Origin of the sequence: Nonomuraea monospora, assembly GCF_039531895.1 — a bacterium.
Classification (GTDB): Bacteria; Actinomycetota; Actinomycetes; order Streptosporangiales; family Streptosporangiaceae; genus Nonomuraea; species Nonomuraea monospora.
In genome coordinates, this window is sequence record NZ_BAAAQX010000001.1 from 244,989 (window position 1) to 299,080 (window position 54,092).

Sequence of the window (54,092 nt, forward strand, 5' to 3'; positions counted from 1 at the left end):
CCGCGACCCGGGCCCCCAGGAGTCGCCGAGCGCGACCCGTTCGTGGGAGAGCGTGTCGCGGGCCACCCGCCAGCCCTCGTTCACCGCCCCGACGACCAGGTCGTCCGGCACGAAGACGTCGTCGAGGAAGACCTCGTTGAAGATCTCGTCCCCGTTGATCTCCTTGAGCGGCCTGACGGTGACGCCCGGCGCGGACATGTCCACCAGGAAGTAGGAGATGCCGTCGTGCTTGGGTCTGTCGGGGGAGGTCCGGGCGAGGCAGATGCCCCAGTGCGCGTACTGTGCGAGGGACGTCCAGATCTTCTGGCCGGTCAGCGACCAGCCGCCTTCCACCCGCGCCGCCTTGGTGGCCAGCCCGGCCAGGTCCGAGCCGGCGCCGGGCTCGCTGAAGAGCTGGCACCACACGATCTCGCCGGCGAACGTTCCGGGCAGGAAACGGTCCTGCTGCTCGCGGGTGCCGTACCGGACGATGGACGGGACGGCCCACGCGGCGATCCCGAGGTTCGGGCGGCCGAGGTCGCGGAACTCCTGATGGATGATCACCTGCTCCAGCGGGGTGGCTCCCCGGCCCCAGGGGCGGGGGAGATGCGGCATCATCCAGCCCTCCGCCGCGAGCCTGGCCCGCCTGGCCGCCTGCTCCTCGGCCCGCAGCGAGGCGGCCTCGGCCCTGATCGTGTCCCTGACCTGGGCGGCCTCGTCCGGCAGGTCCGGCTCCATCCGCCGCCGCGCCCCCGCCACCGCCAGCCGCGCCACCTCCCCGGCCCACGGGCCCGGGTCGCCCGCCAGCATGCGGCCGGACAGGGCGCGGCGGTAGTAGCGGTGCGCGTCGTGCTCGAAGGTGTAGCCGATGCCGCCCAGCACCTGGATCGTGTCGGCGGCGCAGCGGACGGCGGCATCGGGCGCCAGCACGGCCGCCACAGCCACGGCCAGCCGCACGTCGTCGGTCAGGCCCGCGCCCTCGGCCTCGTCCAGGGCTCTGGCGGCGTCCCACACGGCGGCCCTGGCCTGTTCCAGCGCCACCAGAGCGCCCGCCACCCGATGCTTGACGCCCTGGAACTGGCCGATCGGCCGCCCGAACTGCTCCCGTACCTTGGCGTGATCGGCCGCCGTCGCCACGGCCCACGCCGCGACCCCGCACGCGTCGGCGCCGAGCAGCACGGCGGCGATCTCCCGTACCGGAGCCGGGCCGATCACCCGGTCGGCGGGCACGGCCCGTACGGTGACGGAGCACAGCGGCCGGTCCGGATCGATCCCCTCCAGCGGGTCGGCGGTGACGTCGGCCCGGTCGAGCACCGCCCACCCGCCGTCGTCCACCGGGACGACGAACAGGTCGGCCTGCGCGGACCCGAGCGCACAACCGGGCATCAGCATGACGGCGGCGGTCAGGGACCCGTCGGCGAGCCCGCGCATCAACGCGATCCGAAAACGCCCGGACAGCCCCCGCGCCCCCACGCTCGCCACCGCACCCGACCCCGCACCCGACCCCGCACCCGACCCCGCGCTGCGGCTGAGGGCCGCTGAGGCGATCACCGTCGGCAGGTACGCCCCCAGCACCCGCCGCTCACCCAACGCCTCCAGCGCCACGCACAACTCGAGCAGCCCGTACCCCTGCCCCCCACCCTCCTCAGGCAGATGCAGCCCCAGCACCCCCTGCCCGGCCAGCGCCGCGTGATCGGCCCCGCGCCCGGCCACCCCCTGGACGGAAGCCGCCAGCGCCACATGCTCACTGCTCAACCCGATGCCCATAGCGCCGACCCTAGAACTTAGTTCGGTCTATGGCCACCAGAAAAATGGTTGGCGATCGGCGGACACGCCCGGTTACGCTCGCTTGCGTCCGTTCGGTGGAACCATCCGGGCCTGTCGTGCCCGTCAAGGAGGGGGATTTATGCCTGGCACCGCGCCCTGCGCGCCTCGCCGTGTCTCAGGCGGATCCTGCCCCTGACGAAACGACCGCCAATCCCCGAAGCATGCCCCGCGAGGCACGCCAGGGCTCCCTTGCTGTCCTGAGTAAGACCATTCCGGCAAGGAGTACCCAGGTTGTCTGCCAACGGCAAACCTCGTTCCATCGCGAGCACCGAGACTTTCCAGTGCGTCCGCTGCGGCCTGACGGTCACCGCGCACGCCCCGGACGGTGTTCGCCGCAACCACTGCCCGAGCTGCCTGCACTCGCTGCACCTGCTCGACGAGTGCCGGTCACGGATGCTCCCGATCTCGATCGCGGTGCTCCGTACGGGCGAGTGGATGCTCATCCACCGTTGCACCCGCTGCGGTGAGCTGACGTCGAACCCCATCTGCGGGGACGACAACCAGCTCATCCTCATGCGCATGGCCGTGAGGCCGCTGGCGCAGCCGCCGTTCCCGCTCGAGGCGTTCGGTGATCTGTGACATGCCCAGGAAAAACCCGGGCCGGGAACGGCCGCAACGGCGCAAGAGGACACACCACGCCGAGCCCGGCGACGCGTTCCGCTGCGTCGGGTGCCGCATGGACGTGCCGATGCTCGCGCCGGGCACCGCGCACCGCAACCACTGCCCGCACTGCCTGACCAGCCTGCACGTCGATCACCGCGTTCCGGGGGATCGGCGGGCGGGCTGCCGGGGCCGGATGGCGGCGCTGAGCGTCACCGTCCGGCGCGACGGGGAGTGGCTGATCATCCACTGCTGCCAGTCCTGCGGGGGGCTCAGCGCCAACCGCATCGCGGGCGACGACAACGCGCTGGCGCTGCTCCGCATCGCCATCCGCCCCCTGTCGGACTCCCGCCTCCCGGTCAGCGCCCTGCTGGCCCTGTGACACCGCCCGCCGGGGCCGCCCGTACGCGGTCCCGGCGCCGGTCATTCGCGCGGCCGTGAGGGGTTAAGCTTGTCCTCGTGACGAAGGAATTCGAACTCACGATCGGTGAAAACCGGATCCTGCACGTCTACGACACGGCCCCGGAAGCCACCGACCACCTCCCGATCCTGTGGCACCACGGCACCCCCAACGTCGGCACCCCACCCCAGCCCCTCTTCGACGACCGTCTAGCCCTGCGCTGGATCTCCTACGACCGCCCGGGCTACGGCGCCTCCAGCCCCGAGCCGGGCCGCACCCTGGCCTCGGCCGCCACGTACGCGACCCACGTCGCCGACGCCTTGGGCCTCGACCGTTTCGCCGTCATGGGCCATTCGGGCGGCGCCTCCCACGCCCTCGCCTGCGCGGCCCAGTTAGGAGAGCGCGTGCTGGCCGTCCTGAGCGTGGCGGCCGTGGCCCCCTATGACGCGGCGGTGCCTGACTGGTTCGCGGGCATGGCGCCCTCCTGCGAGGCTTCCCTGCGCGCCGCCATCCAGGGGCGTGAGGCGAAGGAGGCTCACGAGGCGGCGTCCGCGTACGACCCCGAGATGTTCACCCCCGAAGACCATGCGGCGTTCGAGGGCGAGTGGTCCTGGTTCGACAGCGTGGTCGGCCCCGCCGTGGCGGCGGGCCCGGGAGGTCTGATCGCCGACGACCTGGCCTACGTGACCCCGTGGGGCTGCGACGTCACCGCTGTGACCGCGCCGATCCTGCTCGTCCACGGCGACAGGGATCGGGTGGTGCCGTTCGGTCATGGCGAGTGGCTGGCCCGCCACTGCCCCACTGCCGAGCTCCGCGTGTCGCCCGGTGACGGCCACATCTCGGTCCTGCCCTCGTCGGGGGCGGCGGCCGTGGAGTGGCTCGCCACGCAAAGCCGCCGCCGATCACGCTGAGGGCCGTCCGGGCCAGGGTGACCAATCGCCGAAGTCCAGCCGCAACGCCCGGGTGATCAGTCGTCCGGGGAGTCCAGCCGCAGCGCCAGGGTGACTGATTGCCGATGCCCAGGTGGTCAGTCGCCGGAGTCCGAGCGCAGCGCCTGGGTGGTCAGTCGCCGGAGTCCAGCCGCAGCGCCCGGGTGAAGTCGGAGATGGCTTCCTCGTGCCGATCCAGCTCCTGCAAGATCTCCCCCCGCACCCGGAACGCCCACACATAGTCGGGATCCAGCTCAATGGCCGCGTCCAGATCCCGCAACGCCCCTTCGTTGTCACCCAGCTCACTCAGCACCGCCCCCCGGCTCCCGAGCGCCCGATCGTTCCCAGGCTCCAGCTCCAGCGCCCGGTTGAGGTCGGCCAGCGCCTCCTCGTACCGGTCCGCCATGCGCAGCGCCTCCCCCCGCCGGCTGAGCGCGCGCACGTAGTCGGGGTCGGCCTCCAGGGCCTTGCCGTAGTCGTCGATGGCCTCGCTGTAGAGCTGCATCCGCTGGTAGAGGTCGCCGCGCGCCACCCACGAGTAGGCGAGCTCCTCGTTCAAAGAGATGATCTTGGAGTGCTCGGCGAGCGCCTCGTCCAGCCGGTCCAGGTCCACCAGGGCGTCCGCCTTGGCCTCCAGGATCCACAACGAGTCGGGCGCGAGGGTGAGCGCGTGCTCGAAGTCGTCCATGGCCTCGTCCAGGCGTCCCATCGCGGCGTAGGTCTGGCCGCGCGAGCCGAGCGCGTACGCGCTGTCGGGCTCCAGGCGCAGCGCCTCGCCGAAGTCCTCCAGCGCGGCCTCGTACCGCTCGATCACGCGGTGGCTCTCGCCGCGCAGCCGCCAGGCGCGGGCGTTGTCGGGCGCCAGCGCGATCGCCTCGGTCAGGTCGGCGATGGCGGCGTCGTGCCGCGACAGCGCGATGTACGATTCGGCCCGGCTGCGCAGCACCGAGGCGCGCGACTGGGCGGCCGCCTCGGACAGCTCGGAATGGTCCTTGATCCCCTCGCTCATGAGGCGTAAATCTATCCAACTAAATCTGGATAATGGCCGCCTTTTCGCGGGTGTACTCCAGGACCGAATCGTGGCCGTAGCCGCTGTCCTTGACCCCGCCGAACGGCAGCCCGGGCGGCATCTGCCTGAAGGTGTTGACCCACACCGTGCCGCTGCGCAGATCCCTGACGAACCGGTGCGCCCGCCCCAGGTCACGGGTCCACACGCCGGCCGCCAGCCCGTACGGGGAGTCGTTCGCGATGGCCAGCGCCTCCTCCTCGGTCGAGAACGGGAGGGCCACCGCCACAGGGCCGAAGATCTCCTCCTGGCAGACGCGCAGCGAGTTGTCCTCGCTCGCGTACAGCGTGGGCGCCACCCAGTAGCCCCCGGGCAGCGCGGGCACCACGTCCGCGCCGGTCCGCGCGCCGAAGACGAGCCGCGCGCCCTCCTTCTCTGCCAGCTCCAGGTACGACGTGACCCGCTCGTACTGCCCGGCGGACACGATCGGCCCCATCGTGGTGGCCAGGTCGAGCGGATCCCCGAGGACCAGCCCGGCGCAGGCCCGCTCGATGCGCCCGAGCATCTCCTCCCAGATCGAGCGGTGGATGAGGATGCGTGAGCCGGCCACGCACACCTGCCCGGCGTTGCCGGTGTAGACGGAGTTCACGGTGACGCCCTGGGTGGCGGCGTCCAGGTCGGCGTCGGGGAAGACGATGTTGGGCGACTTGCCGCCCAGCTCGAACGTCATCGGTTTGAGCGCGTCGGCCGAGGCGCGGGTGATGGCCTGGCCGGTGGCGGTCGAGCCGGTGAGGCTGATCTTGCCGACGCCGCGGTGCCGTACGAGGGCGTCGCCGACCTCCTCGCCCAGTCCGCTGACGATGTTCAGCACCCCGGGCGGGAACACCTCCGCCAGCAGCTCGCCCAGCCGCAGCACCGACGCGCTGGCCTGCTCGGCCGGTTTGACGATCACCGTGTTCCCGGCGGCGAGCGCGTAGGCGGCCTTGGCGGAGAAGGTCGAGATGGGGGAGTTCCACGGGATGATGCAGACCGCCACTCCGTACGGCTCGCGCCGCGTCAGCCCGAGCGTGTCCGGCCCCAGCAGCACGGTGTCGCCCTTGACGGCGTCGAGGCACTGCCCGGCCGCGAGCTGCCACAGGTGCGCCATGCCCGGCAGGTCCCGTTTGAGGGTGTCGCGCAGGATCCGCCCGTTGTCGCGCGTCTCCAGCCTGGCCAGCTCCTCGGCGTGCCGGGCGAACACGTCCGAGACCTTGCGCAGGACGTGCGCCCTGGCCAGTGCGGGCAGCGCCGACCAGGCGGGGAAGGCGCGCCCGGCCGCCTCGACGGCCGCCTCGGCCTCGGCGGCGCCGCCGGCCGGGATCGTGGCCCACGCCTCGCCCGTGGCCGGGTTGACCGTGTCCATCGTGCGGGTGGCGGGGACCAGCTCGCCGCCGATGAGGTTGCGGAACTCAGACATGAACCAAGCATATGCTTGCTCAAATTGGCGGGCCAGCCCCAGAGATCAGCAAACCGTACGCATGGCGGCGAAACACCCGGGCACAAAGGCACAAAGGGTGGTGGCTATGGCGCGCGGATTGCTCGGCCGGTTGGCGTACGGCTCGCGGTACGACCGGGTTCCCTGGGGTCAGCGAGTGTACGTCCGTCCCGGCGAACGGCTCATCCGGGAGGCGCAGTGGCGCCTGCTCCTCAGGCAGCGGCCGGTCCTGCCGCTCGCCGCGTACCAGCGGCTGCGGCCCCTGGGCGAGATCGAGGAGTTCCTGAGCTGCATGATGTGCGGGGAGTCCCGCCAGCAGCCGCTCTTCACCCCGGCCGGCGGCGCGCCCGGCTCCAGGGGCTGGCGCTATCACGTCGTACGCTGCCCGTCCTGCGGCTTCCTCTACCGCAACCCCAACGTCCGCCCCGAACGCCTCGGCGACCTGTACGCCACCGGCTACAGCACGTTCCTGACCGGGAAGTACGCCGCCAACCGGCAACGCCGCTACGACCTGACCATGAAGTCGTTCGCCCCGGTCTTCGACGAGGGCAAGGAACGGCAGCTGCTCGACTTCGGCTCAGGCGTCGGGCTGTTCCTGGAGCTGGCCGAGCGGCGCGGCTTCGACGCCTACGGGGTGGACCTGTCGCCGGAGTCGGTCGAGCAGGCCAACCAGCGGCTCAGCAAGGCCCGCACCTACTTCGGCGCGCCGGGTGACGTGCCGGAGATCGCCGCGGGCGGCTTCGACGTGATCACCCTCTGGTCGGTGCTCGCGCACCTGCCGAGGCCGCTGGAGGACTTCCGGCTCTTCCGCCGCCTGCTGGCGCCCGGCGGGGTGCTGCTCATCCTGACGGTGAACGCGCGCTCGCTGCTGCTCAAGGCGTACGGGGCGGGCTGGAGCGGCTTCACCAAGAACCACCTGATGTTCTACTCCTCCGAGACCGTGCGCACGCTGCTCGGCCGGAGCGGCTTCGCGGGCGTGGCCTTCGCCCCGCACTACGGCGACACGATCGAGGCCGGCACCACCAAGCTGCCCCCGGGCCTGGTCACCAGGCTGCGCCGCAACGTGGAGCAGAGCGATGGGGGCAACATGATGCGGGTGCTCGCCTTCGCCGACGAGGAGGCGATCGGCCGCTGGGGCGGCGGCCCCCTCACGGTCCACCGCCTGCACGCCTGACCCTCCGGGGCAGCGTGGCACGCGGCGGAACCTGACGCCTGCACGCCTGACCCTCCCCGGCGGCGTGGCACGCGGCGGAACCTGAAGGAACCGCGATGTCACGCCTCAGGGGCAAGGCGCCGCTCACCCCCGACCGGCGCTTCGACCCTGGGAGATCACCTTGTCCACCACCATTCTCGCGGGCCGCCGCCGGACGCTCCTGGCCGCCGCCGGCCTGGCCACCGCGCTGACCGCGGCCCTCACGCTCCACCCCGCCACGGCCAGTAGCGCCACCATCGACACCACCATCGACACCATGGCCGCGCAGGGCGCCGTCACGACGCCGAGCCAGGCGTGCGCGGGACCGTTCGAGGCGGGATCGAAGGACATCGTCGCCGCGAGCGGATCGGCCTTCCAGTTCAACTCGTCCGGCGTGCCCATCGGCGTCCCGGCCAACTTCGAGCTGCGGCGCGGCGACCCCGGCACGGACTTCTTCACCGCCGCCAAAGTGGTGAAGCGGGAGACCACCGACTTCTTCTCCGTCTCCGTACAGGCGGGCGACCCGCTCCTGCCCGGCGCGTTCTGGGTGTGCCTCACCGCGGCCATCGGCCCCACGCCCGCGCGCGTCCCCGTCAACTACCGGCTCTTCCTCGGCAACGGCCTCCCCGCCTGAAAGGAGCGATCATGTCCGTTACCTGCGACCTCAGGCGGATGGCCACGGCCGCGGCGGCGCTGGCCGTCCTCCCCGCCGTCCTCCTCGCGCAGCCCGCGACGGCCGCCCCCTGCTACGGCGACTGCCAGCCCGGCGTGGTTCGCGGCTTCGGTGGCGTCAAGTACGACGCCACCGTGGGCGCCGCCGACCAGATCACCATCAGCGTCGACGGCGGGTTCTTCGTGCTGACCGACCCCACCGGCACCATCGCCACGGGCACCGGAGGCTGCACCGTGGTGAACCCGCACGAGGCGCGCTGCCCGATCGGGCCCGGCCCGGTCGTCGCCGTACGCGGGCTCGACGGCGACGACACCATCACCAACGCCACCGCCTACGCCGCGCGCCTGGTCGGCGGCAAGGACGACGACCGGCTCACCGGCGGGTCCGGCGACGACGAGCTGATCGGCGAGGCGGGCGCCGACGTGATCCAGGGCGGGGGCGGCTCCGACACCGCCGTCTACCCGGCGACCCCGAGCCTGACCGGCGTCCGCGCCGACCTCGACGGCGCGACCGGCGACGACGGCAACCTCGACGACGGCCCCGCAGGGGCCAGGGACAGCATCGCGGCGGACGTGGAGAACCTGCGGGGCAACCAGTTCGACGACGTGCTCATCGGCAACGCGGGCCCGAACGTCCTCGACGGCAGCGGCGGGCGTGACCAGGTTCAGGGGCTGGGCGGAGACGACCGGCTCACCGCCAGGGGCGGCGGCACCCTCGACGGCGGCGGCGGCTCCGACCACTGCACGTCCGACCTCAGGCTGTCGGCGGACGGCTCACCGGCCGACACGTTCACCGGCTGCGAGGCCACCGAGGTCCTGAGGCCGTAGCCGAGACCGGCGGCATCGCGACGCGATGCCGCCGGTCCTCTACACCTCGGGCACGCCCAGATCGGCGCTCTCCGACGGCTTGCCCAGCGCCGGATCCAGCTCCTCGATCAACCGCCGCACCAGCGCGGCCCGCCGCACCCGCTCCCTGCCCAGCTCCTTGGGCACCGCCCCGAGATGCCCCCCGGACGGGTAGATGTTGGGCGCGTTGCGCAGCCCCATCTTCAGGTAGACGGGAGCGGCGGCCCGGACGATCTCCACGGCCTCGTAGAACCGTACGAACCCACCCTGATCATCCGGCACCTCCAGGTAGAGGTCGATCGGCAGCCCGGTGGCGGCCCGGATCTCGGCGAGCTGCGGGACGGTCAGGTCGGTGCCCACGTTGACGGTGGTGGCGCCGAGCCGCTCGTACACGGCGGCCGTGGGCCCGTTGGTGAGCGGCATCAGCACCGACGTCTTCAGCACCAGGTTCGCGGGCAGCGTGCCGTCCGCCTTGAGCGCGCGCAGCACGTCCAGGGTGCCGAGGTCGCCGACGAGCAGGCTGCGGATGCCCAGCGAGCAGGCCCGCAGCGCGTCCGCGACGCACGCCGCCACCATCGCGTTGCCGCGCGCGGCGGCGCCGACGGCCTGGGTGAGCTTGGCCTGGCCGCCGGTGTCCCAGGCGGCGCGCGGCCCGAGGAACAGGTTGACCTCCATGCGGCGCTCGGCCCCGATGCGGGCCATCCGGGTGATCTCGTCGTCGGCCAGCATCATCACGCCGCTGCCCTGGGAGGTCCTGGCGACGGGCACGCCGAGCCGGTCGGCCTCGGCGACCACGGCCTCCAGCACCTCTGGCCCCTCGACGCTGGGGATCTCGAAGCGGTACGGCGCCCCGTCCGCGAAACCGGACGCCGCGGGCGCGGCGGTCGCCACCACGGGGTGCCCGAGGCGGGCCATCAGGGCGTGGAGGCCGGCAAGGCTGGTCATCAGGGGGTCTCCTCGTCATAGATCACTTCGGCGCGCCCGAGCGTGGTGCGCCGGCCGGTGTCGTCCTCGCCCCACAGCTCCAGCTCTGCCCGGTTCCCGTCCGTCGATATCACCCGCCCCCGGCACGTGTGCGCCCGGTCCCTGAAGTCCATCCCGCGGTAGCTGACCTCCAGCACGGCCAGCCGTCCCCGCCCGCCGAGCCATCCGGTGACGAGCCGCCCCAGGTAGGCCGCCTTGAGCAGCCCGTGCACGGCCAGCTCCGGATGGCCGAGCGAGCGGGCGACATCGAGGTCGTAGTGCATCTCGTAGAAGTCGCCCGAGGCGCCGGCGTACTCGACGAGCCTGCGCAGGGTCGTGGTCTCGGTGAGGATCATTTTCTGATCCGCGTGCCGACGTGCCGGACCACCAGCTCGCCGTCCGGCCGGCGGAACTCCGTCTCGAACGTGAGCAGCGCCATCGGCCCCGCCCTGCCGCTCTTCTCTGCCACGCCGGTGAACCGGGGCCGGGAGACCAGCACGTCGCCCTCGCGCAGCGGCGCGTGGTACTCGAACCGGTCCCCGCCGTTCAGCCAGCCTTCCCCGTACGAGGCCGCGGCCGGCAGCGACGGCGGCTCGTCGAGGAAGCACGCGGTGAACGTGGGCGGCACCTCGCCGGAGGTGTCGCCGATCGCGTGCCGGTAGAACTCCAGATGACGCCGCTCGACGACGTCCTCCCGCGCGGGGCCGGTCCAGCCGACCGCCTCCTGGAGCGCCTCGATCATGTCTCTCCTTCCCTGACCCGCTTCAGCCAGGCCAGCGACTCGGGGGAGTGCCCGCCGACCCGGTCCTCGATGCCGTCGAGGAACGTCATGTCGCCGTGGCCGGCCAGCTCCCGGTGCACGGCCTCGGGCGAGCCGGACTCGATCACCTCCAGCAGGCGGCGGTGCCGCCGCCAGTCGTCCACGAGGGATTCGTCGGACGCCCTGGCCTGCCGGTTCATGCCCATGCAGAGCAGCATCTGGAGCTGGATGGAGCGGTAGGCCTCCTCCAGCCGCCGGTGCCCGGACAGCCCGATCACGGAGCTGTGGAACTCGACGGCGTGCTCCAGCACCCCCATCCAGTCGCCGGCCCGCGCGCAGGCGCCGTGCCGGTCGAGCGCGGCGTGGCAGCGCTGGAGCCGGGCCGGCTCGCGGACGGGGACGCCGAGGTCGACGGCCATCCGCTCCAGCTCCCGCCGCAGCGTGACGATCTCGTAGATGTCGTGCAGCGTGAGCTGGGTGACGAACGCGCCCCGCCGGGGGAGCTGGGTGATCAGTCCCTGCTGCTCCAGCACCCGCATGGCCTCGCGCAGCGGCGGCCTGCTGACGCCCAGCTCCTGGGTGAGCTGGTTCTCCACCACCCGGTCGCCCGGCTGCAGCCTGCCGCTGAGCAGCATGCGCATCAGTGCCTCGGTGGCGAGCTGGACCATGCTGGGGGGTGCCTCGATGCGCATGTCGGGGTCTCTCTCGTACGAAGGCGGTCGGTGTCTGCCGCCATAGTGCCGAAGAACTTCCGGCGGAACTCTTGTCTAGCCCAGTTGTCTTCTGTAGACAATAGACCAACCCCGCCGGAAGTGAGGTTTTCGTAACATATGAACCCCTTGTCCGGAATTCGAGTGGTCGAGGTCGGCGCCTTCATGGCCGCCCCCTTCGCCACGATGCAACTGGCCGACCTGGGCGCCACCGTCATCAAGGTCGAGAACCCCCAGGGCGGCGACCAGGTGCGCGCCATCGGGCCGTTCACGGCCGGGCACAGCTCCCCGTTCGCCCGCCTCAACCGCAACAAACGCTCGATCGCCCTCGACCTGAAGTCCGAGCAGGGCGCCGCCGCCTTCCGCCGCCTCGTCCAGGACGCCGACGTGCTGGTGGAGAACCTGCGCCCCGGCGCCATGCGCAAGCTCGGCCTCGGCTACGACGACCTGCGGCGGCTCAACCCGCGCCTGGTGTACGTCTCCGCCTCCGGCTGGGGCCAGGACGGCCCCCTCGCGCACCTGCCAGGCCTGGACATCATGGCCCAGGCCCGCGGCGGCCTGATGAGCGTCACCGGCATGCCCGACGGCGACCCGGTCAAGGTCGGCGTGCCCATCGCGGACCTGGTCTGCGGCCTGTACGGAGCCCTCGGCGCCGTCTCCGCCCTCCAGGCCCGCCACACGACGGGTCAGGGCCAGCATGTGGACGTGTCGCTGCTGGAGTCGGCCGTGTCGTTCGCCATCTGGGAGGCCGGCAAGTACTTCGCCACCGGCGAGGTCGGCAGGCCCCTCGGCTCCGCCCACCAGAGCACCGCCCCGTACCAGGCCATCCGCACCGCGGACGGCTGGTGCACGGTCGGCGCCGTCACCCCCAAGACCTGGCAGGGCCTGTGCGCCGCGCTCGGCCTGCCCGAGCTGCTCGCGGACGAGCGGTACGCCGACGCCCACGACCGGCACGGCCTGCGCCACGAGCTGATCCCCGCCATCGAACGCGTCACCGCCGCGCGCACCACGGCCGACGTCGTGGCCGCGCTCGACGCCCATGGCGTGCCCTGCGCGCCCATCTCCGACTACTCCCAGGTGTTCAACGACGAGCACCTCGGACAGCGGCGGTTCTTCTGGGATGCCGAGCATCCCGAGATGGGCCCCGTCCGCCAGCTCGGCTCGGCCATGCGCTTCTCCGGCACCCCCACCAGGCGCGGCCCCGCCGGGCCGCTGCTCGGCGCGGACACCGTCGAGGTGCTGCGCGAGTGCGGCCTGACCGAGCAGGAGATCGACCGGCTGCTCGCCGAAGGCGCGGCGGCCCAATCCCCCACCCCCTTGGAGAGCTCATGAGCGAGCGACTGACCCCGGGTGTGAGCGCGAGCCTCACCTGGGTCGTGGCGGAGCGCCACTGCACCCGCCGCGGCGACCACGACATCTTCTCCACCCCCAACCTGGTCCACCTGATCGAGGACGCCGCCATCGAGGCCCTGGCCCCCTACCTGGGCGAGGGGCAGGGCAGCGTCGGCAGCAAGGTGGAGATCGCGCACGTGGCGCCCACGCTCAAGGGCGGCGAGGTGACCGCGACCGCCACCGTGACCGAGGTGGACCGGCGGCGGGTCACCTTCTCCGTCGTCGCCGAGGACGCCAACGGGAAGGTCGGCGAGGGCACCCACGAGCGGTTCGTCATCGACCTCGACAAGTTCGCCGCCAAGCTCCAGGGGCTGACGTCATGAGGGCACTGCTGGCCGCCGCGCTGCTGCTCGGGGCGGCGGCCTGCGGTGCCAACGCCGACACGCCGGGGGGCGCGTGGAAGCCGCGCGGCGACGTCCGCATGATCGTGCCGTTCGCCGCGGGCGGCGGCAGCGACCTGGCGGGCCGGGCCATCGCCACCGCGCTGGAGAAGGCCCAGCCCGGCCTGACCGTCACCGTCGAGAACCGCGACGGCGGCTCGGGCGCGGTCGGCTACTCGGGCCTGCTCGGCAAGAAGGGCAACGGCAACTACCTGATCGCCACCGAGAACGCCATCCTGTCCCTGCCGCTCAGCGGCCAGGTCTCCTTCACCCGCGAGGACTTCACGCCCGTCGCCAAGCTCGCCGAGGACGGCGGCATCGTCGTGGTCAAGAAGGACTCGCCGTACCAGACGTGCACGGACGTGGTCAACGCGGCCAAGGCCGGACGCGTCAACGTGGGCATGTCCGGCGCGTACGGCGTCGACAACGTGATCTTCACGATGATCGAGCAGAAGACCGGCGCGAAGTTCCAGCGGGTGCCGTTCGAGTCGGGCGGCGAGCTGGTGCCGGCCGTGCTCGGCGGCCAGATCCAGGCGGCGCTGCTCAACCCCGGCGAGGTGATCGGCCAGCTCAGGTCCGGCGACCTCAAGGGCCTGTGCGTCACCACGGACCAGCGCTACACCTACCCCGAGTTCTCCGCGCTGCCCACGGCCAAGGAGCAGGGCATCGACGTCTCGTACGTGCAGTTCAGGGGCTTCCTGGCGCCGGGCGGGCTGGACGGACGCGAGCGCGCCTACTGGGAGAGCGCCGCCAGGGGCGTGACGAGGACCGCCGAGTTCCAGAAGTGGCTCAAGGACAACTACCTGCAGCAGGCCGAGCTGTACGGCGACGACTTCCGCGACTACCTCGCCCAGCTCGACACCGCGCTCGCGCCGGTGCTGAAGAAGACGTCATGAGAGGGCTGATCCGGGGCGAGGGCGTCGTCTGGGCGCTGCTCGTCTGCCTGTCGGCCGCCATGGCGGGCGCCTCGTTCGGCTACGGCGTCACCAAGGACGGCGGCGAGGTCGGCCCTGGCTTCCTGCCGCTGGTCGCCGGGGTGGCGCTGGCGCTGCTGTCGGCCGCCTGCCTCCTGCGGTCGGCCCGCCGGGCCGCGGAGGCGGACGGGGCGGATGGGGCGGACGAGCCGGACGAGCCGGACGAGGTGGATCCCGCGCGGATCAGGACGCTCTGGACCGTGTTCGGCCTCCTGCTGGTGGCGCTGCTGCTGGTGCCGCTGACCGGGTTCCTGGTGGCGTTCGGGCTGCTGGTGTTCGCCGTCTCCGCGTTCGTCGAGAAGCAGCCGATCGTCCCGGCAGCCGCGATCGCGGTCGCCGCCACGCTGGTGATCTACGCGGTGTTCGTGCTGTTCCTGGCGGTGCCGCTGCCCGGCGGCCTGCTCGGGGTCGGAGGCGACGGCTGATGCTGGACAACCTGATCATGGGGTTCGGCGCCGCGCTCACCCCCGCGAACCTGCTGTGGTGCTTCGTCGGCGTGCTCGCCGGCACCGTCATCGGCCTGCTGCCGGGCCTCGGCTCGACGACCGGCGTGGCCGTGCTGCTGCCGCTGACGCTCTCGTTCGAGCCGCTGACCGCGCTGATCATGCTGGCCGGCATCTACTACGGCGCCCAGTACGGCGGCACGATCACCTCCGTGCTCATCTCCACGCCCGGCGAGGCGGCCAGCGTGGTCACCGCGATCGACGGCTACCAGATGGCCCGCAAGGGCCGGGCGGGCGCGGCGCTGTCGATCGCCGCCATCGGCTCGTTCGCCGCCGCCATCGTCTCGCTGCTCCTGCTGGTGGCCATGGCACCGCCGTTCGCCAAGCTGGCGCTCGACTTCGGGCCGCCGGAGAACCTGGCCGTCATGGTCCTCGGCCTGACCACCATCGTCAGCTTCTCCTCGGGAGCCCGGCTGCGCGGCCTGGCCATGGCGGTGCTCGGCATCCTGCTGGCCACCGTCGGCGTGGACGCGGCCACCGGCCTGCCCCGCTACACCTTCGGCGACGTGGACCTGCTGTCCGGGCTGCCGTTCGTGCAGGTCATGATCGGGCTGTTCGCGGTGGGGGAGGTGCTCTTCCAGATCCGCCAGGGCGCCGCCGCACCCATCAGGGCCCGCTTCAAGGACCTGATGATCACCAGGGAGGAGCTGTCCCGCTCCAAGGGGGCGATCGCCCGGGGCAGCGTGATCGGCTACCTGCTCGGCTGCCTGCCGGGCGCCGGTTCCACGCTGGCGTCCTTCCTGGCGTACGGGGTGGAGAAGCGCGTCTCGCGGCACAAGGACGAGTTCGGGCACGGCGCGATCGAGGGCGTGGCCTCGCCGGAGAGCGCCAACAACGCCGCCGCCAACGCCAACTTCGTGCCCACCCTGGCCCTCGGCATCCCGGGCGGCGCGACCACGGCCGTGCTGCTGGGGGCGTTCATGATGTACGGCATCCAGCCGGGGCCGCTGCTCTTCGAGGAGCAGCCGGAGCTGGTGTGGGGGCTGCTGGCCTCGTTCTTCATCGGCAACGTGCTGCTGCTGGTGCTGAACCTGCCGCTGGCGCCGCTGTTCGCGCAGCTCCTGCGGATCCCGTACGGCTACCTGTATCCGCTGATCCTGGTGACCAGCTTCGTGGGGGCGTACTCGATCGACAACAACATGTTCAGCGTCTGGGTGGTGTTCGTCTTCGGCATCGTCGGATATTTCATGAAGAAGTTCGACCTGCCGATGGCGCCGCTCGTGCTCGGGCTCGTCATCGGGGCGCTGTTCGAGAAGGCGCTCGTGCAGACGTCCGCCATGGGCGGCGGCGACCTGACGATCATCTTCACCCGGCCGATCGCGCTGGTCGTGCTCCTGCTGGCCGCCCTGCTGCTCGCCGGGCCTTCCCTGGTCAAGGCACTGCGTAAGAAGGAGAAGGTATGAGCGAGCTGCTCGTCACCGCCGACGGACCCGTGCTGCGCGTGACGTTCAACCGTCCCGCCCAGCACAACGCGCTGACCTGGGCCATGTGGGACGGCCTGTACGACGCCTGCGAGCGCGCCGACGCCGACCCGTCCGTCAGGCTGCTCACGCTGTCGGGCGCGGGCGGCAGGGCCTTCGTCGCCGGTACGGACATCGCCCAGTTCTCCTCCTTCACCGACGGGGACGACGGCATCGCCTACGAGCGCAAGGTCCAGCGCGTCATCGACCGGCTGGAGCAGGTCAGGGTGCCCACCGTGGCCGTCGTCGAGGGGTACTGCGTGGGCGGCGGCCTGGTCGTGGCCGCCGCCTGCGACCTGCGGCTGTCGGTGCCCGGCTCGCGCTTCGGCGCGCCGATCGCCAGGACCCTCGGCAACTGCCTGTCCATGAACACCTACTCCCTCCTCGTGCACCACCTCGGCCCGGCCAGGACCCTGGACATGCTGCTGCGGGCCCGCATGTTCACCGGCGAGGAGGCGCACGCGGCGGGCTTCGTGGCCGAGCTGTGCGAGCCGGACGCGCTGGCCGCCCGGCAGGCCGAGGTGGAGGAGCGGCTGCTGTCGCACGCGCCGCTGTCGATGTGGGCGGCCAAGGAGGCGGTGCGGCGGCTGCGCGTGGCGAACCTGCCGGACGGCGACGACCTCGTGGCCACGGTCTTCGGCAGCGCCGACTTCCACGCCGCCGTCCCCGCCTTCCTCGCCAAGGAGAAGATCACCTGGCAGGGGCTCTAGGATCGGGGCATGCAGCTCGCCCCCGGTGTCCACGTCGCCATCACCGACCGCAACGGAGGCGTCAGCGCCCCGCCGTACGGCACGCGCAACCTCGGCGGCCTCGTCGGCGACGACCCGGCGAACGTGCGCGCCAACCGCGAGGGCGTCAGGGCGGAGCTGGGCGTGCGGGCCGTGGTGTTCATGCGCCAGGTCCACAGCGCCGACGTCGCGTACGTGAGCGAGCCGTTCGGCGACGACCCGCCGCCGCTCGACGGCGTCTTCACCACCGAGCCCGGCCTGGCGCTGGCCTCGCTCGGGGCCGACTGCCCGGCGGTGCTGGTGGCCGACCCGGTGGCCCGCATGGCCGGCGCGGCGCACTCCGGCCGCCCCGGCACCGAGGCGGGCATCGCCACGGCGCTGGTCGAGGCGATGGCGGCCAAGGGCGCCGAGCCGGGCAGGATGGTGGCGCTGATCGGCCCCGGCGCGTGCGGCCGCTGCTACGAGGTGCCCGCCGACCTGCGCGAACGCGTGGCGTCCCGGGTGCCCGCGACCTGGTCCACGACGTCGTGGCAGACGCCCGCGCTCGACCTGCGCGCGGGGATCGAGGCTCAGCTCAGGGCGGCGGGGCTGGCCGACGTGCGGCACGACGCGCGCTGCACGATCGAGGCGCAGGAGCTGTACTCCCACCGCAGGGAGCAGCCCGGCGGCCGGTTCGCCGGGCTGATCTGGCTGGCCTAGCTCTTCCCCCGGTTGCCGTTGAAGATCGCGTTCACGATGATCACGCCGATCCAGATCGGGATCACGTAGGACGCCTCGCTCCCGGTCAGGATGACGGCGAGCGTGGCCCCCGTGGCCAGCACCAGCGAGACGATGGCCAGGGCGAGCCGCTGCCCGTCGGCCACGTTCTGGTTGACCGGCCTGGCCTTGGGCGAGGTCTTGGCCAGCCGCTCGTCCACCCGCCGGTCGATCTCCTGCCCCATCTTGTCGAGGAAGGACTCCACGATCTCGTTCTCGTACTCGGGCCCCAGATCCCGCCGCGCCGACACGGCGGCCCGCAACTCATCCCCTGTACTCATATGTCGAGATATAACGGGATGTATCGCTAACGGGCAAGGATGTCGTCAAGGTTGTAACTAACCGGACGCTCCAACTGCTCATAGGTGCACGATTCGGGCGTACGATCCGGCCGCCACCGCCGGAACTGCGCCGTGTGCCGGAACCGATCACCCTCCATCTGGTCGTAGGCCACCTCGACCACCAGCTCCGGCCGCAACGGGATGAACGACAGGTCCTTCTTGGCGTTCCACCGCGACACCGCCCCCGGCACCCGCTGCCCGCCCGTCGCCGGCCCGGCGGCCGGCTGGCCCACGTTGGCCTGCGCCTGCTCCGCCCAGTGCCCCCACGGATGCTCGCCCAGCTCCGCGAGGTACGGCTTGATCTCCTCGACCAGCTCGGCCCTGCGCTTCATCGGGAACGAGGCCGCCACCCCCACGTGGTGCAGCCGCCCGTCGTCGCCGTACAGGCCGAGCAGCAGCGAGCCCACGATCGGCCCGGTCTTGTGCTCGCGGTAGCCGCAGATCACCACGTCGGCGGTGCGCTCGTGCTTGACCTTGAACATCGTGCGCTTGTCGGGCACGTACGGCTGGTCGCCCGGCTTGACGATGATGCCGTCGAGCCCGGCCCCCTCGAACATCTCGAACCATTCGAGCGCCTGGTCGTAGTTGGTCGTGACGGGCGTCAGCCGCACGGACCCGGCCTTCTCGCCGAACAACCCCACCAGCCGCGCCCGCCGCTGCGCGAACGGCGTCTCCATCAGCGACTCGTCGCCCAGCGCCAGCAGGTCGAACGCGACGAACTGCGCGGGCGTGCGCTCCGACAACATCGTCACCCGAGACTTGGCCGGGTGGATGCGCTGCTGCAGGGCGTCGAAGTCGAGCTGCGAGCCCATCGGCAGCACGATCTCGCCGTCGATCACCACCTTGTCGGGCAGCTCGGCCCTGACCGCCTCGACCAGCTCGGGGAAGTAGCGGGTGAACGGCCGCTCGTTGCGGCTGCCCAGGTAGACCTCGTCGCCGTCACGGAAGATGATGCAGCGGAACCCGTCCCACTTCGGCTCGTAGAGCAGCGTGCCGTCCTGCTTCGGCATCGCCTTGACCGGCTTGGCCAGCATCGGCGCCACCGGTGGCCGCACCACCAGGTTGGGCACCGGCTCCGGCTCCTCCGCCACCTCCGGCGCGGTCGGCTCGTCGGTCATGGCTGTGCTCCCTCGTCGTCCCCGTGAACGGCCCTCGTGTACTTGCAGAAGAGGACGCCATCCTCCTCCAGCACCTGGCTGAGATCCAGTGCGACCTGCGCGGGCTCGCCGTTCTGGATGCGCGCCGCGCCGCCGCCGACCAGCAGCGGGCTGATCGACAGGCACAGCTCGTCGACCAGGCCGGCCGCCGAGAGCTGGGCGTTGATGCGCGGCCCGCCCTCGCACAGCACCTTGGTCAGCCCGCGCTGGTGCAGCTCGGCCACGGCCCGCCGCATGTCGACGCCCTCCTCGCCGGCCACGATCAGGTCGGCGCGCTTGGCCGCCTCCTTGCGCCGATCGTGCGGCGCCGCCTCGCAGGTGATCACGATCGTCTTGCTCGGCGCGTCGCAGAACAGGTCGCCGTCGAGGTCGAGGGCGAGGCTGCGGGTGATCACGGCGATGGGCGGCACCTCGGGCCGCCCCTGCCGGATCTCCGCCCAGGTGTCGCGCGGCGGGACGGGGCCATACCCCTCCTTGCGCACGGTCGCGGCGCCCGCGACGATCACGTCGGCCAGCCCGCGCAGGAGCTGGAAGACGCGCTTGTCGCCGGTGCTCGACAGCGGGCCGGAGCGCCCCTTCAGCCAGGCCGCGCCGTCGGCGCTGGCGACCATGTTGAGCCGCAGCCAGGGCCGGTCCTCGGGGTAGGCGTAGGCCTGCACGATATCCGGATTGTCTTGTATGTCGGGATGAATGCGCCGCACCCCTCTACCTTGGCACACGCCACCGACATTCCATCAGCCAGGGGTTTTACCGCTTTTCCTGATCGGCGGACGTACCGGCAATTCTCCGCTTAACGTGACGATAGGGATGGGAATTGACAGGAGGCACGCTGTGGGGCTGCTCACCGCCGTGGCATGGACGGTCGCCGCGCTCGCCGGGGTGTACCTGCTCTCCTTGTGGCTCGCGGGCGGCGGCCTGCGCCGCGCCAAGGTCACCCGCTTTCCCGCCGCCGTCGTCTTCGCCCACCCGGCGCTCGCCGTCACGGCGCTGGTCTGCTACGCCGCCGGCCTCGCCACGGGCAGCCGCGTGCTCGCCTGGGCGGCCTTCGCCGGCCTGGCGGCGGCCGCGCTCCTCGGGTTCGCGATGTTCACCCGGTGGCTCGGCGGCGGACGCCACCAGATGGCCGGGCGCGGCTTCCCCGTCCTGGCCGTGACCCTGCACGGGCTGGCCGGGGTGACGGCGTTCACGCTCGTCTTCCTCACCGCCAGCGCCGCCCGCGTCTTCTGACCGCGTCTTCTGATCGCGTCTCCCCGGACGCGGCCACGAGACGCGTCTCCCGGACGCGCCTCGCGGGCGGTCAGGACTTGCCGCTTCTCGGCCGCCGCAGCACCTGCAACGAGCGTGACGTGACGGCCACCACGTCGCCCGCCTGCCACCCGTCGTCCGCGAACCCCTCCTCCACCACGTCGTGCGTGGTGTCGAGCACCGGCAGCCACCGGTCGCCGAGCTCCTCGCCCGGCAGCGTGAACGGCAGGCTCTCGTGGTGGGCGTTGATCAGCAGCAGGAACGAGTCGTCCGCGATCCGCTCGCCGCGCGGCCCCATCTCGGTGATCGCCTCGCCGTTCAGGTAGACCATCAGCGACTTGGCGTAGCTGATGTGCCAGTCGCCGGCCGTCATCTCCCGCCCGCCGGGCGTCAGCCACACCAGGTCGCGGGCGCCGTTGTCGGGATGCCGCCCGTGGAAGAAGCGCCGCCGCTGGAAGACCGGGTGCTCGCGGCGCAGCTTCGACAGCGCCTGGACGAACTCCAGCAGCTCCGACTCGGCGTTCACCAGCGACCAGTCGACCCAGGCCAGCTCGTTGTCCTGGCAGTAGGCGTTGTTGTTGCCGCGCTGCGTGCGCCCGATCTCGTCGCCGTGCGAGAGCATGGGCACCCCCTGCGACAGGAACAGCGTGGCCAGCAGGTTGCGGCGCTGCCGACGGCGGAGCGTGACGATCTGCGGGTCCTCCACGGGGCCCTCCGCGCCGCAGTTCCACGAGCGGTTGTCGTTGGTGCCGTCGCGGTTGTCCTCGCCGTTGTCCTCGTTGTGCTTGTGGTCGTACGAGACCAGGTCCGTCATCGTGAACCCGTCGTGGCAGGTCACGAAGTTGATCGAGGCGACGGGGCGGCGGCCGGAGGACTCGTACAGGTCGGCGGAGCCGGTCAGCCGGGAGGCGAACTCGGGCAGCGCCGAGTGGGTGCCCCGCCAGAAGTCGCGGACGATGTCGCGATACTTGCCGTTCCACTCCGTCCACAGCGGCGGGAAGTTGCCCACCTGGTAGCCGCCAGGGCCCACATCCCACGGCTCGGCGATCAGCTTGACCTGCGAGATCACCGGATCCTGCTGGATCAGGTCGAAGAACGCGCTGAGCCGGTCGACGTCGTGCAGCTCCCTGGCCAGCGCCGAGGCCAGGTCGAAGCGGAACCCGTCGACGTGCATCTCCAGCACCCAGTACCGCAGCGAGTCCATGATGAGCTGCAGGGCGTGCGGCGAGCGCACGTTCAGCGAGTTGCCGCACCCGGTGTAGTCGAGGTAGTAGCGCCGGTCGCCGTCGTGCAGCCGGTAGTAGGCGACGTTGTCGATGCCCCGGAACCCCAGCGTGGGCCCCATGTGGTCGCCCTCGGCCGTGTGGTTGTAGACCACGTCGAGGATGACCTCGATGCCCGCCTCGTGCAGCGCCCGCACCATGGCCTTGAACTCCAGCACCTGCTGGCCCCTGGTGCCGGCGCTGGAGTAGCCGCCGTGGGGTGCCAGGTAGGCCATGGTGTTGTAACCCCAGTAGTTCGTCAGCCCCCTGGCCACCAGGAAGTGCTCGGGCACGTAGTGGTGCACCGGCATCAGCTCGACCGCCGTCACCCCGAGCGACAGCAGGTGGTCGATGATCGCCGGATGCCCCACCCCCGCGTACGTGCCGCGCAGGTCGGCAGGCACGTCGGGGTGACGCATGGTGAGCCCGCGCACGTGCGCCTCGTAGATCACCGTCTGGTGGTACGGGATCCGCGGCGGCCGGTCGTTGCCCCACTCGAAGAACGGGTTGACCACCACGTTCTTCGGCATGTACGGGGCGCTGTCCTCGGTGTTGCGCCGGGTGGGATCGGTGAAGTAGTAGGGGAACAGCGCCTGGTTCCACTCCAGGTCGCCGTCGATGGCCTTGGCGTACGGGTCGAGCAGCAGCTTGGCCGGGTTGCACCGGTGCCCCTGCGACGGCTCGTAGGGGCCGTGCACCCGATAGCCGTACCGCTGCCCGGGCTGGATCCCCGGCAGGTAGCCATGCCAGACGAACCCGTCGACCTCGGGGAGATCGACGCGTTCCTCGGAGCCGTCATCGTGGAAAAGGCACAGCTCGACCCGCTCGGCGACCTCGGAGAACACCGAAAAGCTGGTGCCAACGCCATCCCAGGTGCCGCCGAGTGGATAGGGCTCGCCCGGCCAGACCTCGCGCATGTGACCCGATTGTCGCACGCGAAAGCGCTCTTGGTCTTCCAATGACCCGATCGCTTCGCGCGCGGGGGAACGGGAACCTAGAGAAGCTCGGCCTGAAGGCTGATCGTCGTGCCCGCGAGAGCCTTGCTCACGGGGCAGTTGACCTTGGCCGTCTCGGCCGCCTCCTGGAACTGCTCGGCCGTGATGCCCGGAACCTGCCCCTTCACCGTGAGCACGATGCCCGTGATGCCCTCACCCGGCTGGAACGTCACGTCGGCGCTGGTCTCCAGCGACTCCGGCGGCGTGCCCGCGCCGGCGAGGGCGTGGGAGAGCGCCATGGAGAAGCAGGAGGAGTGGGCGGCGGCGATGAGCTCCTCGGGGGAGGTCTTGCCGCCGGCCTCCTGCGACCTGGACGCCCAGGAGACCTCGTACGTGCCGACACCCGAGCTGTTGAGCGAGACGGTGCCGGAACCGTCGATCAGGGCGCCTTTCCACTGGGTGGTGGCGGTGCGAGTAGTGGCCATCGCGATTGCTCCCTCCGTTGGTACCTTTCCGACCCTATCGCGGCCCCAAAGAAGTCTTGGCAGCCGGTCATCCGGCTCTACATTTGGTGCGAATAGTGACATGCTCGGGTCGCGGCGCACCAGCCGCCTTGGTCCGGAATAAACGGGAGTGTGGTGCCAGTGGAGGCACCGTACGACGACCGCCTGCTGCACCAGCGGGTGGTCGGCGGCGATGAGTCCGCGCTGGGCGAGGTCTACGATCGGCTCTCTTCGCTGATCTTCGGTCTCGCCCTGCGGGTCACCAGGGACCGGGTGATCGCTGAGGACATCACGCAGGAAGTGTTCCTCGTCTTCTGGGAACGGCCGCTGGCCTACGACCCGGAACGGGGCACCCTGCGTGCCTGGCTGGCCACGATCGCGCATCGGCGTGCGGTCGATCACGTGCGGGCCGAGGAGCGCAGGCGGGTGTCGGCGCTCGGGCCCAGGCTGTTCGAACGCGAGCCCGCGAGACTGGAGGACACCGTGCTCGCCGCCGACGAGGCCCAGCGGGTACGCCAGGCGGTGATATCCCTGCCCCAAGGCTTACGGGAGGCGGTGGAACTGGCTTATTTCGGTGGCAGAACCTACCGGCAGGTCGGCGAGGAGCTCGGCGTGCCTGAGGGAACGGCCAAGTCGCGCATCCGGCTGGCGCTGCGGCGCCTGGCGGACGCGCTCGCAGAGGAAGAAGTCTGATGGACGCCCGGCCGCCGCACGCGGTGAGGGCGGATCGTCAGGGCAGGGAAAGAAGTGTGATGGACGCCTGGCCGCCGCACACGGCTCAGGTGGAGCCGCATACTGAGGAAGAGGTGTGATGGACCCCGTCGAGCGTCTTTATCTCGACGCGCTGATGGAGGACCCCGAGGTGCCGGCCGGCTCGCTGCGGCCCCAGCTCCTCGCCGGGGCCCGGGCCCGGCGCCGGCCGGCGGCACCCACCGCCGCCTGGGCGGAGCCGTACGCAGGCCGCGTGGCCGCGATGGACGCGCTGCTGGCCTCGGCGGTGGACGACGACTGGTCGCGGATCATCGTCGAGGGCTGGACGCTCCAGGAACTCGTCGCCCACCTGGCCGCCAAGGACGGCCTGCTGGCCGCCTCCGTCGGCGCTCCCGTGCTGGGCCCGCCGATCGGCGCCGCCGACTCGCGGTCCCGGACGAACGACGTCCAGGCGTACGAGCGGGCGCGCAGCCCCGAGCAGACCCGCAGGGACTGGCGCGCGCAGGCGGACGCCCTCTGCCGCCACCTGGCCGACCTGCCCGCCACGACCCCGGCCACCCTGGACGGCCTCGACGCGCCGCTCAACGACCACATCCTGGCCAGGTGCCTGGAGACGTGGATCCACACCTCCGACGCGGCGGAGATCGCCGAGATCCGCCTGCCCGACCCGATCGCCGACCACATCCACCCCACCGCCGACCTGTGCGCCCGCCTGCTGCCCTGGACGATGCTCTTCAGCGGCATCGACGGCGCGGGCCGCACCCTGGGCCTCACGCTGACCGGCGCGGGCGGCGGAGAGTGGCGCGTCGCGCTGGGCGTGGAGGACGCCGGTCCTGGTGAGCCGGACGCGTACATCACGACGGACGTGAAGCAGTTCTGCTTCCTGCTCGGCGGAAGGGGCGACCCCGCCACCTTCACCGCGGACCTGGCGGGCGACCTCGCCCTCGCCAAGGACGTCCTGGCCGCCGCCCCCGCCCTTTCCGGCCCTTAATCCCACATAAGGGAGCAATTCGCCGAACGCCCTGGAATTTGACGGGTTGTTTGGATCAGCCGAGGTAAAGGGGATTCTGTGCAGGGGTACGTCTGACCATGTCCGGGCGCCTTGAGAAAAAGGGCTCCGGATTCCGGGTCAAACTACCCAGGACGGAAAAATGCATGTGAATCCCAATAATCCACATAAGCGCCGGAGCCGTCGGCGTATCGCCGTGCTGGCACTGGCCGGCGCCACGCTCCTCCCGGCGGGCCAGGGGGTCGCCGGCGCCACCGCCGCCGCCCCCGCCAGTGCCGGGCACGCCACCGCCCCCGCCGGCGTCGGGTACGCCGCCGGTGAGAAGCCGGTGCTCGGCTGCGGCGACCGGTGGTGCGGCAACGGCTGGGGCCGGCGCTGGTGCGGCGGCTGGCGCTGCCACGGGCACCGCCACCACCGTCACCACGACCACTACTACGAGCACGACTATCACTCGGGCGACCGGCACCACCACGACCACGCCGAACCCGCCCCCGCACCGCCCGTGGAGCCGCCGCCTGTCAAGGACGACCACGAGCCGCCGATCAAGGACGACCACGAGTCGATCAAGGACGACCACCGGGAGGACCCGCACAAGTGGGACTTCCAGCACTGGTCCCCCTTCGGCGACGAGGGCTGACCCGGGATCGGGGCGCGCACGCATGACGTCCAGCGGCGCCTCCCGGCGTCCAACGACGTCCTGGCGCGCCCGGCGACGATCACCGAATTTCGGCGAGTGCCGTGACCGCCCGGCCGGTCACGGCATTCGCCTTGTGAATTCGGGGCAAGAATCAGACTCTGCGCAAGACGAGAAGGGGGTCCTCGTGGCGGACGACGTGACGGGTCTCGCGGGGTTTCTGTACGAGTTCGGGCTGCTCAAGCGCTACAAGCGAACCGGCTGGCTGGTCGCGGGCGTACGCGATCCGGAGAGCATCGCCGACCATTCCTTCCGCGCGGCGGTCATCGCGGCCGTCATCGCCGGCATGGAAGGCGGCAACCCGGAACGGGCGGCGTTCATGAGCCTCTTCCACGACACGCAGGAGACGCGCGTCACCGACATCCCGTACATCGGCAAGCGCTACCTCAAGGCCACCTCCAACGAGGACGTCACCGCCGACCAGGTCCGCGGCCTGCCCGCGGAGGTGGCCACCGTCGTGAGTGACGCCGTGGCGGAGTACGAGGAGAAGGTCACCCTCGAAGCGGTCTGCGCCCGCGACGCCGACAAACTGGAGTGCCTCATCCAGGCGGTCGAGTATCGGGAGCAGGGGCATCGCAACGTCCAGGGATGGATCGACAGCTCCCTGGCCGCCATCACCACCCAGACGGGCAAGCGCCTGGCCGAGGAGGCCCTGAGCACGGGAACCCTCGACTGGGTGACCCGCGTACTCAACGGCGACTAACCCCACCCACCCGGCCCGCAGGGCGCCTGGCCCCAGCACGCCCGCCCGGCCCGCAGGGCGCCTGGCCCCCAGTGCGCCCGCCCGGCCCACAGGGCGCCTCGCCTCAGCGCGCCCGCCCGGCTTCAGGCCAAGCCCCAGCGTGCCCGCGCGCCCTGCCCGAGCCTGCCCAGCTCGTGCCCGGAAGCGCGGCGCGCCTGGCCTCGGCCCCCAGGCTCTGAACCAGCCCCAGCGCGCGCTCGCCGCCCGCTTGCCGCCGCCCGCGCGCCCGCAAACGCCTGGCCCGCAGCCCGCAGCCGGCGCCCGGCGCGCCTGCCTCCCCGCCCCGAGCCGGACCTCAGCCGGGTGTGGGCGTTCAGGCGTCGGTGGCGGCGGGCCGGGTGACGAGTTCCCTGGCGTACTCGTCGTCGCTCTCCGCCAGCACCCGCTCCACCCCCTGCGCCGCCCGCGGATCCCCGCGATCCGCCAGCCCTCGGGTGGCCTCCGCGACGGTACGCAGGTCGGAGTCGGACAGCCGGGCCGCCAGCGCCTCCCTGATCACGGGTGTGTCGGCGGCGAGCCCGGCGAGCCCGGAGGTGGCCCAGTCGCGGATCTCGGAGTCCTCGTCCTCGGTCATGGAGATGAGCAGAGCCAGCCCCTCCTCGTGGTCCGGCGGCAGCACGTCGGACAGCGCGATCGCGTCCGTCATGGTGCGCTTGTGCCCGGGACGCCCGAGCACGTCCAGCACGTACGGCAGCGCCCTGGGGTCGCCCTGGTGGCCGAGCGCGGCCAGCACCGAGCGCAGCACCTGCGGGTTGCCTTCGGTGGTGACCATCTTCTGCAGCACCGGCAGGGTGCGCTCCAGGTACGGCTTCTCGCCGTCGGAGAACCCGAACTGGGCGATCGCGTCCACGCCGAACTCCCGCTCCCTGGCGTCCTCGCTCACGCACAGCCGGGCCAGCGCCTCGTACGTCTCGTCGTCGGCCCGCTTGCCGAGCGAGTCGGCGACGATCCACCAGGTCTCGGCGTCCTCGTCGACGTCGCGGTGCGCGAGCGCCCTGGCCACGAGTTGCTCCACCGGCGTGTAGATGCCGGCCGCGTCCTCCAGGAGGGTGGCGACGGCGGCGTGGCCGCGCTGGGCCTGCACCTGCTCGCTCTGCTCTCCGTCGGGGGAGCGGCCGGCGACCGTGATCAGCTCGGTGCCGTCCTTGGCGTACTGGCGGGCGACGACGTACTCCCAGCCGTCCTGCTCGATCTGGTCGAGCAGCGCGCTCTCCAGGTGCACGCCCGCCCAGCCGAGTGCGACTTCGAGGGGGGTGTCGCCGTCGCCGTCGTACTTCTCGTGGTCGGCGCTCGCCTCCAGCAGCACCTGCACGACGCCGGGGGCGCCGCGGCTGGAGGCGAGGGTGAGGGGGGTGTCGCCGACGTCGTTGGTGGCGTTCACGTCGGCGCCCGCCTCGACGAGCAGCCTGGCGGCGTCGGCGTGGCCGTTGGCGGCGGCCCACAGCAGCGCCGTCCAGCCGGCGTCCTCCCTGGCGTTCACGTCGGCGCCGGCGGCCAGCAGTGCCGTGACGACCTCGGTGCGGTCGCGTGAGGCCGCCGCGCACAGGGCCAGCCCGCCGTCGTCGGGGCCCTCGCTGGGCGTGTTGGGGTCGAGGCCGCCGGCGAGCAGCTTGCCCACGGTCTCGATGTCGCCGATCAACGCCGCGCGGTAGAGCTGTTCTGCATGCATGACAAGGGACCCTAGCCTGGTCCGGCCGCGCCCCGGACCAAGGCCGGGGCCCCGTGTCATGGCGTGGTACGCGCCCCGCCCGTGGACCGGTTCAAAAGCCATCCCGAACGTGCATGCTTCGATGGATGACACGATTCCTCCGTAAGGAGGAGCTGAATTCGGCCCCAAACGCGATATGTTGCGAGTATGACTGATCCTGGGGAGGTCCGCGCGTCGGACGCCGAGCGTGAGGCCGTCGTCGAACAGCTCCGTGTCGCCTCGGTCGAGGGCCGGCTGACGCTCGCCGAGCTGACCGACCGCACGGAGGCCGCGTACACCGCGACCACCCATTCCGAGCTGGCCATGCTCACCCAGGACCTGCCCGGGGCAGGCGTGGCCGCCCCGATGCCCGCCGCGGCGCCGCCGGGCAAGAAGCGGCGGTGGTTCGTCGGCGTCATGGGCGACTCCAAGCGCCGCGGCACCTGGCGCATCGACCAGGAGCTGGGTGCCGTCGCCGTGATGGGGGACGTCGTGCTCGACCTGCGCGAGGCGGAGGTGCGCACGGACCGGGTGGAGATCCTGGCCGTCTCCGTCATGGGCGACGTGAAGATCATCGTCCCTGACGGGGTGTACGTGGACCTCGACGGCATGGCGATCATGGGCGACAAGAAGGTGAACGTCATGCAGGCGCCGCCCGGGATGAGCGTGCCCGTGGTGCGCGTGCAGGCGTACGCCGTGATGGGCGACGTCAAGGTGATCGGCGACTCGCAGGCGCAGCCGCTCCAGCGCGGCTTCGCGGCGTGGCGCGAGCACTGGCGGCGGCTGCACGGCGACGACTGGCGCGAGATCGGGCGTCAGATCCGGTCCCAGAACCGCGAGCTGCGCCGCCAGCTCCGCGACGACCACGGGCTGGGCCGCGGCTACTGACAGCCTCCGGCCCGCACGCCGTCCATCGCGCCTGAAAGCACCCCTCACGCACGCGCGCGTGTCAGAAAGCACACGCGCGTCCGAAAGACCCCGCACCACCTCACACGCGCGCGTCCATAAGGACCCGCACCACCTCACACGCGCGCGTCCATAAGGACCCGCGCCACCTCACACGCGCGCGTCCAAAAGGACCCGCGCCACCTCACACACACGCGCGCCTGAAGAGGACTCAGCCCGCCACGGGGACAGGCACGCGCTGAGCCGCCTCGTAACGTTCCAGCACCACGTCCACCAGCTCAGGCGCCGCCCCCAGTACATCGGAGACGGCCGTAGCCCCAGCCGCCAGCGCGTCTGTCCGCACCTTGTCGGCGAAGAACCCCGGAGCCAGCAGGTAAGGCGCCACGACCACCCGGGGCGCCCCCGCCCGCAGGAGCGAGGCGACCGCCTCGGCCGGGGTGGGGGAGGCGGCGGAGGCGTACGCCGGGGTGACGGTCCACCAGCCGGACCGCCGCCACGCCCGCGCCATCCGCGCGATGACCGCGTTGGCCCGCGCGTCGCTGGACCCCGCCGACGCGAGCACCACCGCCGTGTCAGGGTCACCAGCCGGTACGCCCGCCTCGCCGAGCCGCCGCTCCAGCGCGGTCAGCAGCAGCGGGTGCGGGCCCAGCGTGTGCCCGTAGCGGACGCGCAGCCGGGGCTCGCGCGCACGCACCTCGTTCAGCGCCGCCGGCAGGTCCACCCGGCTGTGGTAGGCCTCGGTGAGCAGCAGCGGCAGCACCACGGCCTCCCGCAGGCCGGTGAGGGCCTGGCCGAGGGTCGGGGCGCAGTGGTCCAGGTAGGCCACCCGGACGTCCAGCGGCACCTGGTGGAGCAACGCGGCCACGGTGGCGGCGGCTCGCGGGTCGCGAGACCCGTGCGCCACCGCCACCAGTGGCACGCGGCCGGGGGTCGTCCCGCCTGCCAACGGGACGGTTCCCCCGCTGGGGATCACAGGTGAATGCCGCATTCGACCTTCCCCAGGCCCGCCCAGCGTCCGCTGCGCGGATCCTCACCCTCGGCGACCTGCCGCGTGCACGGCGCGCAGCCGATCGAGGGGTAGTTGTCGTAGTGCAACGGGTTGATGAGCACCCCGTTGTCGGCGATGTAGTTGTCGACGTCCTCCTGCGTCCAGGACGCGATCGGGTTGACCTTCACCATCTGCCGCTTGGCGTCCCACTCGACGACCTTGGTGCCGGTCCTGCTGGACGACTCGTCGCGGCGGATGCCGGAGATCCACGCCAGGTACGGCTCCAGCGCCCGGTTCAGCGGCTCCACCTTGCGCAGGTAGCAGCACAGGTCCGGGTTGCGGCCGAACAGGCGCGGCCCGAGGTCGCGGTCCTGCTCGGCGACCGTCCGCGAGGGCTTGATGTCGATCACGTTGACGTCATAGACCTGCCGCACGGCGTCCCGCGTGCCGATGGTCTCGGCGAAGTGGTAGCCGGTGTCGATGAACAACACGTCCACGCCGGGTTTGACCCGGCTGACGAGGTCGATGAGCAGCGCGTCGCTCATGGAGGAGGTCAGGCACAGCCGGTCGCCGAACGTCGCGGCCGCCCACCGGATGATCTCCCGGGCGGGGGCGTCGTCCAGGAACTTGGCGGCGGACTCGACGATGTCCTGAAGGTCGAGCGCGTCGCGCTGCTGTCTCAACCCGACCTCGATGTCGACCAGCGTCATATCTTCACTCCGATTCCAAGGAACTTCAGCTTGAAGGCACGAGCGCAGGCGCGGCAGTACCAGCCGCCATCGCCTTCGTAGGGCTCCAGGTCTTCCTCACCGCAGTACGGGCAGTGGAAGGGAACGGCTCGTGTGGTCATTTCAGGTCGGCCTCGTCTGCTCGCTGGACCCAGTCGGCGAACGACTCGCCTTCCTTCTTCTGGCTGTCGTAGTTGGACACGACGCGCGCCACGTAGTCGGGCAGCGCCTTGGCGGTGGTCTTGAGCCCGCGCACCTTCCTGCCGAACCCGGCGTTGACGCCGAGCGAGCCACCGAGGTGGATCTGGAAGCCTTCGACCTGGTCGCCGTTCTCGTCCACGACGAGCTGGCCCTTCAGGCCGATGTCGGCGACCTGGATGCGGGCGCAGGAGTTGGGGCAGCCGTTGAGGTTGATGGTCAGCGGCTCGTCGAAGTCGGGCAGCCGCCGCTCCAGCTCGTCGATCAGGTCCATCGCGGTGGCCTTGGTCTCGACGATGGCCAGCTTGCAGTACTCGATGCCGGTGCAGGCCATCGTCTGGCGGCGGAACGTGGACGGCTTGACCTGGAGGTCGTTGGCCTCCAGCTCGGCCACGATGGAGTCGACCTGGTCGGGCGCGACGTCGAGGATGACCATCTTCTGCTCGACCGTGGTGCGGACCCGGGTGGAGCCGTGCCGCTCGGCGATGTCGGCGATCAGGTGCAGCTTGTCGCCGTCGACCCGGCCGACCTTGGGCGCGAAGCCGACGTAGAAGTTGCCGTCCTTCTGCGGGTAGACGCCCACGTGGTCGCGCCGGTTGCTGCGCGGCAGCTCGGGGGCGGGCCCGTCGGGCAGCTTCTCCTTGAGGTACTCGTCCTCCAGAATCTGCCTGAACTTCTCCGGCCCCCAGTCGTTGACCAGGAACTTGATGCGGGCCCGGTGGCGCAGCCGCCGGTAGCCGTAGTCGCGGAAGATCCCGATGACGCCCTCGTGCACGTCGGCCGCCTTGTCGGGGCTGACGAAGACGCCCAGCCGCTTGCCCAGCATCGGGTTGGTCGACAGGCCGCCGCCCACCCACAGGTCGTAGCCGGCCTCGCCCCGCTCGTTGACGACGCCGACGAGCGCCACGTCGTTGATCTCGTGCACGGTGCAGTGCGCCGGGCAGCCGCTGATCGCCGTCTTGAACTTGCGCGGCAGGTTCGAGTACGCCGGGTTGCCGACGACCCGCTCGTGGATCTCCGCGATCTGCGGGGTGGCGTCGATCACCTCGTCGACGTCGATCCCGGCCAGCGGGCAGCCCATGATCACGCGCGGGGTGTCGCCGCACGCCTCGGTCGTGGACAGCCCGACGGCCTCCAGCCGCTCCCAGATGTCCGGCACCGACTCGATCTCCACCCAGTGGAGCTGGATGTTCTGGCGGTCGGTGATGTCGGCCGTGCCGCGGGCGTAGTCGTTGGAGATGTCGGCGATCGCCCGGAGCTGGGCCAGGTCGAGCTGGCCGCCGTCGATGCGCACCCGCAGCATGAAGTAGCTGTCGTCGAGCTCCTCCGGCTCGAGCACCGCCGTCTTGCCACCGTCGATCCCCGGCTTGCGCTGGGTGTAGAGGCCGTACCAGCGCATGCGGCCACGCAGGTCGGCCGGGTCGATCGAGTCGAAGCCCCGCTTGGAGTAGATATCGATGATGCGCTGGCGGACGTTGAGACCGTCGTCGTTCTTCTTGTTCTCTTCGTTCTTGTTGAGCGGCTCACGGTAACCGAGAGCCCACTGGCCTTCGCCGCGCGGGCGCTTGTGGTGCCGGCTGGCAGGAGTGCGGCTGGCAGGGGTGCTCATTGCGCGTCCTTCGGATCATGGGCGCGCGCAACGTTCCTCCTGCCTTCATCGTCGAAGGGCAGGGCTGGAGAGGATGGAGTGCGACGCGCTCAGCGGTAGAAATCGATGGGGTTAGCGGGCGTCGCAACAGATGGCACTGCGGACACGCTGAAGATCGACGTGTCGTCGACCGACGAGCATGGGGTCCGCTGGCATGTTTCGAGAGTACTCTGGCTGTCCGAGATGTCCAATACCGGGTCCAGAGTGTGGGATAGTGGGCCCCTCTGCCTGGGCTTTCAGCCCTGACGCGGCCAGTCCAGCTCCGACTCCTCGGGCAGCGCCTGCTCCTTGTGCTGGCAGTCGCACCACGAGCCGCCGCGGCAGTCCTCGTGACGTTTGTCCTTGCAGCTCTCGCAGATCACGTTACGCATTATTCTCCCAGAACGCCGCTCCGGTTAGGCTGGCGCGCGTGGACCTCATGGCCGAGTTGCTCGGCGATCTGCGTGCCGAGACCGCCTCCTTCGAAGCCCTCCTCCACCCGCTGGGCGACGGCGACTGGGAGCGGCCCACACCCGCCGAGGGATGGGCGATCCGCGACCAGGTGAGCCATCTGGCCTGGTTCGACGACGCGGCCGTGCGGGCGGCGGGCGATCCGGACGGCTTCCAGGCCTGGGTGAGCGGCTTCACGTCCGTGGACGACATCGCGGCCCGGTCACGTGGGATGACCCCCGGCGAGCTGCACGCCTGGTTCCGTACGTCCCGCGCCCGCAGCCTGGAGGCCTTCGCCACGCTCGGCGCCCGCGACCGGGTGCCGTGGTTCGGCCCGGCCATGTCGGCCGCCTCGTTCGTCACCGCGCGGCTGATGGAGACGTGGGCGCACGGCCAGGACGTGGCCGACGCGCTCGGCGTCGTCAGGGAGCCGACGGCGCGGCTGCGGCACGTGGCCACGATGGGCTTCAGGGCCCGCCCGTACAGCTTCGCCGTCCGCGGCCTGCCCGTCCCGCAGGAGCCCGTACGGGTGGAGCTGAGCATGCCGGACGGCCCCTCCTGGACGGCAGGCCCGCAGGACGCCTCCTCGCTCGTCCGCGGCACCGCCCTCGACTTCTGCCTGGCCGTCACCCAGCGCATCCACCTGTCGGACACCGGGCTGGAGATCACGGGCGGCGCCGCCCGTGAGTGGATGGAGATCGCCCAGTGTTTCGCCGGGCCACCCGGAAAGGGCAGAGGCCCGCGCTCAGGGGCCGATCAGGGTCATTCCGGATGACGCACGCGTCATGATCCGTGACATGCTGTGAGCATGCGCACAATCCTCAACGTCATCTGGCTGGTGTTCGCGGGTATCTGGCTGGCGATGGGCTACGCGCTGGCGGGGATCATCTGCTGTGTCCTCATCGTCACGATTCCGTTCGGCATCGCCTCGTTCAGAATCGCCAAGTACGCGCTGTGGCCGTTCGGCCGCACCGTGGTCCGCGACCCCGACGCCGGCGTCCTCTCCCTGCTGGGCAACATCATCTGGTTCGTGGTCGCCGGCATCTGGCTGGCCATCGGCCACGTCGTCACCTCGATCCCGCTGTTCATCTCGATCATCGGCATCCCGATGGGCGTGGCGAACATCAAACTCATCCCCGTCTCCCTTCTTCCGCTGGGCGCGCGCATCGTCGACAACGACCAGGGCAGTGCCGGGACGTAAGCTGTCCCGAAGAGTCACTGCGAAATACCGTTGGGTGCCATGACGTCCACCGATGCGCCTCCCCGGCCCAAGCGCGGGCTCGTCTCCCATGCCCGGGCCAGGCTGAGCTGGGTGCTCGACACCAACACGTGGGCGATCGTGCGTGCCGCGACCAACGCCGGCGTTACCTACCGCGTCACCGGCCTGGCCGGCGAGGCGGCCTTCTTCGCGCTGCTGTCGCTGCCCCCGTTCGTGCTGGGCCTGATCGGCGTGCTGGGCAAGCTCGGCACCTGGCTGGGCCCCACCGTCGTCGCCCAGGTGAAGGCCTGGGTGATCGAGCAGGCGGGGCTGCTGTTCACCGACGACGCGGTGAACAAGGTGATCAACCCGCTCCTCACCGACGTGCTCAGCGACGACGCCGGCAAGGTGTCGATCATCTCGCTGGGCTTCCTGCTGTCGCTGTGGTCCGGCTCCAGGGCCCTGTACGTGTACGTGGACCTCATCTCCGTCGCCTACGGGCTGGGCGAGGAGCGCGGCATCATCCGCACCCGGCTGATGTCGTTCGGCCTGTACGTCATCGGCCTGATCATCGGCATCATCGTCATGCCGATCCTCGTCGTCGGCCCCACCCTGATCAAGGACGCGCTGCCCGCCGACTACGGCATCCTCATCGACCTGCTCTACTGGCCCGTCGTGATCATCGGCTCGGTGCTCTTCCTCACCGTGCTCTACCACGTGAGCGTCCCGGTCCGCACGAAGTGGTACCGCGAGCTGCCGGGCGCCATCCTGGCGCTGTTCCTGTGGATCGTCTGCGCCGCCGTGCTGCGCGCCGTCCTGGCGGCCTGGTTCTCGCCCGTCTCGGTGTACGGGTCGCTGGCCGCGCCCATCGCGCTGCTGCTGTGGCTCTACATCACCGCGCTGGCCGTGCTCATCGGGGCCATCCTGAACGCCGAGGTCGATCGGCTCTGGCCGGGCGTGAGCCGTACCAAATAGCCATTCCGCCGCCGGATCACGTCCGGAATAATCCCAGCGGTGAACGTGCAGCAGCGGGTCGGGCCGTACACCCTCATCGACAAGCTCGGCGAGGGCGGGATGGGCGTCGTCCACCTCGCGGAGGATCCGGCGGGGCGGCGCGTGGCGCTGAAGACCATGCGGCCCGACCTGGCCGGGCGCGAGGAGTTCAGGCGCCGGTTCGGCAAGGAGACCGAGGCCGCCAGGAGGGTCGCCAGGTTCTGCACCGCGCCCGTGCTGGACGCCGGCTACCACCACGGCCCCGACGGCGAGATCGCCTACCTCGTCACCGAGTTCGTCGAGGGCCCCGACCTGTCGTCCGTGGTCGCCCGCGCCCCGCTGACCGGCTCCAACCTGGAGGCGCTGGCCGTCGGCGTCGCCACCGCGCTGGCCGCCATCCACCAGGCCGGAGTGGTGCACCGCGACCTCAAGCCGTCGAACGTGCTGCTCAGCCCCGTCGGGCCGCGCGTCATCGACTTCGGCGTCGCCCAGCTCGCCGACACCCCCGGCGCCGTGGCCACGATCGCGACCATGATGGGGACGCCCGCGTACATGTCGCCTGAGCAGGCCAGGGGCGAGCAGGTGAGCCCGGCGGGCGACATCTTCTCCTGGGGCGCCCTGGTCACGTTCGCGGGCACCGGCAGGGCGCCCTTCGGCACCGGCGGCGTCGCCGAGGTCGTCTACCGCGTCATCAACCACGCGCCCGTGCTCGACGGGCTCGACGAGCGGCTCAGGCCGCTGGTGGAGCGGGCGCTGGACAAGGACCCGGCCCGCCGCCCCACCGCCCAGCAGCTCGTGGACCAGCTACTCGGCCGCACGGGCGTGCCGGTGGCCGCCGCCACCAAGGCCGTCTCGGAGACCTGGACGCCCGTCGTCCGGCTCGCTCCCCCTTCCGCGCCGCCCGCCGCGCGCAGGAAGCCGTGGCTGCCGGTCGTCGTCGGCGTCCTCGCCGCCGCCGTCGGCGCGGGCGTCACCCTCGCCGCCGTACGCCCCTGGGAGCGGTCCGGCGCAGGCCCGGGCACCCCGGCCGCCGCCCGCACGGTCGACGCCCTCGGCAGCCGGCTGACCGTCCAGATCGACTCGCTGGTACGCCAGGGCACCAAGGTCCGCCTGCAGTGGACCGTCAAGAACGTCGGCACCGAGAACGCGCCCCTGTTCGGCAAGTTCGGCGGCGACGTCTTCGACGGGACCGTCTCGCGCGTCAGCATCGTCCCTCCCGGGGTCGGCAACCCGCTGTACCCCGTCGTCAAGGACGGCGTCTGCCAGTGCTTCCGCATCGCCAACGCCCCGTTCGCCGAGGGCGAGCAGCTCCAGCTCTGGGCCGTCTTCGAGGGGCTCCCCGAGACCGCGGAACAGGTCGACATCGACCTCGGGCCGCTCGGCACCGTCCAGGACGTGGCCGTCACCGAGGCGTGAACCAGGCCGCGCAGACCTGCTGATCAGGAGGAAAATTCACCCCCGGCGCATCCGATAAGGTCTAGGTCTGAGACGCGACTGGCGCATTGGGTGGGATCGACCACCAGGGAGCGAAAGGAGCGGAGGCCGTGCGCCTGGGTCTTCGCACATCGTCAACGATGACAGGAGAGTCATGAGTTCTCTCGCTAGCGTCGACCCGCAGATCGCCGAGCTCATCAAGGCCGAAGAGCGCCGCCAGTCCGACACGGTCAAGCTGATCGCCTCGGAGAACTACGTGTCCAAGGCCGTGCTGGAGGCCACCGGCACCGTCCTGACCAACAAGTACTCCGAGGGCTACGCAGGCAAGCGTTACTACGAGGGCCAGCAGGTCATCGACCAGGTCGAGACCCTCGCCATCGAGCGCGCCAAGGCCGTCTTCGGCGTCAACCACGCCAACGTCCAGCCCTACTCGGGCTCGCCCGCCAACCTCGCCGTCTACATGGCGTTCGCGCAGCCCGGCGACACCGTGATGGGCATGGGCCTGCCGTTCGGCGGCCACCTCACCCACGGCTGGTCCGTCTCCGCCACGGGCAAGTGGTTCAACCCGGTCCGCTACGGCGTGCGCAAGGACACCGGCCGCATCGACCTCGACGAGGTCCGGCAGCTCGCCCTGGAGCACCGGCCGAAGCTCATCTTCTGCGGCGGCACCGCCATCCCCCGCACCATCGACTTCGAGGGCTTCGCCTCGATCGCCCGCGAGGTCGGCGCCGTCCTGGCCGCCGACATCGCGCACATCGCGGGCCTGGTCGCGGGCGGCGCGCACCCGTCCCCCGTGGGCCACGCCGACGTGATCTCCACGACCACTCACAAGACCCTGCGCGGCCCGCGCGGCGCCATGCTCATGGCCACCGCCGACGAGCACGCCACGGCGCTCAACAAGGCCGTCTTCCCCGGCCTGCAGGGCGGCCCCCACAACCACACCACCGCCGCCATCGCCGTCGCACTCCACGAGGCCGCCCAGCCGTCCTTCCGCGAGTACGCCCACCAGGTGGTCCGCAACGCCAAGGCGCTGGCCGAGGAGCTGTCGTCGCGCGGCTTCGACCTGGTCTCCGGCGGCACCGACAACCACCTGATCCTGCTCGACCTGACCCCCAAGGGCATCGGCGGCAAGCCCGCCGCCCAGGCGCTCGACCGCGCCGGCCTGGAGACCAACTACAACACGGTCCCGTTCGACACCCGCAAGCCGTTCGACCCGTCGGGCATCCGCATCGGCACGCCCTCGGTGACGTCGCGCGGCATGGGCGAGGCGGAGATGCGGCAGATCGGCGCCTGGATCGACGAGGTCGTCACCGCCCTCGCCAAGGGCGACGCCGAGGACGTCATCACCCGCGTGCATCACGAGGTCAGCGAGCTCACCGCCCAGTTCCCCGCCCCTGGCCTGTAAGCACCCGGCCGACCTCGCGCCGTGACGCCGACCGGCAACGGCGCCCTTCCGTAAGAGAAGAAACGAAACACCCCACCGCGCGGGCTCCCGGTGCGCGGTGGGGTGCTTCGTGCGAGCGGGGTGGGCCGGAGTACCCCGTCGCGGTCGGCCGATCACGGCCCGGAGGACTGGTCCGGGATCGGCCTGGAATCGGGGGACGGGACCGAATCGTCCCCCGGATGGTCTAACCGAGGAAGAGGTAGTCGGCCCCGTAGGCCACCTTGGCCTCCGCGCCCGGCTGGCAGGTTCCGGTGGGAGCCACGCCGCCGGTCGTGTTGAGGCGCAGGATCTGGGTCGCGTGGGCGAGCAGGCCGGTGTTCGCGCCCGCCTGCGTGGCGTCGAGCACCAATTCGGGGATGTTGCCCCCGTTGGGCGTCCGGCTGACGACGGCGCCGCGCACCGCGCTGCCGTCCGGGGCGATCCACTGCGGCGGCCCCGACGCGGGCGTCACGAACGAGTGGTCGATGCCGCGCCGCAGCTTGGCCGTCACGCCGAGCTGGGTGAACCCGAAGCCGCCCGCCGGCAGTTGCGTGCAGGCGTAGATCTGCGAGCCGCGCAGCACGTCGGCGGTGAGCGCGCGCGGGTGGGTGAACGCGGCGCCGGAGAGCTGCCCGCGCACGGCGCCGCCGTCGAAGTCCAGCGTGTGCAGGTTCGAGTAGTACGCGCCCGGGTTCGCGGCGATGCGCTTGACGATCTTGGCGGTGACCGGCATCACCCCCGCGACGCCGGTCACGTTCTGGGGCAGCCCCTCGGGGGCCGCGAACAGCTCCGCCACCACCGCGCCGTTCCTGCCCGTCGCGCCCTTGTGCAGGTGCCCGGCGGTGACCCGGCCGAGCCCGCTCCAGGTGGCCGTGTAGGCGATCGAGGAGCCGTCAGGACGCAGCCACCACGTGGCCTTGCCGTCGGCGTCGCCGCGCCGCTTGCCGTCGTTCTCCGGCACCTCCTGGCCGCCGTCGGCCTGGGAGGAGAGCGTGGCCTGGTCGCTGCCGTGCAGGACGCCGTTGAGGTCGACGGGCTTGCTCAGCCGGTGGAACTGCCCCCGTACCGCGCCCTTGGGGTGGGCGGCGTCGTGCAGGTTGGCGTAGAAGGCGCCGGGGTCGGCGACGAGCGCCTGGACGAGGTCGTTCGTGGCGGTGACGGTGCCGGTGACGCCGCGCACGGAGGACGGCGGTGAGGTGGTGAGGAGGTCGAGCCGGACGTCGCCGTTGACGCCCCGGGCGCCGGCGTGGACGTGACCGGCGGTAGGTGTGCCGATCTTGTTCCACCTGGCGGCGAACGTCACCTCGTTCCCGCTGATCTTGAGGACGACGGTCGAGCGGCCGTTCCGGTCGCCGGGGCTGCCGACCTCGTTCGCGCCGCGCAGGCCCGCGGCCAGGTAGATGTCATCCCCCGAAGTGGACGCGGACGCGGGAACCGACAGGGCGGCAACCGCGCAGGCCCCTAAAACCCCGTAAATCATGATCTTTCGGATATCCATCAGGAAACCCCCGTAAAAGGCTATATTTTCCGGTCGGTACGGCAGGCAGTACGCACCGGCGGCCGATGGGGTTCAATCCGTGGGCCGGTATTTTTCCCGGCACATGAAAATGCCCTCCCACCAGCGGTGAGAGGGCATTCCCAGCAGCTTCACGCCTCGACGGTGAGCAACTTCTTACCCGCCGAGGTGACCACCTCGAAGTGATCGATGTCCCGCAGTTGCGTGGCGCTGCCGCCGTGCATGTAGAGCGGGTCGGGCGACCCCGGCACTCCGTACCCGGCTGGAGGTACGGACCACCCCGTCATCACCCGTCGCTCACCCGACTTGCCGACCGAGATCAGCTCGCACTCCAGCGGCCCCTTCACCCCGGACAGCTTGAGCGCCGCGTGCGTGCCCCAGCCCTTCGACTCCACGACCAGGCCGCCCGTCACGCCTTCCACGCCCTTGCCCTCGATGGGCTTGCCGTCGGCGTAGAACTGCTCGGCCGGGCCCATGTTCGTCCCCATGTGACCGCTGTGCCCCTGCGCCACCACCGGTGGGTCGTCCGCGCTGAGCTGCGTGCCGATCGTCAGCCCGCCGGCCACCAGCGTGACCGCCGCCGCCATCCCGATCACGAACGTGCCCCTGCGCGTCCGCCTGTCGGCCGCCTTCTTGCGCCGCAGCAGGTCCACCACCTCGCCCTGCGGCTCAAAAGAAGGGGGGCCGAGGTCCTCCACGGGGCCGATACCGTTCAGCACGCTGGCCACACCCGCCAGGTCGGACAACTCGTAACGGCAGGGCGAGCAGCCGAGGAGATGGGCCTCGAAGGCCAGCCGGTCGTCCTCGTCCAGGAGCCCGAGCGCGTACGCTCCGACGTCCGTGTGCTCGACTCTCGACGTCATGCCTTCACCCCCCTCTCCTCCAGAGCGATGCGCAGCGCGCGCACGGCGTAATAGACACGGGACTTCACGGTGCCCACCGGGATGCCGAGCGCCACCGCGGCGTCGTTGACCGACCGGTCCCGCAGGATCGTCTCGTTGAGGATCTCGCGGTGTGCCGGCGACAACGCCTTCAGCGCCTCGGACACGACCACCTGGTGCAGCAGTCCCTCCATCTCGTCAGGCACGGGCATGCTCTCCAGCGGCCCGTCACCCGATTCCTGGGGGCGGGCGTCCCTGCGCCGCCGGTCATCGATCACGATACGTCTGGCGACCGTGGCGAGCCAGGGCATCAGCGAGACCGAGTCGGGGTCGAGCTGCTCCGCACTCCGCCAGGCCCGGATCATGGTCTCCTGCACCACGTCTTCCGCCCACTGCCGATCGCCCGCGGTCAGCCGGATCACGAAGGCCAGCAGCGGCCTGTGGTATTCCCGGTAGAGCGCGGACACGACCACCTCGTCGTCCGGGCGTACGCGCCGGATCCAGTGTCGTAAGCGCGGCTTGCCCATCGGGGCGGCTCCCTCGGCCGAGGGCGGGGGATACGTGCCGGTTCGCATCATTCCCCTTTCTCAGTCCGTCGAGAGGTGGTACGGGGAGCCGCCCTGGCACGGTTCAACAGATCGGGGAAGATAATTCGATTGCATCGCCGGGGACACCCTGCGTAGAGTCGCTCCGGTAACTGATCGAGGAGGTGAGGGCTATGCGGGTCTTCCTGTTCAACGTGTCCTCAACCCACCTCCGGGCGTCCAACTGACCAGCCCGTTTCCTTCTCGATCAAAGGTTCACCGCGTTGTCTTACGATCTTTCCCTGCTCGGCTGGGCCGGCTTCCGCGCCGCCGAGCTGCCTGACGGCACCGTCCCGGCCCGCGTCTCTCGCGTCGATCGCGGCGCGGCCGAGGTCATCGCCGCCGACGGCCAGCACCACGCCAGATACGGCGCCCGCGTGCGCCGCGCCTCCGCCGCCGACCCGGTGGCACTGCCCTGCGTCGGCGACTGGGTCGCGCTCAAATGGCTGCCCGAGGGCCGCTACGAGCTCGACGAGGTCCTGCCCCGCACCACCGCATTCGTCCGCGGCGGCGTCAGCCGCGACTCGATCGGCGGCCTCTCAGGCGACGGCCAGGGCCAGGTGCTCGCCGCCAACGTGGACGTCGTCTTCGTCGCCGAGCCGTCCATGCACGCCACCGACTTCGCCGACCTCGGCCGCATCGAACGCCTCGTCGCCCTCGCCTGGGAGTCCGGCGGCACGCCCGTCGTGCTCATCACCAAGTCCGACCTGTTCGAGAGCGGCCTCGACGACCTCCTCGCCGACGTCCGCCTCGCCGCGCCCGGCGTGGACGTCCACGCCGTCTCGTCCTTGCAGGGGGACGGGGTCCGGCTCGTCCGCGACCACCTCGACGGCTCCCGCACGGCCGTCATCCTCGGGCCGTCCGGCGCAGGCAAGTCCACCCTGGTCAACGCGCTGGCCGGGGGAGACGTCATGGAGACCCAGCAGGTACGCGCCGCCGACGGGCGCGGCCGGCACACCACCGTGCACCGCGAGCTCATCCCGCTGCCCGGCGGCGGCCTCGTCATCGACACGCCGGGCATCCGGCGGATCGGCCTGTACGACATGGGGCAGGGCGTCGACCTCGTCTTCTCCGACATCGAAAGCCTCGCCGAGCAGTGCCGCTTCGGCGACTGCGGGCACGAGGAGGAGCCGGGGTGTGCGGTGATGGCCGCCCTGGAGCGGGGGGAACTGCCGGAGAGGCGGCTGGAGAGCTGGCGGAAGTTGCAGCGGGAGGCGGTGTGGATGGCTTCCAGGACTGATGCTCGGCTGCGTAAGGAGCAGCAGAACAAGTGGAAGCTCATCACCAAGGAGATGCGCCGCTCGGGCCGCAGCCGCCCCTGACGCTTCCTGCCCGCCCGCCCCGCCCGCCCGCCCCGTCCGCCCGTCCGCCCGCCCGGCCCGCCTGGCCCGCGCGCCTCGCCCGGTCCGGCCTGGCGCTGGTCGGGCGGGCGCGCGAGGCGCGAGGTCCTGTAGGCGAGCAACGGCTTACCGGACGCGTCGGCGCGACGCACCGGGCGTGCACGGGCGAGGGCGCGACGGGCCTGGCCTGCGTACGTGGGCTTCGTGCGCGGGCGTGCTCGGGCCGCGGCGCGACGGGCCGGGCGTGCGTGGGCGTGGGCGGGCGTGCGTGTGTGTGAGGGGAACGGGGATGTGTGCGTGCGGGGAGGAGCGGGCGTCAGAGGGTAGGCACAGGTCATGGAGCTCTTCGCAGACCGGGCCGACGCAGGGGCGCAGCTCGCCGAGCGGCTGCGGGACGCGCACGACCCCGTGATCCTCGCCCTGCCGCGCGGCGGTGTGGCGGTGGCGGTGCCCATCGCGCGCAGGCTCGACGCCGTCCTCGACGTGCTGGTGACCAGGAAGATCGGCTACCCGCCGACCCCGGAGCTGGGCGTCGGGGCGATCGCGGAGGGCGGCGAGCCGGTGTTCGACCGCCCGCTGCTGCAGCGCCTGGGCATGACCCCCGAGGACGTGGCGGACGTCGTCGAGGAGGAACGCCGGGAGCTGGCCAGGCGGGTGCGCGCCTACCGCGGCGACCGCCCCCTGCCGCCCGTCGAGGGGCGGGAGGTGATCGTGGTGGACGACGGCCTGGCCACGGGCGGCACCGCGAGGGCCGCGCTCCGGGCGCTCGCTACGGTCAAGCCTGCGAAGGTGACGCTGGCCGTTCCGGTGGGCGCGCAGGACACCGTGCGGTCCATGCGGAAGGAGGCGGACGAGGTGGTGGTGCTCAGGACACCGCTCGACTTCAGGGCGGTGGGGCAGTGGTACGAGCGCTTCGATCAGCTCAGCGACGCCGACGTGTTGCACCTGCTGGGCCGCGACTGACGCAATTGCCCGCCCCCGCATCCGTGCACTGCTAGAGGTGCGCGCTGCTTGCAGGCGCGCATTGCCCGGAGGCGTGAAGTAGCCGGGTGTTGCCGCATGCGTGACCTGCGCGCGGCCGTGCCTCAGTTTGCGATGATGGCCCAGACGACCTTGCGGGAGCCCTCGGGGCAGAGCCATCCCCATGCCGTGCACAACGCGTCCACCAGCCGCAACCCCCGCCCGTACTCGGAGAAGACGTCGGGAGCGGCCGCCACGGGCACCGTCTGGCTGTTGTCGGTCACCACGCACGCCAGCTCCGCCCGATGCGACAGCAGCCGCAGTTGCGCGGCCCCGCCGCCGTGCCGCATGGCGTTGGTCACCAGTTCCGAGACGACGAGCTGAACGTCGAAGGCGTGCTCCAGGGTGCCCCAGGCGGTGAGCGTCTGGTCGACGAATCGCCGGGCCGTGGCGACGCAGGACGGCTCCAGCGCCGTGCCACGATGGAAGGGGAACACGGCGTCGCATTCCCCGGTACGTCCATCTACCAGGACGGAGGAGAGCCATCCTGGTGGCCGGGCACCTATGGCGGCTTGCGGCCGAGCGTCGAAAGTCGTCATTCTGGCCCCCGAAGCGCGGTCTGGTGATCCAATGCCCATCTTTACGGGGAGTGCTTACCGATGCAAGACTTTTCGTAGTTTACGGATGCGAATCGCATCTGCACGTGCAGATGACCTGGGAGCGATGGAGTGAGCGCACAGAGCACGGAAGGGAAGCTTCTCAGCTATTCGCCGGGAAGCCCGACGGTGCTGCGGATCCTGCTGGGGACGCAATTGCGCAGGCTCCGTACGGAGAAGGGTATCTCGCGCGAGGACGCCGGGTATTCGATTCGGGCATCTCATGCCAAGATCAGCCGGTTGGAGCTCGGCCAGGTCAGCTTCAAGCAGCGTGACGTGGCCGACCTGCTCACCCTGTACGGCGTCACCGACCCCGAGGAGCGCGAGCCGCTGCTGGCCCTGGCCAAGCAGGCCAACGCGCCCGGCTGGTGGCACAAGTACGGCGATCTGCTGCCCGCCTGGTTCGAGGTCTACATCGGCCTGGAAGGGGCCGCGGCCGGCATCCGTACCTATGAGAACCAGTTCGTTCCTGGGCTGCTCCAGACGCCCGCCTACGCCAGGGCGGTGATCGAGCTGGCGCACGAGAAGGCGTCCCAGGACGAGCTGGAGCGCCGGGTGGCGCTGCGCATGACGCGGCAGAAGCGGCTGGAGAGCGGCCTGACGCTGTGGGCCGTGATCGACGAGGCCGTGGTGCGCCGCACGCTGGGCGGCTCCGAGATCATGCGGGAGCAGATCGCGCACCTGCTGGAGGTCACGGCGGAGCGCAACATCACAGTGCAGATCATGCCGTTCGACCGGGGTGGTCACGCGGCGGCCGGCGGTCCGTTCAGCATCCTGCGCTTCCCCGAGCGCGAGCTGCCCGACGTCGTCTACATGGAGCAGCTCACCAGCGCCCTTTACCTGGACAAGGCCGTCGATTCCGACCACTACATGGAGGTCATGGACCGGCTCAGCATCCAGGCGGAGGAGCCGAAGGCGACCAGGCGCTTCCTGGAACGCCTCATTTCCGCATGAGCTGCTGAAACCCCTGTGATCCACTCCATAGCGGGATTTTTGGTCGTCCGGTATATGGAGCAGTTCCTGTTGCCGTATTGTCACCTCGCAAACGCGGATGCACGTGCATCCGTAAGATCGCGAGGAGCTGCCCCCATGCACGAGTTCCGGAACGGAACGCCCGCCGGCCGCCTTCCCGTCGTCTGGCGCAAGAGCAAGCGGAGCAACCCCAACGGCAACTGCGTCGAAGTCGCGAACCTGCCCACGGGGGAAATAGCCATGCGTAACTCACGCTTTCCCGAAGGACCGGCGCTCGTCTACACCCGCGCCGAGATCACCGCGTTCGTCCTCGGGGCCAAGGACGGCGAGTTCGACGACCTCATCGTCTGAGGTCTTCTGAAGGCATCTGGGGCCGTCCGAGGCCGTCCGGGGACGTCTGAGATTGTCCGAGGTCGTCCGAGGTCTCTGCTGGTCGCCGGGTTACGGTCCAGGTGACGTGGAGTTTCGGTCACGACTGCGGTGACGGGGGCGCGTTGTGCCAGCGCCAGCGCGTCAGACGGGGACGGCCGGGAAGCTCGGCGCGGCCCGTCGCCCACAGCAGCGTCGCCCAGGGGTCCGTGTCCCCTGGGGCGTCGGGGAAGAGCCGGGCGAGCACGCGTGCGCACACCTCGGCGGGCGGATTCCAGCTCAGGCCGAGGCCCTCGGCCAGGTCGTGCACGTGGACGAGCGTCTCGGCCAGGCCCATCGCGGCGGAGGCCGAGGCGTCCGCGGGGCCGAAGCCGTGGTGGGCGCGGGCGTCCGGCGGCGCGGTGCGTACCATCGCGGCCAGCAGCGCGCCGCTCGCCTGCAGCACCTGCATCAGGCCCGTGACGCCCGCGGCGGGGTCGGCGTGCACGGAGTTCGACGGGCCGTCCGGCCTGCGGCTCTCCATGACGAACGGCACGTACACGTCCAGCGGCGGCGTCGTGAGGCCGAGTTGCACGGCGTAGGCGAACAGGTCGTCGGCCAGGTGTTCGGCGGTTTCCCAGCACGTCCAGTCGAGTGAGCCCGCCTTGGCGTCCCAGGCGGGCTGCGGGGCGTGGCGGAGTGTTTCGACGGCCAGGTGGATGATCTCTTCGAGGTCTGCTGCGGCGGTCGCGGGTGGAGTGTGCGGTGCTGGTGGCATGGCAGGCACCCTATCCACGCGAGTGCTGGTAGCCGGTGCCCATTCACGCGTGTGCTGGTGGCCGGGCAGGTGCCCACTCACGCGTGTGCTGGTGGCCGGGCAGGTGCCCCATCCACGCCGTGCTGGTGGCCGGGCAGGCGCCTCATCCACGCGCGTGCTGATGGCCGGGCAGGCGCCTCATCCACGAAGCGGCCGCCGACCGGATGCGGTCGGCGGCCGGAGCGCTGCGCGGGTCAGCGGTACACGCGTGGGTCGGCCTTGAGGCCGTGGGTCAGCCGTACGGTGATGAACTCGTTGTCGTCAGGCTTGCCCGCCGTACGACCGTTGGAGAAGGGAAAGTTGTTGTCGTCGAGCACGCCGAGCGTCCGGTCATCGAGGATGATCACGTCCTCGATCGTCTGGAACGGGAACCGGAACGTGCCCGGCGCGCCGCCCAGCCCGCGCGGGTCGGCAAGGTTCAGCAGGTCGGCGACCAGGGTCTTGTCCAGGGCGCCGTCCCGGTCCTTGTCGCGCTTGTCGGCCAGGTAGATGCGCTTGACCTTGGCGGCGTCGCCCTGCCCGTTGTCCCGCTCGATGATCAGGAACCGGTTCTCGTCGACGGCGATGGCGTCGCCGATGGCGTGCGCGGGGTCCTCCAGCTCGTACGTCCACCGCTTGCCGGTGTAGGCCCGCTTGCGCAGGTCGAACTCGTACATGCGCAGCGTGCCCGCCGGGTCGCCGCTGACCGTGCCTTCGAGCAGCGGGTAGAGGCGGCGGCCGTCCACGCCCCTGGCCATGCCCTCGAAGCCCTTGCTGCCGGCCAGGTTGGGCTGACCGCCGTTGAGCGCGGGGTTCTCGGGGGCCTGGACGCCGGGGAGCGCGACGGGCGCGTCCAGCAGGCGGCCCTTCTGGTCGAAGTGCAGCAGGAACGGGCCGAACTCGTCGCCGATCCAGTACGTGCCGTCCGTCGAGCGCACGATCGACTCGACGTCGAAGTCGGCGCCGGTCAGCGTGCGGTCCTGGCGGGTGAGCGGCCAGGTGACGAGCCCGCGCGGGTCGGTCAGGTTGAAGCCGCCGAGCACCTGGACGGACTTGGCCCCGAAATCGGGCTTGATGCGGTGGACCCGCAGGAGAAAGTCGGAGCTGTTGGCCTTGTTGCCGAAGCCGTTGTCGGACAGCACGTCGTAGGTGCCGTCGTGGCGGCGCGCGATGCCGCTGAAGCCCTGCACCGGCTGGCCGGTGAACGGCGGGGTGACGCCGTTGACGGGCGTCGTGCCGAGGAGGGAGCCCGACGGCTCGCTGCCGGGGACGAAGGTCAGCGCCGGGAGGGAGGCGAACCCGGTCAGCGTGGCCTGCCCGAAGGAGGTGGAGGCCCGCTCGGGGTCCGCGGTGGCGGGGCCGGCCGCGAGGCCGAGGGTGAGCGCGCCCGCGCACGTCAGGATGGCGATGCGTTTCATGCCGGGCACACTAGGGCGGGCACATGACGCGTTCCCGAACGCACGGCAACGGGCGATGACCGCCAGATGTCGGGCAGGTCAGGGCAGGCCATGAAAAGACTCGCACCGCGGGCGTCGCCCGCGGTGCGAGATCACGTGCTGGGGTGGGACCACCCGGGCCTGATCAAGCAGTTGCTCCGACCGGGTTCACCGGAGCCTGACCGTCGGGTCAGGCTCCGGCTCATCGGGACAACTGCGTGATCACGCGATGATGGTGATGCTGCCGGGTGTCAGGCGGCGGAGATGCCGGCGCTGGCCGCGCGGCGCATGCGACGGCGACGCTCGCTGGCGCGCTCGTCCTCGTTGAGACCGCCCCACGTGCCGTACTTCTCCGGCCGGGACAGCGCGTAGTCTAGGCACTCGTTGCGGACGGGGCACTGGGCGCAGATCGCCTTGGCCTTCCGCTCGCGTACGTCCCGCTCGGGCTGCCGCTCCCCATCGGGGCCGAAGAAGAGCACGAGGTCCTCACCCCGGCACGCGGCATCATCCTGCCAACCCCAGCTGGGGCGCGGGCGGGCGAGCTGCCGACGTACCTGAGACATGAGAAAACCACCTTCGTGAGAGGTATTTCGGTAATTGAGCCGCATTGGACGCTTATGGCGTCACTGTTCCAACGCAACGTCGGGCCGTGATGTTCCCTGTTCAGGCGAGAGCGGGCGTGGCGTACCGCACAGGCGTGAGCCTGTCCAGCGAAACCAGCCGGTAGGTGGTGATCGTCTCGGCGCAAGCCGTACCACACGGCGCCGTGAACGCCGATGGCTCGATCACAACCTGGAGCCGGACGTCGCCGCAGCGCACAATGGCTTCGGTGACGTCGCCGTCCGTCCTGGAGGATTCCACGGCCACCGCGCCGACGGAGCACTCTCCCGTATGGGCTCGGGCGAAGTGCTCGACGGCCTGCAATGGCTCAGGGATGCCTGCGCGTCCCCGGTAGCGGTCGAGAATGACCTCGCCCGACCGGTACGCGTTAGCCGCTGCCGATGCAGCAGCCTGAGACATGCTGCCGTAGAAAATTCCGTGTGGCAAGCACACGAGGTTGGCGGCGTAGCGATCGCCGCCAACGTGTGACGTTTCCCACACTCTGTCCGGCAAGATTTCTGCCAGGGACCGGGCGAGGGGTAGTCCAATGCGGGCGCAGCACACATTGCGCTTGGCGTGCGTGCAGACCAGAAATACCGGCTCGTCTTCAAGTATGCAGGACTCCGGGACCACTCCGGCCATGAGCGCGTCCAGGTCAAGATCGTCAGGACCTGCGACGACTCCCTGCGCTATCCAGGGGTGCTCGCCCTCCGCGTAGCCCACTAGCACACGGATCCCCTGCTCTCGTGGGCGGGTCCGCTTGCCGGGGCGGCGGATGAGCTGAGGCCTGATACCGCGTTCGAGCGCCCGGTGGACGAGTTTCGAGATTTCTTCAGGAAGTTCGAAGTTTTCCAGGCGCGAAGGCCAGGCTCCGGTGTATTCGATGAGCAGCCACAGGCGGGCTCCCACGGTGGCACTGGCCAGTGTGGGCATCTCGCCGGTGTGGCATCCCATCGGATGCTCGCAGCCCCTCGCCAACGCCCCTGCCCCCTTCGCGATCCGACTTAGGTAAGACTAACCTAACGGATCGGCGGGTTTAGGCGCGGGAGAACCGGTCCAGCACGTCCCGTGTCGCGGGCAGGGCGCGATCCCTGTCCCGCTCGACGAGGCCGATCCTGGTCCGCCTGTCGAGCAGGTCGCCCTCGTCGAGCGCGCCCTCGTGCAGGACCGACCAGAGCAGCTCGCCCTTGGTCAGGCCGAGCCCGACCTCCTCCGGGTGCTCCTTGACGAGCTCGTGCACGGACTCGGCCTCGGAGCCGTACCGCTCGGCCAGGCGGGCGGGCACTCCCTGTGGGCGTGAGCCGGCCCCGACGAGCGGGACGCGCCGGGTGCGGCAGCGGCGAGCCCGGAGCTTCCCCTGCGAGACCGCTCGATCCACCGCGTCCTCGGCCATGCGGCGATATGTCGTCAGCTTGCCCCCCACGACGGTCACGACACCGTCCTGCGAGAACACCGCGTGCTCCCGCGACAGGTCGGCCGTCCTGCCGCCGGCGGCCAGGAGCGGCCTGAGGCCCGCGTAGGAGCCCGCAACCGCCTCCCTGGTCACTGGGACCTCAAGAACCCCGTTCAACACCTCCAGAAGCGTTCTGACGTCCTCCTCGGGCACTTCGGGGACGTCCGGCACCGGCCCGTCCACCGGCTCGTCGGTCAGACCCACATAAATGCGGCCATCCGGCTGCGGCAGCACGAGCGCGAAGCGGTTGCTCTCGCCGGGGATGGGCACGTGCAGGCCCGCGATCAGCCCCGGCAGCGTGCCAGGCTCCAGGACGAGGTGACTGCCGCGCGAGGGGCGCAGCCGTACCTGGGGGTCCAGCGTGCCCGCCCACACCCCGGCGGCGTTGATCACCACCCTGGCGCGGATCGTGAACTCCTCACCCGTCAGCTCGTCGCGCACCTCGGCCCCGTGGCCCGTCAGGCGCAGCGCGCGGCAGCGGGTCAGCACCCGCGCCCCGTGCGCGGCGGCCGTCCGCGCGATGGCCACCACCAGGCGCGCGTCGTCGAGCAGCCGGCCGTCCCACGACAGCAGCGCGCCGCGCAGCCCGTCGGCGCGCAGCACGGGCGCCAGCGTGTGGGCGCGGGCCGCGTTCAGGCGCGTCGGGCCCGGCAGCAGGCGGCGCGGCGTGCGCGCGGCGGCCCGCAGCCCGTCGCCGAGCCGGTAGCCGGTCATCACCAGCGCCGCCTGGCGGCGGGAGACCTCGGGGGTCAGCGGCAGCACGTACGGATGCGCTCTGACCAGGTGCGGAGCCGTACGGCGGAGCAGGATGCCGCGCTCGGCCGCACTCTCGTACGCCACGCCCACCTGCCCCTTGGCCAGGTAGCGCAGGCCGCCGTGCACCATCTTGGAGCTCCACCTGGAGGTGCCGAAAGCCAGGTCGTGCGCGTCGATTGCCGCCACGCTCAGCCCCCGCGTGGCGGCGTCGAGCGCGGCGCCCGCGCCCGTCGCCCCGAGCCCCACCACCAGCACGTCCACCCGTTCCTCCGCGACCCCGCGCAGCTCACGGGAGCGTCTGGCGGCGTTCAGCGAGCTATCCAAGGTAGGCCTCCAGCAGGGCGGCGAGCTCGGCGTCGAGCTCGTCCAGCGTGACGGGGTCGAGCATGGTCGGGGCGGACAGCAGGAACGACTGGGCCACCAGCAGCACCGCCCTGGCCCTGGCCGGATCGCCGACGACCGGCTCCAGCACCTCCAGGATGGCCTCGTGGCTGGCGCCGCGCCGATCCAGCAGGTACGGCACCAGCAGCTCCGGGTCCGCCTCCACGATCTTGCGCCACAGCGGGTGCTCGCGCAGCCCCCTGACGCCCGCCACGATGGCGCGTACGGGATCGGACAGGTCGAGCCCCTCGACCACCCGCACCCACTCCCTGGTCATCAGGTCGGCGACCAGCGTGCGCACGTCGGGCCAGCGGCGGTAGAGCGTCATCCGCGACACCCCGGCGCGCCGCGCCACGTCCGTGAGCGTGGTCCTGCGCACCCCGTAGGCCAGCACGCAGTCGCGTGCGGCGTCCAGCACGCCCTCATTGTGACGAATCGACGTCATGTGTCACAGTGTATGCGTGACTGGAGAACCGATGTCGTGGTCGGGCTGGGGAGACCCCGCCAAGGCCCGCGAGCTGCCCGAGCCGGTGCGGGCGCTGCTGCGCGACCTGCTCGGCGTGCGCGCGCCCGGCGCGCCCGCCGCCGCGCTGGAGGAGGTCGCGCTCCCGGCGGTCGCGCTGGCGGAGCCGCTGCTCGGCGCGCTCGCCAAGGTGGTCGGCGACGCGAACGTGCTGACCGGCCACGAGGCCCGCGTCCGGCACACGCGCGGCAAGTCCACCCCCGACCTGCTGCGCATGCGCGCGGGCGACGGCTCGGCCGCGCCGGACGCCGTGGTGCTGCCCGGCTCCCACGAGGAGGTCGCCGAGCTGCTGCGGCTGTGCTCGCGCGAGCGCGTCGCGGTCGTGCCCTTCGGCGGCGGCACCTCGGTGGTGGGCGGGCTGGCCGCCGACCGGGCGGGGTTCGCCGGGGTCATCGCGCTCGACCTGGGACGGCTCGACCGGCTGCGGTCCGTGGACGAGGAGTCCATGATCGCGGAGTTCGAGCCGGGGGTGCGGGCTCCGGACGCCGAGCGGCTGCTGTCCGGACGCGGGCTGACGCTGGGCCACTTCCCCCAGTCCTTCGAGTACGCCACGCTGGGCGGCTTCGCCGCCGCCCGGTCCAGCGGTCAGGCCTCCGCCGGGTACGGCCGCTTCGACGACATGGTCGTCGGGCTCACGCTGGCCACGCCCGCGGGCACCCTGGAGCTCGGGCGCGCCCCCAAGTCGGCCGCCGGGCCCGACCTGCGGCAGCTCGTGCTCGGGTCCGAGGGGGCCTTCGGGGTGATCACGTCGCTGCGGCTGCGGGTGCGCAGGGCTCCCCGCGAGCGGCGGTACGAAGGGTGGCGGTTCGCGTCGTTCCAGGAGGGGTCGGCCGCTGTGCGGGCACTCGTCCAGGAAGGGCCGGCGCCGACCGTGCTGCGCCTTTCCGACGAGACCGAGACGATGATCGGCCTGGCCAAGCCGGAGGAGATCGGCTCAGGCGGCTCCGGGGGGTGCCTGCTGATCGCCGGGTACGAGGGGGAGCGGGTCGGCGGCCGGCATGCCGCCGCCTCCGTCGTGCTGTCCCGGACGGGCGGCGAGCCGCTCGGGGCCGGGCCGGGCGAGGCGTGGGAGCACGGCCGCTTCTCCGCCCCTTACCTGCGCGACTCCCTGCTCGCCGCCGGCGCCACCGTCGAGACGCTGGAGACGGCCGGGTTCTGGGCGAACCTGCCGCGCCTGTACGACGCTGTCCGGCTGGCGCTGCTCGGGGCGCTCGGGTCGCCGCTCGTGATGTGTCACATCTCGCACGTGTACGAGACCGGGGCCTCGCTGTACTTCACCGTCGTGACGCCGCAGGACGGTGACCCGGTGGCGCAGTGGGAGCGGGCCAAGGCGGCGGTGAACGCGGCCATCGTGGCGGCGGGCGGCACCATCACGCACCACCACGGGGTGGGGCGGGATCATCTGGACGCCTACGCGAGCGAGATCGGGCCCGTCGGGGCCGGGGTGCTGCGTGCGGTCAAGGCCGAGCTCGATCCGGCCGGGATACTCAACCCCGGCGTGCTCGTCCCGCGAGGCTGAGAAGTCAGCCGGGTGGGGGTGGGAGGCGGTCGGCTTCGGCGAGGGTGGCGGCGGCGTCGCTGAAGCGGTGCAGGGCCTCCTGCACCTCGGCCAGCCGCCGCAGCGAGAGCCCCAGCGCCCCGCCGCCGGCCGAGCGGGTCAGCGCCACCGCCTCCTGGGCCAGCGGCAGCGCCTCCATGGCGCGCCCCTTGGCCAGCATCAGCCTCGCGGTCGTGCGCAGACACCGGGCGAGCAGCGGGTTGTGCTCCGGCGACTGCGCGGCCAGCGCCCGGCTTCTCGCGATCGCCTCGCCGGCGCTGTTGAGCGCCGAGCTCCCGGCCCAGCGCGGCCGGTTCGCGGCGAAGGCGAGCAGACCCTCGATGGCCGCCACGGCGGAGGTGCCTTTGCGGGTCGCGTCGTCCGGGCTGTTACGGGTCATGGGAGCCTCCTAGGGCAGTCCCAACCGCTTGCTTGGGGGGTGAGGCTACACCATTGCGCACCTTCTGTGTTCCCAACGGTACGGAGCGTTCAGGTCGCGCAAAAGGTAGATCACGGTAAAGATGAGGTCATGGTGGAAGTCGCGGCTGAGCGCGGTAAGCAGGTTTCCTCCCGGATCTCTGAGGAGGGTGCGGGTTGGGCCTGTGTGCAACCAGGTACGTTTGCGCAGCTCAGACCCGATAAGCAGGGCTTTACCTGGTTGAATGTACGTACGCTCTGGCTGTCCCGCAACGAGATCCTTGCCGGGTTGTTCGGAGACCCGTCAGGGGAGGTGCGGGCGCGCTGGGTGGAGTCCCAGGAAGCGCGGGGCGTTGATCCGGAATTTCGCATCAAACCGTCCATCGGGAGTCATTTCAGTTTTCTTCTGCTTGGGGATACAGGCGAAGGAGATGCATCCCAGTACGCCGTTGTTCCCGGCATGGTGAAACTCGGGCAGGACACCTCTTTCGCCATCATCGCCAGCGACGTGATCTATCCGACGGGGTCGGGCAACGAGTACGGCGCCAAGTTCTTCCGCCCGTACCAGGACTACGACGCACCCATCTACGCGATCCCCGGCAACCACGACTGGTACGACGGGCTCGGCGGCTTCATGCGCGTCTTCTGCGACGCGCCGCCGCTCAAGCCGGCGCCGGACCGCGGGCTGCGCGGCCTGCTGTGGCGCAAGCCGGAGACCATCGACGAGGCCGCGCTGGCCGAGGCGCGCAGGCTCAGAGGCAAGCCGTCGCAGCAGGCCACGCAGCCGGGGCCGTACTGGACGATCGAGAGCGACAGCCTGCTCGTCGTGGGAGTGGACACCGGCATCAGGAACGTGATCGACGAGAAGCAGGCCGCCTGGCTGCGTCGCGTCTCGCTCGACCCGCGGCCGAAGATCCTGGTGACCGGCAAGCCGATCTACACCGCGAACGCGTACAAGCCGTCGCCGCTGGAAGGCGGCGGGACGATCGACGACATCGTGCGCGACCCGGCACACCGGTACGTCGCGGCCATCGGCGGCGACGTGCACAACTACCAGCGATACCCGGTCAAGGTGGGCGACCGGGTGATCCAGTACATCGTGTCGGGTGGCGGCGGGGCGTTCATGCACGCCACGCACACCATCGGCCGCGTGG

The 54,092-nt window shown here is 71.2% G+C and carries 59 protein-coding genes and 1 riboswitch (2 of these 60 cut by a window edge); of the genes, 30 read left to right on the top strand and 29 right to left on the bottom strand.

Annotation, left to right across the window (positions count from 1 at the left end):
* Positions 1-1,746, bottom strand: the 5' portion of a protein-coding gene (locus tag ABD331_RS01115) for an acyl-CoA dehydrogenase family protein (protein WP_344470229.1). Its footprint begins 351 nt before the window's first position; the window shows 1,746 of its 2,097 coding nt (coding positions 1-1,746); it begins with the start codon at positions 1,744-1,746; its stop codon lies beyond the left edge, outside the window.
* 291 nt (positions 1,747-2,037) lie between these two features.
* Here ABD331_RS01115 and ABD331_RS01120 point away from each other — a divergent pair, with 291 nt between their 5' ends.
* The 3 genes from ABD331_RS01120 to ABD331_RS01130 all read left to right on the top strand — a co-directional run bounded on the left by ABD331_RS01120 (position 2,038) and on the right by ABD331_RS01130 (position 3,717).
* Positions 2,038-2,385, top strand: coding sequence for an RNHCP domain-containing protein (locus ABD331_RS01120; protein WP_148434356.1), 348 nt, complete (start codon positions 2,038-2,040; stop codon positions 2,383-2,385).
* Between the two features lies 1 nt (position 2,386).
* The gene (locus ABD331_RS01125) at positions 2,387-2,788 is read left to right on the top strand and encodes an RNHCP domain-containing protein (RefSeq protein ID WP_344470231.1); all 402 of its coding nucleotides are present in this window, start codon (positions 2,387-2,389) and stop codon (positions 2,786-2,788) included.
* 77 nt (positions 2,789-2,865) lie between these two features.
* Complete coding sequence (locus ABD331_RS01130) at positions 2,866-3,717, top strand: alpha/beta fold hydrolase (RefSeq protein WP_344470232.1); 852 nt, start codon at positions 2,866-2,868, stop codon at positions 3,715-3,717.
* Positions 3,718-3,868: 151 nt separating this feature from the next.
* Here ABD331_RS01130 and ABD331_RS01135 read toward each other — a convergent pair whose 3' ends face one another.
* Positions 3,869-4,744, bottom strand: a complete 876-nt coding sequence (locus tag ABD331_RS01135; RefSeq protein WP_344470233.1) for a tetratricopeptide repeat protein — start codon at positions 4,742-4,744, stop codon at positions 3,869-3,871.
* Between the two features lie 19 nt (positions 4,745-4,763).
* The gene (locus tag ABD331_RS01140; protein ID WP_344470234.1) at positions 4,764-6,197 is read right to left on the bottom strand and encodes an aldehyde dehydrogenase family protein; all 1,434 of its coding nucleotides are present in this window, start codon (positions 6,195-6,197) and stop codon (positions 4,764-4,766) included.
* 106 nt (positions 6,198-6,303) lie between these two features.
* Here ABD331_RS01140 and ABD331_RS01145 point away from each other — a divergent pair, with 106 nt between their 5' ends.
* From ABD331_RS01145 to ABD331_RS01155, 3 genes are all read left to right on the top strand, one after another.
* Positions 6,304-7,389 (top strand): class I SAM-dependent methyltransferase, encoded by a 1,086-nt coding sequence (locus tag ABD331_RS01145; RefSeq protein WP_344470235.1) that lies wholly within the window; start codon positions 6,304-6,306, stop codon positions 7,387-7,389.
* Between the two features lie 160 nt (positions 7,390-7,549).
* On the top strand, positions 7,550-8,041 hold the full coding sequence (locus ABD331_RS01150) for a hypothetical protein (protein WP_344470236.1): 492 nt from the start codon (positions 7,550-7,552) through the stop codon (positions 8,039-8,041).
* 11 nt (positions 8,042-8,052) lie between these two features.
* Positions 8,053-8,907 carry a calcium-binding protein gene (locus ABD331_RS01155; protein WP_344470237.1) on the top strand — a complete coding sequence of 285 codons (855 nt, stop codon included), beginning with the start codon at positions 8,053-8,055 and terminating at the stop codon, positions 8,905-8,907.
* A gap of 39 nt (positions 8,908-8,946) precedes the next feature.
* Here the strand turns inward: ABD331_RS01155 and ABD331_RS01160 are convergent, their stop codons facing one another.
* Genes ABD331_RS01160 through ABD331_RS01175 form a run of 4 tightly spaced genes read right to left on the bottom strand, consistent with a single transcriptional unit; the run spans position 8,947 to position 11,340 of the window.
* Entirely contained in the window at positions 8,947-9,870 is a 924-nt protein-coding gene (locus ABD331_RS01160) for a U32 family peptidase (protein ID WP_344470238.1), read from the bottom strand.
* On the bottom strand, positions 9,870-10,244 hold the full coding sequence (locus ABD331_RS01165) for a MaoC/PaaZ C-terminal domain-containing protein (RefSeq protein WP_344470239.1): 375 nt from the start codon (positions 10,242-10,244) through the stop codon (positions 9,870-9,872). Before ABD331_RS01165 ends, ABD331_RS01160 begins: the two co-directional genes overlap by 1 nt.
* Positions 10,241-10,630: an FAS1-like dehydratase domain-containing protein gene (locus ABD331_RS01170; RefSeq protein ID WP_344470240.1), complete on the bottom strand. Its 390-nt coding sequence runs from the start codon at positions 10,628-10,630 to the stop codon at positions 10,241-10,243. Before ABD331_RS01170 ends, ABD331_RS01165 begins: the two co-directional genes overlap by 4 nt.
* Positions 10,627-11,340, bottom strand: coding sequence for a GntR family transcriptional regulator (locus ABD331_RS01175; RefSeq protein WP_344470241.1), 714 nt, complete (start codon positions 11,338-11,340; stop codon positions 10,627-10,629). Before ABD331_RS01175 ends, ABD331_RS01170 begins: the two co-directional genes overlap by 4 nt.
* A gap of 138 nt (positions 11,341-11,478) precedes the next feature.
* Here ABD331_RS01175 and ABD331_RS01180 point away from each other — a divergent pair, with 138 nt between their 5' ends.
* Genes ABD331_RS01180 through pgeF form a run of 7 tightly spaced genes read left to right on the top strand, consistent with a single transcriptional unit; the run spans position 11,479 to position 17,494 of the window.
* A complete protein-coding gene (locus ABD331_RS01180; RefSeq protein ID WP_344470242.1) occupies positions 11,479-12,690 on the top strand; it encodes a CaiB/BaiF CoA transferase family protein in 1,212 nt (403 codons plus the stop codon).
* A complete protein-coding gene (locus tag ABD331_RS01185) occupies positions 12,687-13,073 on the top strand; it encodes a thioesterase family protein (RefSeq protein WP_344470243.1) in 387 nt (128 codons plus the stop codon). The genes ABD331_RS01180 and ABD331_RS01185 overlap by 4 nt, the downstream gene beginning before the upstream one ends.
* A complete protein-coding gene (locus tag ABD331_RS01190) occupies positions 13,070-14,026 on the top strand; it encodes a tripartite tricarboxylate transporter substrate binding protein (RefSeq protein WP_344470244.1) in 957 nt (318 codons plus the stop codon). The genes ABD331_RS01185 and ABD331_RS01190 overlap by 4 nt, the downstream gene beginning before the upstream one ends.
* Positions 14,023-14,529 carry a tripartite tricarboxylate transporter TctB family protein gene (locus ABD331_RS01195; protein ID WP_344470245.1) on the top strand — a complete coding sequence of 169 codons (507 nt, stop codon included), beginning with the start codon at positions 14,023-14,025 and terminating at the stop codon, positions 14,527-14,529. The genes ABD331_RS01190 and ABD331_RS01195 overlap by 4 nt, the downstream gene beginning before the upstream one ends.
* The gene (locus ABD331_RS01200) at positions 14,529-16,010 is read left to right on the top strand and encodes a tripartite tricarboxylate transporter permease (RefSeq protein WP_344470246.1); all 1,482 of its coding nucleotides are present in this window, start codon (positions 14,529-14,531) and stop codon (positions 16,008-16,010) included. Before ABD331_RS01195 ends, ABD331_RS01200 begins: the two co-directional genes overlap by 1 nt.
* Positions 16,007-16,777 (top strand): enoyl-CoA hydratase/isomerase family protein, encoded by a 771-nt coding sequence (locus tag ABD331_RS01205; protein WP_344470247.1) that lies wholly within the window; start codon positions 16,007-16,009, stop codon positions 16,775-16,777. The genes ABD331_RS01200 and ABD331_RS01205 overlap by 4 nt, the downstream gene beginning before the upstream one ends.
* Before the next feature lie 9 nt (positions 16,778-16,786).
* Positions 16,787-17,494, top strand: a complete 708-nt coding sequence (gene pgeF, locus ABD331_RS01210; protein WP_344470248.1) for a peptidoglycan editing factor PgeF — start codon at positions 16,787-16,789, stop codon at positions 17,492-17,494.
* Here pgeF and ABD331_RS01215 read toward each other — a convergent pair.
* Genes ABD331_RS01215 through ABD331_RS01225 form a run of 3 tightly spaced genes read right to left on the bottom strand, consistent with a single transcriptional unit; the run spans position 17,491 to position 19,708 of the window.
* Complete coding sequence (locus tag ABD331_RS01215) at positions 17,491-17,832, bottom strand: hypothetical protein (RefSeq protein WP_344470249.1); 342 nt, start codon at positions 17,830-17,832, stop codon at positions 17,491-17,493. The genes pgeF and ABD331_RS01215 overlap by 4 nt on opposite strands.
* 26 nt (positions 17,833-17,858) lie before the next feature.
* Positions 17,859-19,010, bottom strand: a complete 1,152-nt coding sequence (locus ABD331_RS01220) for an ATP-dependent DNA ligase (protein ID WP_344470251.1) — start codon at positions 19,008-19,010, stop codon at positions 17,859-17,861.
* The gene (locus ABD331_RS01225; RefSeq protein ID WP_344470252.1) at positions 19,007-19,708 is read right to left on the bottom strand and encodes a pyrimidine reductase family protein; all 702 of its coding nucleotides are present in this window, start codon (positions 19,706-19,708) and stop codon (positions 19,007-19,009) included. The genes ABD331_RS01220 and ABD331_RS01225 overlap by 4 nt, the downstream gene beginning before the upstream one ends.
* Positions 19,709-19,880: 172 nt before the next feature.
* Here ABD331_RS01225 and ABD331_RS01230 point away from each other — a divergent pair, with 172 nt between their 5' ends.
* Positions 19,881-20,276, top strand: a complete 396-nt coding sequence (locus tag ABD331_RS01230; RefSeq protein ID WP_344470253.1) for a hypothetical protein — start codon at positions 19,881-19,883, stop codon at positions 20,274-20,276.
* A 70-nt stretch (positions 20,277-20,346) separates the two neighbouring features.
* Here ABD331_RS01230 and glgX read toward each other — a convergent pair whose 3' ends face one another.
* Together glgX and ABD331_RS01240 are read right to left on the bottom strand one after the other, a co-directional pair.
* Positions 20,347-22,473, bottom strand: a complete 2,127-nt coding sequence (gene glgX / locus ABD331_RS01235) for a glycogen debranching protein GlgX (protein ID WP_344470254.1) — start codon at positions 22,471-22,473, stop codon at positions 20,347-20,349.
* A gap of 77 nt (positions 22,474-22,550) precedes the next feature.
* On the bottom strand, positions 22,551-22,976 hold the full coding sequence (locus ABD331_RS01240; RefSeq protein WP_344470255.1) for an OsmC family protein: 426 nt from the start codon (positions 22,974-22,976) through the stop codon (positions 22,551-22,553).
* A gap of 153 nt (positions 22,977-23,129) precedes the next feature.
* Between ABD331_RS01240 and ABD331_RS01245 the strand changes: the two genes are divergently transcribed.
* The 4 genes from ABD331_RS01245 (at position 23,130) to ABD331_RS01260 (ending at position 26,111) form a co-directional block, all read left to right on the top strand.
* Positions 23,130-23,687 (top strand): sigma-70 family RNA polymerase sigma factor, encoded by a 558-nt coding sequence (locus tag ABD331_RS01245; RefSeq protein WP_344470256.1) that lies wholly within the window; start codon positions 23,130-23,132, stop codon positions 23,685-23,687.
* Positions 23,688-23,805: 118 nt separating this feature from the next.
* The gene (locus ABD331_RS01250) at positions 23,806-24,696 is read left to right on the top strand and encodes a maleylpyruvate isomerase family mycothiol-dependent enzyme (protein ID WP_344470257.1); all 891 of its coding nucleotides are present in this window, start codon (positions 23,806-23,808) and stop codon (positions 24,694-24,696) included.
* Between the two features lie 214 nt (positions 24,697-24,910).
* The gene (locus tag ABD331_RS01255) at positions 24,911-25,351 is read left to right on the top strand and encodes a hypothetical protein (RefSeq protein WP_344470258.1); all 441 of its coding nucleotides are present in this window, start codon (positions 24,911-24,913) and stop codon (positions 25,349-25,351) included.
* 184 nt (positions 25,352-25,535) lie between these two features.
* Positions 25,536-26,111 carry an HD domain-containing protein gene (locus ABD331_RS01260; protein ID WP_148434372.1) on the top strand — a complete coding sequence of 192 codons (576 nt, stop codon included), beginning with the start codon at positions 25,536-25,538 and terminating at the stop codon, positions 26,109-26,111.
* Between the two features lie 352 nt (positions 26,112-26,463).
* Here the strand turns inward: ABD331_RS01260 and ABD331_RS01265 are convergent, their stop codons facing one another.
* Positions 26,464-27,819 (bottom strand): ankyrin repeat domain-containing protein, encoded by a 1,356-nt coding sequence (locus ABD331_RS01265; protein ID WP_344470259.1) that lies wholly within the window; start codon positions 27,817-27,819, stop codon positions 26,464-26,466.
* 186 nt (positions 27,820-28,005) lie between these two features.
* Between ABD331_RS01265 and ABD331_RS01270 the strand changes: the two genes are divergently transcribed.
* Positions 28,006-28,725, top strand: a complete 720-nt coding sequence (locus ABD331_RS01270; RefSeq protein WP_344470260.1) for a DUF1707 SHOCT-like domain-containing protein — start codon at positions 28,006-28,008, stop codon at positions 28,723-28,725.
* Between the two features lie 229 nt (positions 28,726-28,954).
* Here ABD331_RS01270 and ABD331_RS01275 read toward each other — a convergent pair whose 3' ends face one another.
* From ABD331_RS01275 to ABD331_RS01290, 5 genes are all read right to left on the bottom strand, one after another.
* Positions 28,955-29,731, bottom strand: coding sequence for a sirohydrochlorin chelatase (locus ABD331_RS01275; protein WP_425565906.1), 777 nt, complete (start codon positions 29,729-29,731; stop codon positions 28,955-28,957).
* Positions 29,713-30,441: a phosphoadenylyl-sulfate reductase gene (locus tag ABD331_RS01280; protein ID WP_148434375.1), complete on the bottom strand. Its 729-nt coding sequence runs from the start codon at positions 30,439-30,441 to the stop codon at positions 29,713-29,715. The genes ABD331_RS01275 and ABD331_RS01280 overlap by 19 nt, the downstream gene beginning before the upstream one ends.
* 136 nt (positions 30,442-30,577) lie before the next feature.
* The gene (locus ABD331_RS01285) at positions 30,578-32,266 is read right to left on the bottom strand and encodes a nitrite/sulfite reductase (protein WP_344470261.1); all 1,689 of its coding nucleotides are present in this window, start codon (positions 32,264-32,266) and stop codon (positions 30,578-30,580) included.
* A 111-nt stretch (positions 32,267-32,377) separates the two neighbouring features.
* Positions 32,378-32,461: a putative leader peptide gene (locus tag ABD331_RS60865; RefSeq protein WP_311132608.1), complete on the bottom strand. Its 84-nt coding sequence runs from the start codon at positions 32,459-32,461 to the stop codon at positions 32,378-32,380.
* An 80-nt stretch (positions 32,462-32,541) separates the two neighbouring features.
* A complete protein-coding gene (locus tag ABD331_RS01290) occupies positions 32,542-32,676 on the bottom strand; it encodes a hypothetical protein (RefSeq protein ID WP_344470262.1) in 135 nt (44 codons plus the stop codon).
* Between the two features lie 47 nt (positions 32,677-32,723).
* Between ABD331_RS01290 and ABD331_RS01295 the strand changes: the two genes are divergently transcribed.
* From ABD331_RS01295 to glyA, 5 genes are all read left to right on the top strand, one after another.
* Positions 32,724-33,509 (top strand): TIGR03084 family metal-binding protein, encoded by a 786-nt coding sequence (locus ABD331_RS01295; RefSeq protein WP_344470736.1) that lies wholly within the window; start codon positions 32,724-32,726, stop codon positions 33,507-33,509.
* Positions 33,510-33,542: 33 nt separating this feature from the next.
* Entirely contained in the window at positions 33,543-33,935 is a 393-nt protein-coding gene (locus ABD331_RS01300) for a YccF domain-containing protein (RefSeq protein WP_344470264.1), read from the top strand.
* Between the two features lie 39 nt (positions 33,936-33,974).
* Positions 33,975-34,907, top strand: coding sequence for a YihY/virulence factor BrkB family protein (locus ABD331_RS01305; protein WP_344470266.1), 933 nt, complete (start codon positions 33,975-33,977; stop codon positions 34,905-34,907).
* A 39-nt stretch (positions 34,908-34,946) separates the two neighbouring features.
* Positions 34,947-36,341: a serine/threonine-protein kinase gene (locus tag ABD331_RS01310; RefSeq protein ID WP_344470268.1), complete on the top strand. Its 1,395-nt coding sequence runs from the start codon at positions 34,947-34,949 to the stop codon at positions 36,339-36,341.
* Between the two features lie 64 nt (positions 36,342-36,405).
* A riboswitch (ZMP/ZTP riboswitch) is annotated at positions 36,406-36,488 on the top strand.
* Position 36,489: 1 nt separating this feature from the next.
* Positions 36,490-37,764, top strand: a complete 1,275-nt coding sequence (gene glyA / locus ABD331_RS01315) for a serine hydroxymethyltransferase (RefSeq protein WP_425565928.1) — start codon at positions 36,490-36,492, stop codon at positions 37,762-37,764.
* A 223-nt stretch (positions 37,765-37,987) separates the two neighbouring features.
* Here the strand turns inward: glyA and ABD331_RS01320 are convergent, their stop codons facing one another.
* The 3 genes from ABD331_RS01320 to ABD331_RS01330 form a co-directional block, all read right to left on the bottom strand.
* Positions 37,988-39,262, bottom strand: coding sequence for a CHRD domain-containing protein (locus ABD331_RS01320; RefSeq protein ID WP_344470270.1), 1,275 nt, complete (start codon positions 39,260-39,262; stop codon positions 37,988-37,990).
* 167 nt (positions 39,263-39,429) lie between these two features.
* Positions 39,430-40,161 (bottom strand): anti-sigma factor family protein, encoded by a 732-nt coding sequence (locus ABD331_RS01325; RefSeq protein ID WP_344470272.1) that lies wholly within the window; start codon positions 40,159-40,161, stop codon positions 39,430-39,432.
* Positions 40,158-40,706: a sigma-70 family RNA polymerase sigma factor gene (locus ABD331_RS01330; protein ID WP_263657385.1), complete on the bottom strand. Its 549-nt coding sequence runs from the start codon at positions 40,704-40,706 to the stop codon at positions 40,158-40,160. The genes ABD331_RS01325 and ABD331_RS01330 overlap by 4 nt, the downstream gene beginning before the upstream one ends.
* A gap of 281 nt (positions 40,707-40,987) precedes the next feature.
* Here ABD331_RS01330 and rsgA point away from each other — a divergent pair, with 281 nt between their 5' ends.
* Positions 40,988-42,085 (top strand): ribosome small subunit-dependent GTPase A, encoded by a 1,098-nt coding sequence (gene rsgA, locus ABD331_RS01335; protein WP_344470274.1) that lies wholly within the window; start codon positions 40,988-40,990, stop codon positions 42,083-42,085.
* A 354-nt stretch (positions 42,086-42,439) separates the two neighbouring features.
* Positions 42,440-43,066 carry a phosphoribosyltransferase gene (locus ABD331_RS01340; protein ID WP_344470276.1) on the top strand — a complete coding sequence of 209 codons (627 nt, stop codon included), beginning with the start codon at positions 42,440-42,442 and terminating at the stop codon, positions 43,064-43,066.
* Positions 43,067-43,188: 122 nt separating this feature from the next.
* Here ABD331_RS01340 and ABD331_RS01345 read toward each other — a convergent pair whose 3' ends face one another.
* Positions 43,189-43,560 carry an ATP-binding protein gene (locus ABD331_RS01345; RefSeq protein ID WP_344470278.1) on the bottom strand — a complete coding sequence of 124 codons (372 nt, stop codon included), beginning with the start codon at positions 43,558-43,560 and terminating at the stop codon, positions 43,189-43,191.
* Between the two features lie 288 nt (positions 43,561-43,848).
* Here ABD331_RS01345 and ABD331_RS01350 point away from each other — a divergent pair, with 288 nt between their 5' ends.
* Positions 43,849-44,673 (top strand): helix-turn-helix domain-containing protein, encoded by an 825-nt coding sequence (locus tag ABD331_RS01350; protein ID WP_344470737.1) that lies wholly within the window; start codon positions 43,849-43,851, stop codon positions 44,671-44,673.
* 135 nt (positions 44,674-44,808) lie between these two features.
* Complete coding sequence (locus ABD331_RS01355) at positions 44,809-45,042, top strand: DUF397 domain-containing protein (RefSeq protein ID WP_080036405.1); 234 nt, start codon at positions 44,809-44,811, stop codon at positions 45,040-45,042.
* A gap of 118 nt (positions 45,043-45,160) precedes the next feature.
* Here ABD331_RS01355 and ABD331_RS01360 read toward each other — a convergent pair whose 3' ends face one another.
* From ABD331_RS01360 to ABD331_RS01385, 6 genes are all read right to left on the bottom strand, one after another.
* Complete coding sequence (locus ABD331_RS01360) at positions 45,161-45,817, bottom strand: hypothetical protein (RefSeq protein ID WP_344470281.1); 657 nt, start codon at positions 45,815-45,817, stop codon at positions 45,161-45,163.
* 233 nt (positions 45,818-46,050) lie between these two features.
* Complete coding sequence (locus ABD331_RS01365) at positions 46,051-47,253, bottom strand: esterase-like activity of phytase family protein (protein ID WP_344470283.1); 1,203 nt, start codon at positions 47,251-47,253, stop codon at positions 46,051-46,053.
* Positions 47,254-47,522: 269 nt separating this feature from the next.
* The gene (locus ABD331_RS01370) at positions 47,523-47,834 is read right to left on the bottom strand and encodes a WhiB family transcriptional regulator (RefSeq protein WP_080036407.1); all 312 of its coding nucleotides are present in this window, start codon (positions 47,832-47,834) and stop codon (positions 47,523-47,525) included.
* 100 nt (positions 47,835-47,934) lie between these two features.
* Positions 47,935-48,804 carry a sucrase ferredoxin gene (locus ABD331_RS01375; protein WP_344470285.1) on the bottom strand — a complete coding sequence of 290 codons (870 nt, stop codon included), beginning with the start codon at positions 48,802-48,804 and terminating at the stop codon, positions 47,935-47,937.
* A 103-nt stretch (positions 48,805-48,907) separates the two neighbouring features.
* Entirely contained in the window at positions 48,908-50,404 is a 1,497-nt protein-coding gene (locus ABD331_RS01380; protein ID WP_344470287.1) for a glycerol-3-phosphate dehydrogenase/oxidase, read from the bottom strand.
* A complete protein-coding gene (locus ABD331_RS01385; protein ID WP_344470289.1) occupies positions 50,397-50,906 on the bottom strand; it encodes a TetR/AcrR family transcriptional regulator in 510 nt (169 codons plus the stop codon). The genes ABD331_RS01380 and ABD331_RS01385 overlap by 8 nt, the downstream gene beginning before the upstream one ends.
* A 31-nt stretch (positions 50,907-50,937) precedes the next feature.
* Between ABD331_RS01385 and ABD331_RS01390 the strand changes: the two genes are divergently transcribed.
* Positions 50,938-52,503, top strand: coding sequence for an FAD-binding oxidoreductase (locus ABD331_RS01390; protein ID WP_344470739.1), 1,566 nt, complete (start codon positions 50,938-50,940; stop codon positions 52,501-52,503).
* Positions 52,504-52,507: 4 nt separating this feature from the next.
* Here the strand turns inward: ABD331_RS01390 and ABD331_RS01395 are convergent, their stop codons facing one another.
* A complete protein-coding gene (locus ABD331_RS01395; protein WP_344470290.1) occupies positions 52,508-52,921 on the bottom strand; it encodes a hypothetical protein in 414 nt (137 codons plus the stop codon).
* 345 nt (positions 52,922-53,266) lie between these two features.
* Between ABD331_RS01395 and ABD331_RS01400 the strand changes: the two genes are divergently transcribed.
* Positions 53,267-54,092, top strand: partial view of a metallophosphoesterase family protein gene (locus ABD331_RS01400; RefSeq protein WP_344470740.1) — the 5' portion only. It continues 446 nt past the right edge of the window; 826 of the gene's 1,272 nt are visible here — the first part of the coding sequence; its start codon is at positions 53,267-53,269; the stop codon falls past the right edge of the window.

Coding starts and splice junctions, on each gene's coding strand:
- ABD331_RS01180 (WP_344470242.1), top strand. CDS start 11,479: ATGAACCCCTTGTCCGGAATTCGAGTGGTCGAGGTCGGCGCCTTCATG.
- ABD331_RS01285 (WP_344470261.1), bottom strand. CDS start 32,266: ATGAGCACCCCTGCCAGCCGCACTCCTGCCAGCCGGCACCACAAGCGC.
- ABD331_RS01390 (WP_344470739.1), top strand. CDS start 50,938: ATGTCGTGGTCGGGCTGGGGAGACCCCGCCAAGGCCCGCGAGCTGCCC.
- ABD331_RS01290 (WP_344470262.1), bottom strand. CDS start 32,676: ATGCGTAACGTGATCTGCGAGAGCTGCAAGGACAAACGTCACGAGGAC.
- ABD331_RS01385 (WP_344470289.1), bottom strand. CDS start 50,906: ATGACGTCGATTCGTCACAATGAGGGCGTGCTGGACGCCGCACGCGAC.
- ABD331_RS01280 (WP_148434375.1), bottom strand. CDS start 30,441: ATGACGCTGGTCGACATCGAGGTCGGGTTGAGACAGCAGCGCGACGCG.
- ABD331_RS01295 (WP_344470736.1), top strand. CDS start 32,724: ATGGCCGAGTTGCTCGGCGATCTGCGTGCCGAGACCGCCTCCTTCGAA.
- ABD331_RS01195 (WP_344470245.1), top strand. CDS start 14,023: ATGAGAGGGCTGATCCGGGGCGAGGGCGTCGTCTGGGCGCTGCTCGTC.
- ABD331_RS01240 (WP_344470255.1), bottom strand. CDS start 22,976: ATGGCCACTACTCGCACCGCCACCACCCAGTGGAAAGGCGCCCTGATC.
- ABD331_RS01135 (WP_344470233.1), bottom strand. CDS start 4,744: ATGAGCGAGGGGATCAAGGACCATTCCGAGCTGTCCGAGGCGGCCGCC.
- pgeF (WP_344470248.1), top strand. CDS start 16,787: ATGCAGCTCGCCCCCGGTGTCCACGTCGCCATCACCGACCGCAACGGA.
- ABD331_RS01125 (WP_344470231.1), top strand. CDS start 2,387: ATGCCCAGGAAAAACCCGGGCCGGGAACGGCCGCAACGGCGCAAGAGG.
- ABD331_RS01325 (WP_344470272.1), bottom strand. CDS start 40,161: ATGACGTCGAGAGTCGAGCACACGGACGTCGGAGCGTACGCGCTCGGG.
- ABD331_RS01320 (WP_344470270.1), bottom strand. CDS start 39,262: ATGATTTACGGGGTTTTAGGGGCCTGCGCGGTTGCCGCCCTGTCGGTT.
- ABD331_RS01270 (WP_344470260.1), top strand. CDS start 28,006: ATGACTGATCCTGGGGAGGTCCGCGCGTCGGACGCCGAGCGTGAGGCC.
- ABD331_RS01250 (WP_344470257.1), top strand. CDS start 23,806: ATGGACCCCGTCGAGCGTCTTTATCTCGACGCGCTGATGGAGGACCCC.
- ABD331_RS01375 (WP_344470285.1), bottom strand. CDS start 48,804: ATGCCCACACTGGCCAGTGCCACCGTGGGAGCCCGCCTGTGGCTGCTC.
- ABD331_RS01160 (WP_344470238.1), bottom strand. CDS start 9,870: ATGACCAGCCTTGCCGGCCTCCACGCCCTGATGGCCCGCCTCGGGCAC.
- ABD331_RS01365 (WP_344470283.1), bottom strand. CDS start 47,253: ATGAAACGCATCGCCATCCTGACGTGCGCGGGCGCGCTCACCCTCGGC.
- ABD331_RS01220 (WP_344470251.1), bottom strand. CDS start 19,010: ATGACCGACGAGCCGACCGCGCCGGAGGTGGCGGAGGAGCCGGAGCCG.
- ABD331_RS01340 (WP_344470276.1), top strand. CDS start 42,440: ATGGAGCTCTTCGCAGACCGGGCCGACGCAGGGGCGCAGCTCGCCGAG.
- ABD331_RS60865 (WP_311132608.1), bottom strand. CDS start 32,461: ATGCCAGCGGACCCCATGCTCGTCGGTCGACGACACGTCGATCTTCAG.
- ABD331_RS01205 (WP_344470247.1), top strand. CDS start 16,007: ATGAGCGAGCTGCTCGTCACCGCCGACGGACCCGTGCTGCGCGTGACG.
- ABD331_RS01185 (WP_344470243.1), top strand. CDS start 12,687: ATGAGCGAGCGACTGACCCCGGGTGTGAGCGCGAGCCTCACCTGGGTC.
- ABD331_RS01330 (WP_263657385.1), bottom strand. CDS start 40,706: ATGGGCAAGCCGCGCTTACGACACTGGATCCGGCGCGTACGCCCGGAC.
- ABD331_RS01165 (WP_344470239.1), bottom strand. CDS start 10,244: ATGATCCTCACCGAGACCACGACCCTGCGCAGGCTCGTCGAGTACGCC.
- ABD331_RS01145 (WP_344470235.1), top strand. CDS start 6,304: ATGGCGCGCGGATTGCTCGGCCGGTTGGCGTACGGCTCGCGGTACGAC.
- glgX (WP_344470254.1), bottom strand. CDS start 22,473: ATGCGCGAGGTCTGGCCGGGCGAGCCCTATCCACTCGGCGGCACCTGG.
- ABD331_RS01265 (WP_344470259.1), bottom strand. CDS start 27,819: ATGCATGCAGAACAGCTCTACCGCGCGGCGTTGATCGGCGACATCGAG.
- ABD331_RS01360 (WP_344470281.1), bottom strand. CDS start 45,817: ATGCCACCAGCACCGCACACTCCACCCGCGACCGCCGCAGCAGACCTC.
- ABD331_RS01190 (WP_344470244.1), top strand. CDS start 13,070: ATGAGGGCACTGCTGGCCGCCGCGCTGCTGCTCGGGGCGGCGGCCTGC.
- ABD331_RS01275 (WP_425565906.1), bottom strand. CDS start 29,731: ATGCGGCATTCACCTGTGATCCCCAGCGGGGGAACCGTCCCGTTGGCA.
- ABD331_RS01395 (WP_344470290.1), bottom strand. CDS start 52,921: ATGACCCGTAACAGCCCGGACGACGCGACCCGCAAAGGCACCTCCGCC.
- ABD331_RS01300 (WP_344470264.1), top strand. CDS start 33,543: ATGCGCACAATCCTCAACGTCATCTGGCTGGTGTTCGCGGGTATCTGG.
- ABD331_RS01215 (WP_344470249.1), bottom strand. CDS start 17,832: ATGAGTACAGGGGATGAGTTGCGGGCCGCCGTGTCGGCGCGGCGGGAT.
- ABD331_RS01140 (WP_344470234.1), bottom strand. CDS start 6,197: ATGTCTGAGTTCCGCAACCTCATCGGCGGCGAGCTGGTCCCCGCCACC.
- ABD331_RS01200 (WP_344470246.1), top strand. CDS start 14,529: ATGCTGGACAACCTGATCATGGGGTTCGGCGCCGCGCTCACCCCCGCG.
- ABD331_RS01305 (WP_344470266.1), top strand. CDS start 33,975: ATGACGTCCACCGATGCGCCTCCCCGGCCCAAGCGCGGGCTCGTCTCC.
- ABD331_RS01370 (WP_080036407.1), bottom strand. CDS start 47,834: ATGTCTCAGGTACGTCGGCAGCTCGCCCGCCCGCGCCCCAGCTGGGGT.
- ABD331_RS01170 (WP_344470240.1), bottom strand. CDS start 10,630: ATGATCGAGGCGCTCCAGGAGGCGGTCGGCTGGACCGGCCCCGCGCGG.
- ABD331_RS01175 (WP_344470241.1), bottom strand. CDS start 11,340: ATGCGCATCGAGGCACCCCCCAGCATGGTCCAGCTCGCCACCGAGGCA.
- ABD331_RS01155 (WP_344470237.1), top strand. CDS start 8,053: ATGTCCGTTACCTGCGACCTCAGGCGGATGGCCACGGCCGCGGCGGCG.
- ABD331_RS01355 (WP_080036405.1), top strand. CDS start 44,809: ATGCACGAGTTCCGGAACGGAACGCCCGCCGGCCGCCTTCCCGTCGTC.